This is a genomic window from Kitasatospora sp. NPDC032150 (assembly GCF_055579945.1).
In genome coordinates, this window is the sequence record NZ_JBVIMH010000015.1 from 1 (window position 1) to 57,671 (window position 57,671).

43 protein-coding genes and 2 pseudogenes (1 of these 45 running past the window's edge) are annotated in these 57,671 nt (G+C 73.6%); 22 read left to right on the forward strand and 23 right to left on the reverse strand.

What is annotated here, in order from left to right:
• Positions 1-1,129, reverse strand: a 1,129-nt coding sequence (locus tag ACZ5ON_RS18980) for an RNA-guided endonuclease InsQ/TnpB family protein (RefSeq protein ID WP_465593476.1), incomplete at its 3' end; no start/stop codon positions are given.
• A 25-nt stretch (positions 1,130-1,154) separates the two neighbouring features.
• Here ACZ5ON_RS18980 and tnpA point away from each other — a divergent pair.
• Entirely contained in the window at positions 1,155-1,571 is a 417-nt protein-coding gene (tnpA, locus tag ACZ5ON_RS18985) for an IS200/IS605 family transposase (protein ID WP_465593479.1), read from the forward strand.
• A 145-nt stretch (positions 1,572-1,716) separates the two neighbouring features.
• Here tnpA and ACZ5ON_RS18990 read toward each other — a convergent pair whose 3' ends face one another.
• Complete coding sequence (locus tag ACZ5ON_RS18990) at positions 1,717-2,415, reverse strand: helix-turn-helix transcriptional regulator (protein ID WP_465593482.1); 699 nt, start codon at positions 2,413-2,415, stop codon at positions 1,717-1,719.
• Between the two features lie 190 nt (positions 2,416-2,605).
• On the opposite strand from ACZ5ON_RS18990, the gene ACZ5ON_RS18995 reads away from it, so the two are divergent.
• The 4 genes from ACZ5ON_RS18995 (at position 2,606) to ACZ5ON_RS19010 (ending at position 10,228) form a co-directional block, all read left to right on the forward strand.
• Positions 2,606-5,830: a bifunctional cytochrome P450/NADPH--P450 reductase gene (locus ACZ5ON_RS18995; protein WP_465593485.1), complete on the forward strand. Its 3,225-nt coding sequence runs from the start codon at positions 2,606-2,608 to the stop codon at positions 5,828-5,830.
• Positions 5,831-6,114: 284 nt separating this feature from the next.
• The gene (locus ACZ5ON_RS19000; protein ID WP_465593488.1) at positions 6,115-6,846 is read left to right on the forward strand and encodes a DUF4097 family beta strand repeat-containing protein; all 732 of its coding nucleotides are present in this window, start codon (positions 6,115-6,117) and stop codon (positions 6,844-6,846) included.
• 224 nt (positions 6,847-7,070) lie between these two features.
• The gene (locus ACZ5ON_RS19005; protein WP_465593491.1) at positions 7,071-8,351 is read left to right on the forward strand and encodes a magnesium transporter MgtE N-terminal domain-containing protein; all 1,281 of its coding nucleotides are present in this window, start codon (positions 7,071-7,073) and stop codon (positions 8,349-8,351) included.
• Between the two features lie 278 nt (positions 8,352-8,629).
• Positions 8,630-10,228 carry an NRAMP family divalent metal transporter gene (locus ACZ5ON_RS19010; RefSeq protein WP_465593494.1) on the forward strand — a complete coding sequence of 533 codons (1,599 nt, stop codon included), beginning with the start codon at positions 8,630-8,632 and terminating at the stop codon, positions 10,226-10,228.
• A 160-nt stretch (positions 10,229-10,388) separates the two neighbouring features.
• Here ACZ5ON_RS19010 and ACZ5ON_RS19015 read toward each other — a convergent pair whose 3' ends face one another.
• A complete protein-coding gene (locus ACZ5ON_RS19015; protein WP_465593497.1) occupies positions 10,389-10,760 on the reverse strand; it encodes an MmcQ/YjbR family DNA-binding protein in 372 nt (123 codons plus the stop codon).
• Positions 10,761-11,190: 430 nt separating this feature from the next.
• On the opposite strand from ACZ5ON_RS19015, the gene ACZ5ON_RS19020 reads away from it, so the two are divergent.
• On the forward strand, positions 11,191-11,427 hold the full coding sequence (locus ACZ5ON_RS19020; RefSeq protein WP_465593500.1) for a hypothetical protein: 237 nt from the start codon (positions 11,191-11,193) through the stop codon (positions 11,425-11,427).
• 108 nt (positions 11,428-11,535) lie between these two features.
• Here ACZ5ON_RS19020 and ACZ5ON_RS19025 read toward each other — a convergent pair whose 3' ends face one another.
• Positions 11,536-12,369 (reverse strand): methyltransferase domain-containing protein, encoded by an 834-nt coding sequence (locus ACZ5ON_RS19025; protein ID WP_465593503.1) that lies wholly within the window; start codon positions 12,367-12,369, stop codon positions 11,536-11,538.
• Positions 12,370-12,680: 311 nt separating this feature from the next.
• Between ACZ5ON_RS19025 and ACZ5ON_RS19030 the strand changes: the two genes are divergently transcribed.
• From ACZ5ON_RS19030 to ACZ5ON_RS19040, 3 genes are all read left to right on the forward strand, one after another.
• Positions 12,681-13,115 carry a VOC family protein gene (locus tag ACZ5ON_RS19030; protein WP_465593506.1) on the forward strand — a complete coding sequence of 145 codons (435 nt, stop codon included), beginning with the start codon at positions 12,681-12,683 and terminating at the stop codon, positions 13,113-13,115.
• Between the two features lie 248 nt (positions 13,116-13,363).
• Positions 13,364-13,903, forward strand: coding sequence for an SMI1/KNR4 family protein (locus tag ACZ5ON_RS19035; protein ID WP_465593509.1), 540 nt, complete (start codon positions 13,364-13,366; stop codon positions 13,901-13,903).
• A gap of 150 nt (positions 13,904-14,053) precedes the next feature.
• Entirely contained in the window at positions 14,054-15,463 is a 1,410-nt protein-coding gene (locus tag ACZ5ON_RS19040) for an amidase (protein WP_465593511.1), read from the forward strand.
• A gap of 157 nt (positions 15,464-15,620) precedes the next feature.
• Here ACZ5ON_RS19040 and ACZ5ON_RS19045 read toward each other — a convergent pair whose 3' ends face one another.
• Genes ACZ5ON_RS19045 through ACZ5ON_RS19065 form a run of 5 tightly spaced genes read right to left on the reverse strand, consistent with a single transcriptional unit; the run spans position 15,621 to position 28,633 of the window.
• Positions 15,621-17,618 carry a hypothetical protein gene (locus ACZ5ON_RS19045; RefSeq protein WP_465593514.1) on the reverse strand — a complete coding sequence of 666 codons (1,998 nt, stop codon included), beginning with the start codon at positions 17,616-17,618 and terminating at the stop codon, positions 15,621-15,623.
• On the reverse strand, positions 17,615-21,370 hold the full coding sequence (locus ACZ5ON_RS19050) for a vWA domain-containing protein (protein ID WP_465593517.1): 3,756 nt from the start codon (positions 21,368-21,370) through the stop codon (positions 17,615-17,617). Before ACZ5ON_RS19050 ends, ACZ5ON_RS19045 begins: the two co-directional genes overlap by 4 nt.
• 5 nt (positions 21,371-21,375) lie before the next feature.
• The gene (locus ACZ5ON_RS19055; protein WP_465593520.1) at positions 21,376-22,716 is read right to left on the reverse strand and encodes an ATP-binding protein; all 1,341 of its coding nucleotides are present in this window, start codon (positions 22,714-22,716) and stop codon (positions 21,376-21,378) included.
• Positions 22,713-27,782: a hypothetical protein gene (locus ACZ5ON_RS19060; RefSeq protein WP_465593523.1), complete on the reverse strand. Its 5,070-nt coding sequence runs from the start codon at positions 27,780-27,782 to the stop codon at positions 22,713-22,715. Before ACZ5ON_RS19060 ends, ACZ5ON_RS19055 begins: the two co-directional genes overlap by 4 nt.
• On the reverse strand, positions 27,779-28,633 hold the full coding sequence (locus ACZ5ON_RS19065) for a DUF4132 domain-containing protein (protein ID WP_465593526.1): 855 nt from the start codon (positions 28,631-28,633) through the stop codon (positions 27,779-27,781). The genes ACZ5ON_RS19060 and ACZ5ON_RS19065 overlap by 4 nt, the downstream gene beginning before the upstream one ends.
• Before the next feature lie 321 nt (positions 28,634-28,954).
• On the opposite strand from ACZ5ON_RS19065, the gene ACZ5ON_RS19070 reads away from it, so the two are divergent.
• Positions 28,955-31,741: a SpoIIE family protein phosphatase gene (locus ACZ5ON_RS19070; RefSeq protein WP_465593529.1), complete on the forward strand. Its 2,787-nt coding sequence runs from the start codon at positions 28,955-28,957 to the stop codon at positions 31,739-31,741.
• Between the two features lie 404 nt (positions 31,742-32,145).
• Here ACZ5ON_RS19070 and ACZ5ON_RS19075 read toward each other — a convergent pair whose 3' ends face one another.
• The 6 genes from ACZ5ON_RS19075 to ACZ5ON_RS19100 form a co-directional block, all read right to left on the reverse strand.
• Positions 32,146-32,598, reverse strand: a complete 453-nt coding sequence (locus ACZ5ON_RS19075; protein WP_465593532.1) for a universal stress protein — start codon at positions 32,596-32,598, stop codon at positions 32,146-32,148.
• Between the two features lie 109 nt (positions 32,599-32,707).
• Positions 32,708-33,001 (reverse strand): sulfurtransferase TusA family protein, encoded by a 294-nt coding sequence (locus ACZ5ON_RS19080; protein WP_465593535.1) that lies wholly within the window; start codon positions 32,999-33,001, stop codon positions 32,708-32,710.
• On the reverse strand, positions 32,998-33,657 hold the full coding sequence (locus ACZ5ON_RS19085) for a TetR/AcrR family transcriptional regulator (protein ID WP_465593538.1): 660 nt from the start codon (positions 33,655-33,657) through the stop codon (positions 32,998-33,000). The genes ACZ5ON_RS19080 and ACZ5ON_RS19085 overlap by 4 nt, the downstream gene beginning before the upstream one ends.
• Positions 33,654-35,156: an MFS transporter gene (locus ACZ5ON_RS19090; RefSeq protein WP_465593540.1), complete on the reverse strand. Its 1,503-nt coding sequence runs from the start codon at positions 35,154-35,156 to the stop codon at positions 33,654-33,656. Before ACZ5ON_RS19090 ends, ACZ5ON_RS19085 begins: the two co-directional genes overlap by 4 nt.
• 258 nt (positions 35,157-35,414) lie before the next feature.
• Complete coding sequence (locus ACZ5ON_RS19095) at positions 35,415-36,041, reverse strand: ATP-binding protein (protein WP_465593543.1); 627 nt, start codon at positions 36,039-36,041, stop codon at positions 35,415-35,417.
• A gap of 153 nt (positions 36,042-36,194) precedes the next feature.
• On the reverse strand, positions 36,195-37,049 hold the full coding sequence (locus ACZ5ON_RS19100) for an SAM-dependent methyltransferase (protein WP_465593545.1): 855 nt from the start codon (positions 37,047-37,049) through the stop codon (positions 36,195-36,197).
• Positions 37,050-37,445: 396 nt separating this feature from the next.
• Between ACZ5ON_RS19100 and ACZ5ON_RS19105 the strand changes: the two genes are divergently transcribed.
• Both ACZ5ON_RS19105 and ACZ5ON_RS19110 read left to right on the forward strand, forming a co-directional pair.
• Positions 37,446-38,015: a sigma-70 family RNA polymerase sigma factor gene (locus tag ACZ5ON_RS19105; protein ID WP_465593548.1), complete on the forward strand. Its 570-nt coding sequence runs from the start codon at positions 37,446-37,448 to the stop codon at positions 38,013-38,015.
• 146 nt (positions 38,016-38,161) lie between these two features.
• The gene (locus ACZ5ON_RS19110) at positions 38,162-38,716 is read left to right on the forward strand and encodes a hypothetical protein (protein WP_465593551.1); all 555 of its coding nucleotides are present in this window, start codon (positions 38,162-38,164) and stop codon (positions 38,714-38,716) included.
• Between the two features lie 127 nt (positions 38,717-38,843).
• On the opposite strand, the gene ACZ5ON_RS19115 is transcribed toward ACZ5ON_RS19110, so the two are convergent.
• Positions 38,844-40,355, reverse strand: a complete 1,512-nt coding sequence (locus ACZ5ON_RS19115; protein ID WP_465593554.1) for a phytoene desaturase family protein — start codon at positions 40,353-40,355, stop codon at positions 38,844-38,846.
• A complete protein-coding gene (locus ACZ5ON_RS19120; RefSeq protein ID WP_465593557.1) occupies positions 40,352-40,741 on the reverse strand; it encodes a helix-turn-helix domain-containing protein in 390 nt (129 codons plus the stop codon). Before ACZ5ON_RS19120 ends, ACZ5ON_RS19115 begins: the two co-directional genes overlap by 4 nt.
• A 489-nt stretch (positions 40,742-41,230) precedes the next feature.
• Here ACZ5ON_RS19120 and ACZ5ON_RS19125 point away from each other — a divergent pair, with 489 nt between their 5' ends.
• The 7 genes from ACZ5ON_RS19125 to ACZ5ON_RS19155 all read left to right on the forward strand — a co-directional run bounded on the left by ACZ5ON_RS19125 (position 41,231) and on the right by ACZ5ON_RS19155 (position 49,879).
• On the forward strand, positions 41,231-42,907 hold the full coding sequence (locus ACZ5ON_RS19125) for a serine/threonine-protein kinase (protein WP_465593560.1): 1,677 nt from the start codon (positions 41,231-41,233) through the stop codon (positions 42,905-42,907).
• Positions 42,908-43,190: 283 nt separating this feature from the next.
• The gene (locus tag ACZ5ON_RS19130) at positions 43,191-43,850 is read left to right on the forward strand and encodes an NADPH-dependent FMN reductase (protein WP_465593563.1); all 660 of its coding nucleotides are present in this window, start codon (positions 43,191-43,193) and stop codon (positions 43,848-43,850) included.
• 428 nt (positions 43,851-44,278) lie between these two features.
• Positions 44,279-44,995, forward strand: coding sequence for a hypothetical protein (locus ACZ5ON_RS19135; RefSeq protein ID WP_465593566.1), 717 nt, complete (start codon positions 44,279-44,281; stop codon positions 44,993-44,995).
• A 198-nt stretch (positions 44,996-45,193) separates the two neighbouring features.
• Positions 45,194-46,561, forward strand: coding sequence for a sensor histidine kinase (locus ACZ5ON_RS19140; RefSeq protein ID WP_465593568.1), 1,368 nt, complete (start codon positions 45,194-45,196; stop codon positions 46,559-46,561).
• Positions 46,562-46,651: 90 nt separating this feature from the next.
• The gene (locus tag ACZ5ON_RS19145) at positions 46,652-47,545 is read left to right on the forward strand and encodes an ATP-binding cassette domain-containing protein (protein WP_465593873.1); all 894 of its coding nucleotides are present in this window, start codon (positions 46,652-46,654) and stop codon (positions 47,543-47,545) included.
• A complete protein-coding gene (locus ACZ5ON_RS19150; protein WP_465593571.1) occupies positions 47,542-49,131 on the forward strand; it encodes an ABC transporter permease in 1,590 nt (529 codons plus the stop codon). Before ACZ5ON_RS19145 ends, ACZ5ON_RS19150 begins: the two co-directional genes overlap by 4 nt.
• 88 nt (positions 49,132-49,219) lie before the next feature.
• Positions 49,220-49,879 (forward strand): response regulator, encoded by a 660-nt coding sequence (locus ACZ5ON_RS19155; protein WP_465593574.1) that lies wholly within the window; start codon positions 49,220-49,222, stop codon positions 49,877-49,879.
• Positions 49,880-49,939: 60 nt separating this feature from the next.
• Here ACZ5ON_RS19155 and ACZ5ON_RS19160 read toward each other — a convergent pair whose 3' ends face one another.
• Complete coding sequence (locus ACZ5ON_RS19160; protein ID WP_465593576.1) at positions 49,940-50,740, reverse strand: SDR family NAD(P)-dependent oxidoreductase; 801 nt, start codon at positions 50,738-50,740, stop codon at positions 49,940-49,942.
• 88 nt (positions 50,741-50,828) lie between these two features.
• On the opposite strand from ACZ5ON_RS19160, the gene ACZ5ON_RS19165 reads away from it, so the two are divergent.
• Entirely contained in the window at positions 50,829-51,680 is an 852-nt protein-coding gene (locus tag ACZ5ON_RS19165; protein WP_465593579.1) for a helix-turn-helix transcriptional regulator, read from the forward strand.
• 357 nt (positions 51,681-52,037) lie between these two features.
• Here the strand turns inward: ACZ5ON_RS19165 and ACZ5ON_RS19170 are convergent.
• Positions 52,038-52,217: pseudogene (locus tag ACZ5ON_RS19170) on the reverse strand (FAD-dependent monooxygenase); the annotation flags it as partial.
• A gap of 153 nt (positions 52,218-52,370) precedes the next feature.
• A complete protein-coding gene (locus ACZ5ON_RS19175; protein ID WP_465593582.1) occupies positions 52,371-53,579 on the reverse strand; it encodes a PP2C family protein-serine/threonine phosphatase in 1,209 nt (402 codons plus the stop codon).
• A 442-nt stretch (positions 53,580-54,021) separates the two neighbouring features.
• Between ACZ5ON_RS19175 and ACZ5ON_RS19180 the strand changes: the two are divergent.
• Together ACZ5ON_RS19180 and ACZ5ON_RS19185 are read left to right on the forward strand one after the other, a co-directional pair.
• Positions 54,022-54,183: pseudogene (locus ACZ5ON_RS19180) on the forward strand (hypothetical protein); the annotation flags it as partial.
• Between the two features lie 254 nt (positions 54,184-54,437).
• Positions 54,438-54,677, forward strand: coding sequence for an NUDIX hydrolase (locus tag ACZ5ON_RS19185; RefSeq protein ID WP_465593890.1), 240 nt, complete (start codon positions 54,438-54,440; stop codon positions 54,675-54,677).
• Between the two features lie 16 nt (positions 54,678-54,693).
• Here the strand turns inward: ACZ5ON_RS19185 and ACZ5ON_RS19190 are convergent, their stop codons facing one another.
• From ACZ5ON_RS19190 to ACZ5ON_RS19200, 3 genes are all read right to left on the reverse strand, one after another.
• Entirely contained in the window at positions 54,694-55,986 is a 1,293-nt protein-coding gene (locus ACZ5ON_RS19190) for a hypothetical protein (RefSeq protein ID WP_465593585.1), read from the reverse strand.
• A 388-nt stretch (positions 55,987-56,374) separates the two neighbouring features.
• Positions 56,375-57,067, reverse strand: coding sequence for a uracil phosphoribosyltransferase (upp, locus tag ACZ5ON_RS19195; RefSeq protein WP_465593588.1), 693 nt, complete (start codon positions 57,065-57,067; stop codon positions 56,375-56,377).
• 26 nt (positions 57,068-57,093) lie between these two features.
• Positions 57,094-57,671: the end of a questin oxidase family protein gene (locus ACZ5ON_RS19200; protein ID WP_465593590.1), read on the reverse strand. It continues 625 nt past the right edge of the window; only the last 578 of its 1,203 coding nucleotides appear in the window; its start codon lies off the right edge, out of view; it ends in the stop codon at positions 57,094-57,096.

Genomic DNA, 57,671 nt, shown 5'->3' on the forward strand with positions numbered 1-57,671 from the left:
TCACCGCCAGTCCGGCGGCCTGGGCTACGTTGACGGCGGCGTTGATGTCCCGGTCCAGCCACACCCGGCATGCCTGGCACTGCCAGAGGCGGATGTTGAGGGGCTTGGGGCCGTCCTTGACGCCGCAGTTCGAGCAGACCTGCGATGTCGGTTCGAACCGGCCGATGCGGGTGAAGACGCGCCCGTATCGGGTGGCCTTGTATTCCAGCATCGTGAGGAATGCCGACCATCCGGCGTCGTGCACGGACTTGGCCACCTTCGTCCGGGAGAGTCCCTTGACCGCCAGGTCCTCAACGGCAACCGCTTGATTCTCGCGGATGATCTTCGTTGAGAGCTGGTGGTGGAACTCGCGCCGGGCGTCGGCCACCCGCGCGTGAGCACGGGCGACCTTGCGGCGGGCCTTGTCCCTGTTCTTCGAGCCCTTCTCCTTGCGAGAGAGGGACCGCTGCGCCTTCTTGAGGCGCTTCTCGGCCCGGCGCAGGAAACGCGGGCTGTCGATCTTCCGGCCATCCGACAGGACGGCGAAGTGCGTCAGACCGAGGTCGAGACCGATCCGACCGTCCGTCTCGGGCATGCGCCCGAGGTCGACGTCCGGATCGGTCTCGATGACGAACGACGCGAAATACCGGCCCGCGCTGTCCTTGACCACGGTCACCGTGGACGCAGCGGACGGCAGCGTGCGGGACCACTTCACCCGCACATCGCCGATCTTCGGCAACGACAGGTCCCCGCCTGGCGTGATCTTCCACCGGGCGTTCGCGGTGAACCGGACCGACTGTCTGCTGTCCCGCTTGGACTTGAAGCGGGGCGCACCGGTCTTCGGGCCCTTGCGGCTGCCCTTGAGGCCGGCGAAGAAGTTGGAGTACGCGCTCTCCAGGTCCCGGAGGGACTGTTGCAGGACGACCGCCGACACCTCCCCGAGCCATGCGCGTTCGGGGGTCTTCTTCGCCTCGGTGATCAGCAGCTTCGACAGGTCGCCGATCCTCGGGAACGGCAACCCGTCCGCGCGGGCGCTCTCACGAGCCCGAAGGGCGTCGTTGAAGACCACCCGCGCACACCCGAACGCCCTTGCCAGAGCGGCACACTGAGGCCCGTTCGGGTACAGGCGGAAGCTGTACCGAAGCTGCACGGCAATCACCGTACTACGGTTGGTTATGGGCGAGTATCAGAACATCCGTACAGGCAGGCACTGTGCATTCGTCATGCACGCTCACTTGGTTTTCGTGACGAAGTACCGGCATCGCGTGTTCACCGACGCCCACCTGAAACGCATGGAAGAGATCATGCGGGCGGTCTGCGCGGACTTCGAGACCGAGCTGGTGGAGTTCAACGGCGAGGCCAGCCACGTCCACCTGCTGGTGAGCTTCCCGCCGAAGGTGGCGATCTCCAAGCTGGTCAACAGTCTCAAGGGCGTAAGCTCCCGACGCCTACGTCAGGAGTTCCCCGACCTGGTCCGGCACTACTGGCGAGCACAGCGGCTCTGGTCCGGGTCGTACTTCGCCGGATCGGTCGGCGGCGCACCCCTGAGCATCGTCCGGCAGTACATCGAGCAGCAAAACCGGCCCGCCTGAGCCGAGGTCCACAGCGCGGGAGGGCGCGCCGGACCCAGCTCAGAACAGCGTTCAGAATCGCTTCACCACCGGGCCGAAGCCCGGCGCACTGCGATTAATTCCGGTAGCGCTCCGGGCGCCCGCGCGCCGGTGAGCGGGCCCGGGTTCAGACCGGCTCGCCGGGCTCCGGCGGCCAGACGCCCGGCGCGAGGACCCCCGTCACATAGGCGCGCGCGACCAGGGCGGTCCGGTTGGCGGTGCCCCAGCGGCGGGCGAGGCGGCCCAGGTGGTAGTTGACCCCGTCGACGGTCAGCCCCACCCCGGCGGCGATCTGCGCGGTGGTGGCGCCGCCCGCGGCCAGGGCGAGGGTCCTCGCCTCCACGGGGCTCACCCGGGCGGTGGCGGTGGCGGGCCGTGAGGGTTCCTCCAGTACGCGCAGCAGCAGGAGCAGGTGCGGCGGGGCGTCCGGGGTGTCGCTGACCAGGTCGACGGTGAGTTCGCCGTGCCGCTCGGCGCCCTTCCCGGTGGACCAGGACACCTCGACGGGGTAGCGCGACCGGCGGCGCAGCCGGACCGCCTCTACGATCGGGTGCAGCCGGGTCGGGGTCTTGAGGTCGAAGAGGTCCAGGGCACGCTGGCCGGCCAACCGGCCGGGCAGGGTGCCCCACTCGGCGGCCATCGCGGGGTTGGCCAGCAGCACGGTGCCGTGGGCGTCGCACAGCGCGGTCGGGATCGGAAGGTGGTCGAAGAGCAGCAGGGCCCAGTTGCGCCAAGTGACCGCCCGGTCGCGCTCGGGCGGCCGGGGGGTGTCGTCCGGTCCGCCCGGGCACTGCCCAACAGGGTCCGCCTGCCTTCGGGAATCCATTCCGTGCCCCTGCTCGTACTGCTGCTACACCCGGGAGCCGGGCGGTGCAAGCCCGACGCTCCGGCGGCCACTACAGAATCATGTAGTAGGGACCGGTCGCACGGAAGCCCCGCTGCGTCAGGGTGGGGACAGCCGCCCGCACCGCGGCGGCGGCAGCCCGGAATCCCATACCCCGGAGGGCAGTTCACCCATGACCGAGACCCTGCTGACAGCGCGGGCCGGCGGCGGTGACGACGTTCCCGTCATCGATGTTCCCGCTCTCGGCGTCCCCGTCGTCGACCTCTCCGCCGCCGGCATGACCGACACCCCGGTCCTGCGGCTCATGGAGCTGGCCCGGCGGCACGGCCCGGCCTTCGTGCAGCGCCTGCACGGCCACGACACCCTGTTCGTCAGCAGCCTGGACCTGGTGACGGAGCTGTCGGACGAGCGGCGGTTCACCAAGGCGGTCGGCCCGGCACTGGAGAACGTCCGCGAGTTCACCGGCGACGGCCTGTTCACGGCCTACAACGACGAGCCCAACTGGGCCAAGGCGCACGGCATCCTGATGCCGGCCTTCACCCTGGGGTCGATGCGCACCTACCACCCGGTGATGCTGGAGGTCGCCCGTCGGCTCATCGCCTCCTGGGACCGCCACGCCGCCGACGGGACTCCGGTGGACGTGCCGGAGGACATGACCCGGATGACCCTGGACACCATCGGGCTGGCCGGGTTCGGGTTCGACTTCGGCTCCTTCGCGCGGGACGAGCCGCACCCGTTCGTCGCCTCGATGGTGCGCTGCCTGAACTGGGCGATGACCCGGCTCAGCCGCAACCCCGAGCTCGACCACCGCGAGCGCGACGAGGCGATGCGCGCCGACACCGACTACCTCGCCTCGGTGGTCGACGAGGTCATCGCCGCGCGCACCGCCGCCGGGAGCACCGAGCAGCGGGACCTGCTCGGTCTGATGCTCACCGCGACGGACCCGGGTGACGGCACCACCCTGGACCTGGCGAACATCCGCAACCAGGTGATCACCTTCCTGATCGCCGGGCACGAGACCACCTCGGGCACCCTGGCCTTCGCCCTGCACAACCTGGTCAAGCACCCGGCCGTACTGCGCCAGGTGCAGCGTGAGGTGGACGAACTGTGGGGCGACAGCGTGGAGTTGGCGCCGACCTTCGAGGACGTCGGCCGGCTGCGCCACACCCGACGGGTGCTGAACGAGACCCTGCGGCTGTGGCCGGCGGCCCCCGGCTTCGGCCGCGAGGCCCGCCAGGACACGCTGCTGGGCGGCCGGATCCCGGTGCGCGCGGGGCAGGTCATCGGTGTGGTCACCCCGATGCTGCACCGCGACCCGGCCTGGGGCGACAACCCGGAGCTGTTCGACCCCGCCCGGTTCGCGCCGGAAGCGGAGGCGGCCCGCTCCCCGCACGCCTTCAAGCCGTTCGGCACCGGTGAACGCGCCTGCATCGGCCGCCAGTTCGCACTGCACGAGGCCACCATGCTGCTGGGCATGCTGGTCCACCGGTACCGGCTGATCGACCACACGGACTACCGGCTCGCGCTCAAGCAGTCGCTGACCATCAAGCCGAACGGTTTCACCCTCACCCTGCTCCCGCGTACCGACCGCACGCCCCGGGCGGCGTCCACCCCCGCCGACCGCGCACGGGGCACGGACAGCGCGCCGCCCACCCGGGTCCGCCAGGGCAGCGGCGCACTGCTGCTGCACGGCTCCAACTACGGCACCTGCCGCGGCTTCACCGCCTCACTCGCCGAAGAGGCGGCCGAGCTCGGCTTCGGCACCACCACCGCACCGCTCGACGCGTACGCCGGCGGCCTGCCCACCGACCGGCCGGTCGTCATCACCGCCGCCTCCTACAACGGGCAGCCCACCGACGACGCCGCCGCCTTCGTCCGGTGGCTGGAGAGCGCCGGGCCCGGGGCCGCACAGGGCGTCAGCTACGCCGTCCTAGGCGTCGGCGACCGCAACTGGTCCGCCACCTACCAGCGGGTCCCGACCTTCATCGACGAGCGGCTCGCCGCCCTCGGCGGCACCCGTCTGCTGGAGCGGACCGAGGCCGACGCCTCCGGCGATCTGGCCAGCAGCGTCAAGGAGTTCGCCGGCGCGCTGCGCACCGCCCTGCTGCGGGTGTACGGCGATCCCGACACGGCCGGCGCCCGGCCGCGGGCCGGGCAGGGCGGCCCCGCGTACACCGTCACCGAGGTCACCGGCCAGGCGCTCGACGCGCTGGCCGCCCGGCACGGCATGACGGCGATGACCGTGACCGAGACCGGCGGCCTCACCCGGCCGGACTATCCGCGGGTCAAGCGGCTGGTCCGGCTCGCCCTGCCGGAGGGGACGGGCTACCGCACCGGGGACCACCTCACCGTGCTGCCCGCCAACGACCCGATCCTGGTCGAACGCGCCGCCCGGCTGCTCCGCGCCGACCTGGACACCGTGCTGAACATCGTCCAGGGCCGGCCGCGCCGCGACGGTCTCGCCGTCGACCGTCCACTGACGGTGCGCCAACTACTTACCCATCACGTTGAGTTGCAGGATCGGCCGACCGCCGAGCAGCTCGCCGTACTGGCCGAGCTGAACCCCTGCCCGCCCGAGCGCTCCGCACTGCGCGCGCTCGCCGATGACTCCGGCGCCCGGGCCGCCGACCACCGCAGCCTGCTGGACCTCCTCGAGGATCACCCGGCCCTGGCGGAGGCGCTGACCTGGCCGGTGCTGCTGGAGCTGCTGCCGGCGATCAGACCGCGGCACTACTCCGTCTCGTCCTCGCCGAGCACCGACCCGCACCACGTCGACCTGATGGTCTCGCTGCTCCAGGCTCCCGCGCACTCGGGCCGCGGCACCTTCCGCGGCACCGGATCCGGCTACCTGGGTTCGCTCAGGCCCGGAGACACCGTGCTCGCCCGGATCCAGCCGTGCCGCGAAGCCTTCCGGATCCACCACGGCACCGGCACCCCGGTAATCATGATCGCCGCCGGAACCGGCCTGGCCCCCTTCCGCGGCGCCATCGCGGACCGCCGCGCCCACCTGGCGGACGGCGGCCGACTCTCCCCGGCACTGTGCTACTTCGGCTGCGACGCGCCCGATGCCGACTACCTGTACGCCGCCGAACTGCACGCGGCGGAGCGGGCCGGGGCGGTCTCCATGCGCCCCGCCTTCAGCGCGGCCCCCGCCGACGGCCGGCGCTTCGTCCAGGACCGGCTGGCCGGCGACGCCGACCGGGTCTGGGAGCTGCTGACCGCCGGCGCCCAGGTCTACGTCTGCGGCGACGGCGCCCGGATGGCACCCGGTGTCCGGGACGCCTTCCGGGCGCTGTACCTGGAACGCACCCCCGGCGCCGACCTCGCCGACGCCCGGGACTGGCTGCAGACCCTGATCGCCCGGGGACGCTACGTCGAGGACGTGTACGGCGGCTGACCCCCTCACCTCGCCGGCCGGGGCCGCCGACGCCTCGGCCGGCCGGAGCACCGGACCGACGCCCCGGCCCCATCGTCCTGCCCGCTGAGGACGTCCCCCGCCCCGACGAGCCTGCGCCGTCGCGGAGTTCGCGCGCCGTTCACCGACCGGATCGACTCCGCGCCCGGTGCGGCCGGATGCTGGGGTTTACCCCATGGTCGTGATCGCGGCACGGGCGATAGCTTCGTCGGCATCGGCCCGGGGGGAGTCCGGGCCGGCCGATGTCCAGACCATGGGGGATGTTCATGCGCCAACGGCTTCGCTTTCTCGGGATCCTTGCAGCGGCCGGTATCGCCGCCGGTGGGCTGAGTGCCTGCAACGTGCTGCCCGGAAAGACCTTCGAGGACGACGGTGTGCTGGCGGAGAAGGTCACCGCGGTGCGGCTGGAGCTGAAGTCCGGCGGCGTCGTCCTGCACGGCCACGACGGCAAGGGCGACCTCTCCGTCCACCGGAAGGTGGAGTACCACGGGGACAAGCCCACCGGGGCGACGCACCGGATCGACAACGGCGTTCTGGTGCTCGGGGATTGCGGCAAGCAGTGCTCGGTGGACTACACGGTCGAGGTCCCGGCGGGCATCCCGGTGACCGGCAGCACCTCCAACGGCGAGATCAGTCTCTCCGACGTGGGCGAGGTGAAGGTGACCACCGACAACGGCGCCATCAAGCTGGACGGGGTCGCTGGCGACATCGACGTGCGGACCGAGAACGGCGAGATCAGCGGGCACGGGCTCAAGGGCGGGAAGATCCAGGCGAAGACCTCCAACGGCGGCATCGACCTCGCCCCCACCGTGCCGCAGAACGTCAAGGCCGGCACCTCCAACGGCGAGATCCACCTCACCGTGCCGGCCGGCCACTACCAGGTGCACGCGGATGCCGATCTCGGTGACAAGCACATCGGTGTCAGCAACGACCCGGCGGGCACCCACCGGCTCGACCTGACCACCGACATCGGCGACATCACCGTCAGGTCCTCCTGACTCCGGCGGCAACCGGTCGCTCGCCCCGGAGCACGGACACCTGCTCCCGGGGCGAGCGGCGTCCTGACACCATCCGGCAGGTCTCGCGGCGCGCTCTGCCGGACGAGTCCCACCGAACCCTGACGCCCCGACAGCTCGGCGCCCTGCTGATCCGTCCGGGTGAAGCCCCGGTGTGACGGCGGAACCCGCGGCGTTCGTGAACCGGGCTCGGCTAGCTTCGCGCTGTGGATCGTCTCGTCTCGTTCTCCCAGCTGCTGCACCGCCCACTGGTGGGGCGCGGCGGCGAGGTGGTGGGCCGCCTGTCCGATGTGATCGTCCGGCTGCGGGGTCGCGACTACCCGCTGGTGACCGGCCTGGTCGTCCGGATCGGCAGGCGCGAGGTGTTCCTGCCCATCGAGCAGGTGGCCTCCTTCGACGGCGGGAGGACCCGCCTCACCAGCGAGGTGGTGGACCTGCGGCCGTTCGAACGGCGCGAGGGCGAGGTGCTGTTGCGCGCGGACGTGCTCGGGCACCGGGTGATCGACGTGGTCGGCGTCGAGCTGGTCCGCGCCCACGACCTGGAGCTTCGCGAGCGGCCGGACGGCTGGGTGGTCGACCGCCTGGACACCCGTCCGCACCGCCCCCGCTGGTTCCGGCCCGGCCGGGCGGAGCCGCACTGGCGGGACTGGAAGTCCTTCGAACCGCTCATCGGACACGCCCAGTCGGCCCGGGTGCGCGGTCCGTTCGGCCGCCTCGGCCGGCTCAAGGCCGCCGATCTCGCCGACCTGCTGGAGGACGCCAGCCGCACCGAGTCGGAGGAGATCCTGGAGACCGTCCACTCCGACCCCGAGCTGGAGGCGGACGTCTTCGAGGAGTTGGAGCCCGACTCGCAGACCCGCCTGCTCGCGGAGAAGGACGACGCCGAGATCGCGGCGGTCCTCGCCCGGATGCGGGCGGACGACGCCGCCGACGCCATCAACGACCTGCCGCAGCGCCGCCGGCAGCCCGTCCTGGACGCGCTGCCGGCCGGACAGCGCGCCAAGGTCCTCACGCTGATGGGCTTCAACCCGTCCAGCGCGGGCGGGCTGATGGCGCTGGACACCGTCACCGCGTCCCCGGCCGCGACCGTCGCACAGGCGCTGGAGCTGGTCCGCGCCGCCCGTACCCTGCAGCCCGAGGCGATCACCAGCGTCTACGTCGTCGAACAGGCCCGAACCACGGCCCGGTTGATCGGCACCGCGACCCTGGTGGCCCTGCTGCAGAGCGATCCGGGCGCCAGACTGGAGCAGGTGATGGCCACCGAACCGGTCCGGGTGCTCCCGGACACCGACGTCGAGGACGTCACCCTGCTGATGGCCGACTACAACCTGCTGACCGTACCGGTGGTGGACGAGCAGGACCGCATCCTCGGGGTCATCACGGTCGACGACATCCTGGAGACGGTGCTCCCCGAGGACTGGCGCCGCCGTGAGCCCGCCCCGCACCCGGCGCGCCGTGCCGACGACAGCACGGCTCCGGACGCATGACCGGCCCCGGGAAGCCGCCGGAACGACCGGAGCGGCCCGGACCGGACACCCCGCCCGAGCCAGGCCCGACCCCGCCGCCGACCCCACCGCCGGCGGCACCGGCACCGCCGGCGGCGGAGCCCGCACCGCGCGCGACGCCCACACCGCCTCCGGGACCACCGACTGTGACTCCGACTCCGACTCCGACTCCGACTCCGACTCCGACTCCGACTGGGCCGGCCGCCGGCCCCGCGGCCCGGCCCAGGCCGCGCCCGGCCGCCTCCCCACGCCCCGGCACCGTGGCCGACGAGGCCCGACTCGGCGACATCGAAGGGGCGTTCGGGCGGATTCCCCGGGAACGCATCGAGGAGCGTCCGGGCCTCAGGGCCCGGCTGCTGACCCTGCTGGCGATCGTCGGCCCCGGCATCATCGTCATGGTCGGCGACAACGACGCGGGAGGCATCGCCACCTACGCCCAGGCCGGGCAGAACTACGGCTACTCGCTGCTGTGGGTGCTGCTCCTGCTCATCCCGGTGCTGATCGTCAACCAGGAGATGGTGGTCCGCCTCGGCGCGGTCACCGGCATCGGCCACGCCCGGCTGATCAACGAGCGCTTCGGCCGGTTCTGGGGCTGGTTCAGCGTCGGTGACCTCTTCGTGCTCAACTTCCTCACCATCGTCACCGAGTTCATCGGGATCACGCTGGCCGCGGCCCACCTCGGAGCCTCCAAGTACCTCGTGGTGCCGATCGCCGCGCTGCTGCTGATCGCCGTCACCGCCGGCGGCTCGTTCCGCCGCTGGGAGCGGGCCATGTTCGCGCTCATCGCGATCAGCCTGCTGCTCATCCCGCTCACCCTGCTCGCGGAGCCCCAATGGGGCCGCGCCGCCCACGACTTCGTCGTCCCGAGCATCCAGGGCGGCATCACCGGCGACGCCGTCCTGCTCATCATCGCGATCGTCGGCACCACGGTGGCGCCCTGGCAGCTGTTCTTCCAGCAGTCCAACGTCATCGACAAGCGGATCACACCGCGGTTCATCAACTACGAGCGCGCCGACACCGTGATCGGCTCGGTCGTGGTCGTGGTCGGCGCCGCCGCGCTGGTCGTGATCGCCGACTTCGCCGCCCGAGGGACGCCGTTCGCGGGCGCGTTCACCGACGCGGCGGGCGTCGCGTACGCCCTCGAACAGCACGGCCAGGCCCTCGGCGTGGTGTTCGCCGTCGTGCTGATGGACGCCAGCATCATCGGCGCGGCGGCCGTCACGCTCGCCACCAGCTACGCCTTCGGCGACGTGTTCAACCTGCGCCACTCACTGCACCGCGGCTTCGGCGAGGCCAAGCAGTTCTACGCCTCCTACAGCCTGATGGTGCTGCTGGCCGCGGCGATCGTACTCATCCCCGGCGCCCCGCTGGGAGTGATCACCGAGGCGGTCCAGGCACTGGCGGGCCTCCTGCTGCCCTCGGCGAGCGTCTTCCTGCTGCTGCTCTGCAACGACCCCGAGGTGCTCGGCCCCTGGGTCAACCCGCGCTGGCTCAACCTGGTCGCCGCCCTGATCATCGCGGTCCTGCTGGTGCTCTCCGGCACCCTGATGCTCACCACGCTCTTCCCCGCCGTCGACGTCAGAGCGCTCACCGTCTGGCTGGCCGTCATCCTGGTGACCGGCCTGGCCGTGACCGGCGCCGTCCTGTGGCTGGCCGGCCGCCGCCCGGGCGCCCGGCGGGCGCCGGTGCCGGTCCTCTCCACCGCCGAGAAGCTGGCCTGGCGGATGCCGCCGCTGGCCCTGCTCAAACCCGTCCGCTGGTCACCGGGTCTGCGGCTGGGGATGCTCGCACTGCGCGGCTATCTCGTCCTCAGCGCCGTCCTGCTCCTGGTCAAGGCCATCCGCCTCGGCAGCGGCTGACCGCCGCCGAGCAGCACGGCGTGGACCGCGAGGGTGAGCGGTCCACCCGTCGGAAAGGTGTGCCGCACCACCGTGCCGTGCGGGACCAGCCCGCCGAGCACGAACCCCCGGGGCGCCGGACACGGATCCCCACACCCAATGCGCGGGCTCGCCGGCCAGGTCACCAGTTGCCCTCACCCGGGTCTACCGGCCCCAGCACTCCGAAGGCCTCCACGAGGCGGTCCGGTGCGGCCTGCTTCCATGAATCCACAAGAATGTCGTACAACTCGGCCATGTCCTCCAGAGCGCCGAGTCGCACGCGTACCCAGGCGGAAGACACCTCATGCGGTGGCACCCAGAACTTCTCCGGCTCCGCAGCGATCAACTCCGCCCGATCATGCTTCGGACAGCGCACAGCGAATGACGTCTGATCGTCAGGGATCGTGATGAACATCTTCCCGGCGACCCGAAACGTCGGCATGCTCCACGCCTCCTTCTCCACGGTCTCCGGGAGGGACAACGCGATACGACGGACATCATCGGCATCCAGCACGGTCACCACCCTAGACGCACAGCCGCCGCGGCGGCCGCACGATCCCCGCACTTGGTCTTCCCTCGACCGCACTTGAGCGCCCCAGGACGCCGAACACGGATCCCCGCACCCGACGCATGGGTAGTCGGCGGAGCGGGGCAGCCTGGTCCCGGGCTCGGCGCGGTCATCCGAGCCTGGCGAAGCGCCGACTGACGGCCCCGGCCTGCAACGGCCAGCACCGCGCGAAGTGGGACGCCGACGCGGTCCGCGACGACCTGCGCCCCGACCGGTGGCAAGGAGGCGGATTCGCTGGACACCCAGGCCCGCAGGTGGCCCAGAGTGCGTTCGATACGCCTTCCGGCCGACCGCCCCTCGTGACTGATCGCCAGTCAAACACCAAGCAGCCTCGCGTACTTCCCGGCTGTCGGAGGCCTGCCGCACCATGGCACACATGAGACTTCCGCGAGTTCCATGCCCGGTCTGCAAACGCACGATCGCCGTCACCCCCATCGAGGCGATCGGGCTCGGCGCCATCGTCGACCACAAGCGCGAGTCCCGCCGACTGATGCTCTGCGAAGGCTCCATGCAGCGCGTACCCCTGCCCGGCCACCCCGCTTGGCAACAAGAACTCGGGCGAGACAGCCACACCGCACCTCCGACCCCAGTCCAGGACTCACTCCTCGAATGACGCCCGGAGCCGCCCCGGCACCCTGCGCCCTCCTGCGTCGCAGTCGGACGTACGGCTCCCCCCCGCCGTCGGCCGCGCGCCGAACAGTGCCAGGCCCCCAGGTGCGCGTCAAGACGGTCGGCGTCCCCACCCGGTGAACAGGCAGTGGGTGACGTCCAGGAATCCGGGGTCGTCCAACATCGCCAGGCCCTCGGCCAGTTGGGCTTCGGTGAGCCGGTTCTGGGCGATCAGCTCGGGACCGATCTGCTCGAAGAACAGCCCCATGAAGGCATCGACGGCTCCGCCGTCACCGACGATCAACGGGTACACGGCCAGGCCGAGTTCGGTCAGCCCTGCCTCCGCCAGCGCGGCCGTCTGCCGACGGCGGGCCCAGGTCAGATCGCCGCCCTGGGCGGCCAGGGTCTCCTCCAGTGCGCGCATGGCGCGCTGCCAGGCCGGATACGGCGAGGAGTCCGTGGTGAAGTTGACGGGATCCTCCAGGACCAGCCAGCCGCCCGGGGCCAGCCAGCGGGCCGCCCGGGCGATGATCCGCTCGGGATCCGACAGATGCATCATCAGCGCGCGGGCGTGGACCAGATCGAAGGAGCCGGGCGGGAACTCGGCCTTCCGCAGATCTCCCTGGACGATGTCGAGGTTCCCGAGCCGGCCGGCATCCAGGAAGCGCGTGTCCACATCCAGTGCCACGACCCGGCCGTCCTGGCACTGCCCGGCCAGCCAGCGGGCGATTCCCCCGGCCCCGGCCCCCAGTTCCAGGCACCGCCAGTCGCCGCGCAGCCCCCGGTCGGCGAGGATCTGCCGGGTCCACCCATCGGACATCCGCTCCAGCGCCTGCAGCCGCTTCAGCTCGGTCGGCCGCTCATGGCTGAGCACCCCGGCGCTGTACCTGTCGAGCGCGGCCGCCTCGCCCACCGGACGCTCGGGACCGCCGTCGGTCTGACTCATCGCCACCTCCGCTGCAGGAAGTCCGGCACCGGCCGCCTCCGCGGCCCGCACCGGGGAACACCGGCCCGGAACCCGCTACGCCTCTCCCGTACGGAGGCGGGGCTTCCCAGCCTCCCGTGCCGTTCGTGCGGGAAGGCTGCGGGCCGGGGCCTGAGGACGTTCAGGGGTGTACCCACCGGGCCAATGTACCGCCGTACCCCTCGGAGCCGGCCGATGCGGCGAGGAAGGCGGGAGCGCAAAGGCGACTACCGGTCAACTGTCTCAGCCGGAGCGCGGAGTGCGAGGGTGTCCGACGTGATCGAATGTCCGACATGATCGGACCGCAGCTCGACATCCGTATCGCCCGCCCGGTACTCGACCTGGACGCCAGCGAGGACTTCTACGTCCGGGGCCTGGGTCTGGATCTGCTCCACCGGATCGCCGGACGGCCCGAGGCCGGTGAGCGCGACCTGCTGATGGTCGGTCCGGCCGATGGCTTCTGGCACCTCGAACTCACCGCGAGCAGCGCCGACCCGGTGCAGCCCACACCGACCCCGGAGGATCTGCTGGTCGTCTACCTTGGCCATCCCGTGCCCGAGGAGGCCGTCGCGCAGGCGGTCCGGCACGGCGGGACGGTCGTCCCCTCGCACAACCCGTACTGGGACCGCTGCGGCGTCACCTTGGCCGACCCGGACGGCTACCGGGTCGTCCTCACCGAGCGGACCTGGCGCTCGACCCCGTCGGACCGTACGACCACCGGGTCGTGAGCCCGGCCTGAAGCCCGGACCGGCAGGCCACTGCCCTCTTCCCGATCACGTCCCCGGGCCGCCCACGGGCCCGCCGCACACCTTCGGCCGACGGACCTGCGGATCACCCGGCCCGACCGACCGGGAGCCACGGTTGCCCGTACCGCTCACCACCGCTGCGGCCCGACCCGTCGCCCGCCTCACCCGACTCGCCCCAGCTTGACCGGATTCCGGCGCTGACGGGCGGTCGGCCCCCGACGGACCACCGCATGAACCACGACCTCGCGCGACTGGCCCGGTTGCTCGGCGCACCGACCGGAGCCCGGCCCGAGGACTGGCCCTCCGTCGGCCGCCGACTGGGCACCGAACTCCCATCGGACTACCGGGAGTTCATCGACACCATCAGCGGCGGGTACCTCGACGACCACCTGTACGTCCTGGAACCGGACTGCACCAACGAGAACTACGATCTGGCGGAGGACGTCGAGGAACGCGCCGAGGCCCTCGAATACCTCCGGGACGGCTCGGAGGAGCCGCCCGCCCAGCTGGACGAGCCCGGCGCACGGCTCACCGCCTGGGCGTGGACCGACAACAGGGAGTTCCTCCACTGGTTGGCCAGGCCCGGGCAGCACCCCGACGACTGGACCGTCATGGTCAACGAAGCGCGCTGCGGAGGGTGGGAGCACTTCGACCTGGGCTTCGCCGAGTTCCTGCGGTCCGCCCTCACCGGGGACGTCCGCTCCGGGATCATCGCCTACGCCTTCCCGAGGGCTCCGCACGGCTTCCGGCCCTTCCACGGCGGCGGGTAGCGGCGGCTTCAGGCCCAGCCGTTCCGTAATCGATTGCGCATCCAGATACAGAACTGTATCCATATACGCAGTCGCATACGAATCTGCCCGAGGGAGGAAGGCGACGCGGGTGCCCGCCGCTCGGCGGACCACCGCGGTTCCGCCGCGAACATGGAAACCGAACTGTGGAAACTGAGCGCGACGGCGCTCGCGGGGGCCGTCGCCGACGGCGAGGTCAGCGCCCGGGAGGTGACCGAGGCCCATCTGGAGCGGATCACCTCGGTGAACCCGGCCCTCAACGCGGTCACCAACCCGCTGACGGAGAGCGCCCGCCGGGCGGCCGCCGAGACCGACCGCCGCCGCGCGGCCGGCGAGCCGCTGGGACCGCTCGCCGGCGTGCCGTTCACCGTGAAGGAGAACATCCACGTCGCCGGCTCGGCGACCACCTTCGGCGTGCCGCGGTTCCGCGACCTGGTACCCACCTCGGACGCTCCTCCCGTGCGGCGACTGCGGGCGGCCGGGGCGATCCCCATCGGGCGAACCAACCTGCCGGACATGACGCTTGGCGGCCTGCACACCGTCAGCACCCTGTACGGGGACACCCGCAACCCGTGGGATCCCGCGCTGACTCCCGGTGGGACCAGCGGCGGCGACGCCGTCGCGGTGGCCACCGGCATGGCACCGCTCGGGCTCGGCAACGACTCCGGCGGCTCGCTGCGCATCCCGGCCGCGTTCAACGGCGTGGCAACGCTCAAGCCCAGTTACGGCAGGTTCCCGATGGACCACCGGATCGGGCCTCAAGAGCCTTCCCTGTCCTCCCAGTTGTTCCCCGTGGACGGGCCGATCGCGCGGACGGTGGCGGACCTGCGTGCCGTCTGCGAAGTCCTGTCCGGCTCCGACCCGCAGGACCCGCGAGCCGTCCCCGTACCGCTCGACGGCCCGCCGCCGGCCGGAGGGGTCCGGGTCGGTGTGGTGATCGACCCGGACGGGCCCGGTCCTGCCCCCGAGGTACTCGCCGGGCTCGACTCGGCGGCCGCCGCCCTGACGGACGCCGGGTACCGGGTCGAGCACGTCGAGGTGCCCCGGCTGCAGGAGGCCGTGGAGGGCTACCGCGCCATGATCTACACCGAGTTCGCGCTGATCTGGCCGGCCCTGCGGCAGTTGCTCACCGACGACAGCAGCCGGCACATCGAGTACTCGCTGGCTGAGCGACCGCCGGTCGGCCTCGCCGAGTACGTCGCGCTGCCCGGCCTCCGCCTCGGCATCCAGCGCGACTGGGCCGACTTCCTCGAACGGTTCCCGCTGCTGCTCGGGCCGGCGTACACCGGGCTGCCGCCCGCGCCGGAGACCCTGCTGCGCGACGTCGAGGACAACACCCGGACCTTCGCGGCGGCCCGGCTGTGCCGGGCGAGCACCTTCGTCGGGGTGCCGTCGGTCGGGGTGCCCGTCGGCATCGCGGGCGGGCTGCCGCTGGGCGTCCAGGTGATCGGCGGGATGTACCGGGAGGACCTGTGTCTGCGGGCCGCGGCCGCGATCGAGGCACGGCTCGGGGTACTCACGCCCGTCGAACCGCGGTCCTGACGGAGCGGGGCCGCCCGCGGGCCGGGCGACCGGCGGGCGGTGGCCGGGCGTCGGCGGCGGGAAGCCGGGCCCACCGCGGTGGTCAGGTCGACGCCGTCCACCGGCCGCCGGAACCGTTCGCCCCGAACGCCGGGCGCGACAGCCGCCCGGCACCCGGTCACTTGGCCGGCCGCCCCTGCCAGGCCGCCGCGCACAGGGCGGTGTCCAGCTCCTCCTGGTAGCAGGCTGCGGCGAGCCACGCCAGTGCGAAACCGACGTGGTCGTCGGCGCGCAGCCGGCCGAACACGTCGCGCTCCTGTTCCGCCGCGGCCGACCGGAGTGCGGCAAGGAGCTGTTCACCCGTACCGAGCCCGGCCCCGCGCAGCAGGCGGGCCTCGGCCGCGCCCTGAGTGAGGTGTGCGGTCAGGGCGCGGCGGCCGCTGGTGACGACCTGTTCGAGCCGGCGGGTGAGCAGGTGGACCGGCGGCTGCGAGGCTTCGAGGGCCTGCGGCGCCGTCGGCCGCTCGGCGACGGCGTCCGGTGGCAGATCCGCACGTTGCAGCCGCTCCAGTCCGAGGCTGACCCGGTGCTGACGCTCGCTCGACAGGCCGAGCGTCGGGGCGTCCTCCCCCGGCGCGGTACCGACCGCCAGCAGCCTGATGCGCGGGTGGGCGGCGCGCTCCAGGCGTCCGATCGCACGCAGGCGCAAACCGGGCGCGGCGGCCAGCAGCGCGAGGTTGCTGCGGAACGCGAGCTTCGGATGGTCCTGGGCGGGGAGCAGGGCGACCGTCAGCCCGGCGCAGTCCGCCAGCAGCTGCGGGGTGGTGAAGCCCGGGACCGTCCCGGGGCCGAGCAGGGTGACGTCGAGGAAGAGCAGTCCGGCCCCGGCGGGGCGCAGTTCGTACGGTATCCGTTCGGCGGCCAGGGCGCGTTCGGCCTGGACCGCCGGCGGCTGCTGCCAGAGCCCGGCGACGGGCGGCTGGTGCCAGTCGGCACCGGCCGCCCGCACCGCACGGACCTTGGCGCCCGCGCCGAGGCGGCCGGAGACCGTCCGGGTCGCGCCCTGGACGACCAGACCGGCCCGGGCCAGCTCCCGGTGGGAGAGCGTGGCGTCGCCCAGCCGTACCGACCGGGTCGCCGCTGCCTGGGCGAGCTGCGCGGCCTCGACCGGATCGCTGTGCGGGGTGATGTCGGAGACCGTACAGAGCCGGCCGGCGGCGTCCACCGTCCACACCGTGACTCCGGCGTGGGTGGCGCTCACCAGCGGTTCGGCGAAGAGCCCGTAGAGGCGCAGCGATCCGGCCTCCTGGTAGGTCTGGCGAGCCGTACCGCGCAGCTCGTCCCCGGTGCCGACGGTGGTGACCGCCAGCAGTTCGCGGTAGGCGGTGACCAGGTCGGCGAGCCGGTGATCGGGTTCGCCGGCGCGGGCCGCGCGCAGCCGGGTGACCACGGTGGCGGCCAGGACGGCGGGCCGGTGCAGGCCGAGCAGCCGGGCCTGGTAGGCGGTGCGCAGAAGCTCGGCCTGCGGGACACCGCCGGCTCCGCTGACGCCGGCGGCCAGCGCGGCTGCGGCGGAACGGCGCAGCCGCTGGACGGCTTCGGTCTCGGCCGGGGTGAGCCGGTCGCCCGAGTCTTCCCCAGGGCGCTCGCCGGTCGCCGGGATGGGGGTACGTGCTGCCTCGTCAGGCTTCGCGGTACCGGTCGGCGGTGTGTCCGGGCCCGGTGGCGCGCCCGTGGACGCGGTGGTTCCGGGGCCGGCCTCGGCGCCGTCGCTGTCGGCTTCGGCGGCGGGGCCGGGTTGGGCGAGGTCGGTGTCGGCGGCGGCGAGCGGTGCGGCCGTGACGGCGGCGGCCCGGTGCAGGCAGGCGGGGGCCAGCAGGCAGCTGCAGCGCACGCCGGCGGCGGTGCGGATCACGCCGCCCGGGGCGTGCAGGACCAGTACGACCTCCTCGTCGACCTGGATGCGCCACTCGTCGCGCGCCGAGTCGCCCGTCCCATCACCCGTCCCGTCCTCCACGCGGACGGACGACCGGACGGCCGGCCGGTCGGCGAGCTTGGCGGCCGCGCCGTCCAGCCGCTTCTGCAGCCTGGGCGACAGCGCGGAGACCACCTCCGCGACCACTTCGGCCCGTACGGCGGGCCACTGCGCCGGAGCAAGCGTCTGGGAGTCTGTCAACGGATCTTCTCCCCCACCCAACGGGCCAGTTCCAACGGGCTCACCGCCGCCACCGGCATTCCGGCCGCGACGAGTTGCCCGGCCACCGCCTTCGAGTAGCGCGCCTTCCCGGTGTCGTCCAGCGCGGCGCAGCCGAGCAAGTGGCACCCTTCGCCGATCAGGGCTCTGGTCTCGGCGAGCAGGCCGCCGAGCGGGTAGCCCTCCTCGAAGTCGCTGACCACCGCGATCAGTGTCCGGGAGGGCACGGTGACCAGCTCCCTGGCGTGCCTGAGGCCTGCCGCGATGTGCGTGCCGCCGCCGACCCGTACCTCCAGCAGCAGCCCGAGCGGGTCGTCCACCCGGCCGCTGAGGTCGACCACGCTGGTCGAGAACGCCACGAAGTGGGTGGTCAGGGAAGGCACCCCGGCCAGGACGGCGGCCGTCAGCGCGGCCCAGACGGTCGAGGCCTCCATCGAGCCGGAGACGTCCACCACCAGGATCAGCCGCCAGTCGTTGGACCGGGCGGCCCTGGTCCGGAAGACGGGCCGCTCCGGGACGATGACGGTGGAGCCGTCCGCGCCAGGCCGTGCGGTGGCGAGGTTGGCCCGGATGGTCCGGGCGAGGTCCAGCCGGCCGCCGGGGCGGCGGCCCGCCCGGGGCAGGGTCAGGCCGGTCAGGGCCGGCCGCAGGGCGGTCGCGAGCTGCCGGGACAGCTCGTCCACGAGGCGCCTGACCAGCGGGCGGAGGGCTGCGAGCCGCGACTCGGGGAGCCCTCCGGCGTGCTGGAGCACGGTGCGGAGCAGTTCGACGGAGGGCCGGGCGGCCTCCGGGGAGAGCATTGCCAGTACGTCGGTGCGGCCCTGGCCGGCGGCCGCGGCGAGCACCTCCTCGCGGATGCCGGGCCCGAACAGCGCGGCCAGTTCCTCCGACCACTCGCGCGCCCCCGGGTACGGCGCCTCGCGGCCGCCTCGCCCGCCGCCGGTCAGTTCGGGACCGGAGCCCTCACCCCGGCCGGTGCCGTACAGCTCGTCGAGCGCCGTGGCGAGGCGGGCCGCACGCCCGGTGAGGCCGCGGCTGCCCGGGCGGCCGAGCACCAGCCGCCAGCGGTCGGCGGGCGGGAGCGCGGGGGCGGGCGCGGGGTGCCCGGACTCCTGGCGTGAGCGGGGCGGTGGCTCGGGCGCCGGGCGCAGCGCGGCGAGGGACCGCGGCAGAGCGGGTGTCGGCCCGTGGGCCGCGGCCTCCGCCGGCTCCTCGATCGCACCATCGGCCGGCATCGGCGGCAACAGGCCCTTGTCGGCCAGTATCTGACGTACCGTCATGTCAGCCCGGGCCCAGGCGACGAGGGCGGCCGGAGCGACCTCGGTGGGCAGGGTGTCGACCTGTTCGCCGAGGCGTTCCTCGACCAGGGTGAGCAGCCGGTCGCGGGCGGCGGGGCTGAGCGTGTCGAAGCCGGCGCGCAGGGCGGGCAGCCGGTCCAGGAAGGCGTCGTCGGGGAGTTCGGTGACGCGCCCCAGCAGCGGTTCGAGCGCGGCCGGCGCGGTGGCGAGCAGGCCCTCGGCGGCGGTGAGCAGACCGGTCAGGGCCCGGCTGAGGACCGTCCGGCCGTCGGGCGTGGTGGCGGCGTCCGTCCAGGAGGCGACCCGTTCGCCGAACCGGCCGGGCTGCTGGTGGCCCAGCAGCACCCGGACGGCTCCGGCCGCGCCCCTGAGCAGCGGCGAGCCCTGGTCGGCGAGGCGCCGCAGGGTGTGGTCGAGGCGGATCCCGCCGTGGGTGTCGGCCCGGCGAGCGAACTCCACCAGTGCCCGGGCGTCGGCCGGGTCGCCGGAGCCGGCGAGCCCCTCCAGGCCCCGTACGGCGGCGGTGGTGAGCAGCTCGGCGGCCTCGGTGGCCGGGCCGAGCAGGTCTGCGACCGCCTCCCCGCCCGCGATGTGCCCGGCGGTCAGCCGGTCGAGAAGGACGAGGCCGTCGAGGAGTTCGGTGAGAGTGGCGACGGCCGGGATCACCTCGGCCAGCTGTGCCAGCCGGGTGGCGGTCAGCGTAGCGAGGGCGCATCCGGCGGCGGCGGCGAGGCCGTCGATGATCTGCCGGGCGGTCGGACCGCCGGCCTCCTGCTCGCGGCGCAGCCGTTCGCCGAGGACGCCCTCGGCGGCCTGGTCCGGCGTCACACCGCGCATCCCGGCGACCGTCAGCATGGCGGCAACGGCGGGTGTCCACCGCACGCGCCAGCGCGATCCGAGTGCGTCGGTGCCGCCCGCACCGCTGACCGCCAGCCGCTCGCCGTACGGCACGCCGCAGACCTCGAGACGGCGCAGCAGCAGCTCGCGGCGGGCGTCGAGCGGTGAGCGCAGCGGGTCGAGCCGCAGCTCGCGCTGGGCCTGTCCGGGGGTGTCGGCCGGACCCGGCAGGCCGAGTTCGGCGAGCAGGGCCTCCACGGCCGGGCCGAGGCCGGTGCGCGGGGCGGCCGGGGTGGGGCTGCCGGTACGGGTGCCGACCAGGACCCGCTCCAGGGCCTGGGCGACGGCCCTCCCCCGGCCGAGCGGCTCGCCCTGGGCGAGCACCGTCTGGACGGCCTCCACCAGTTCGCCGCGGCCCGCTGCCGGCAGACCGCGCAGCCGGGCCAGGTCGCCGGCCAGCCGCACTATCTCCCGGGCGTCCGCGGGTCCGGCCGGGTGGCCCTGGCCGCGCAGCGCCTCGCAGATCCGGACGGCCGTCCGGGTCAGCTCCTGGGCCAGGCGCCCCGGATCCCCGGCGGCGGCCAGCACGGTGTGCTGCCACTCAGGATCACGGATCCCGGCGGGGTAGCCGGATCGGGCGTCGAGCAGCGGGTAGGTGTACGGGATCAGGGAGATGACCTGCCGCGCCGGGCCGTCGGCCGGCGACGGCCGCTCGCCGTGGCCGGGACCGGCCGGTGAGGTCGTCCCCGCGGCGGCGCCGTCGGCCCCGGGCGGCGGAGGCGTGTCGGCCGGGCCCGGCCGCTCGTCGGGACGCTCGGTACGCGGGGGCTCCGCACCGCCCGGGCCGGGGCTGCTTCCGGCGGACGCGCCGGGCGCCGGGACCCGGGCCGGGTCGTCGAGCAGGGCGGGTGCGTGGAAGGCCCCGATGACGGCGGCGACGCGCCGTCCGTCCGCCGACGCGGCGCGGACGCGGCCCCGCATCCAGGCCTCCCGGCGCAGGTCCAGCGGATCGATGCCGGTGCCGGCGTCCTGTCGCATGGCCCAGCCGACCAGCAGGGCGGCACGGCGCACCTGCTCGGGCGTGCAGCCGGGGGCCGGGGCCTCGACCAGGCGGTCCCAGAGGTCCTCGTCCGGCCGGCCGGTCAACCGGCGGCGCAGCGCCTCGGCGAGGCCGAGCGTCTCCCGGCCGCCGGTCCGGGCCTCCGGTCCGCGCCGGGCGAGCGGCAGGTCGCAGGCGATGGCGGGCACCCCGTGACGGGCCGCCCAGCGCAGGGCGGCCAGCTCCGGCGAGAAGTCCGCGAAGGGGTAGAACGCGGGGGCCACGCCCTCCTCCCCGGTGGCGGCGGCCAGGGCCACCGGCGCTGTGGTGTGCTCGTCGGCCAGCAGGCCGAGCCAGGGCTGGAAGTCCTCGGGCAGCTCGACCAGCAGCACCTGCGGGCGGGCCGCGTCGAGCAGAGCGGGGACCGCCGCGGCGATCGAGGGCGCGTGGTGGCGCACCCCGATCAGGTACGGCCCGGGGGTGCCCAGGCCCGAGGAGGCGAGCGTGTCCCGGCCTTCCCTGGTCTCGGCCTCGACCAGCGGGTGGACGTCGGTGGTCACGGCGCTCAGCCCTCCAGCACCGAGCGCAGGTCCCACAGGGTGCGCCAGGTCGCGGCCCCCTGCTCGGCCCGGCGGCGGACCGCACCGTCCCAGTAGCCGAGCAGCCGGGCGGTGTCGGCCGGATCGTCCTTGCGGACCACGCCGATCAGCTGTCCGGGCAGCCGCCCGAGCAGGTCGCCGTCGCCGTCGAGGTAGGCGGCGGTGACGCCGAGCGCGGTGGCCACCGAGACGGCCTCGGCGGTGCTCATCACGGTGGACGGTCGCTCGACGTCCCAGCCCTCGACGGACCGGCCGGTGCGCAAGTCCCGGAAGGCCGTCACCAGTGCCTCCAGCACGGTGTCGTCCACCGCATAGGGCGCGCCGGCCCGGGCGACGGCGGCGGTGGACTGGTGGCGGACCAGCTCGACCTCGGCGGCGAGGTCGGCGATCGGGCCGACCGTCTCGAAGTTGAAACGCCGTTTGAGGGCGGCGGACATCTCGGAGACGCCCTTGTCGCGCAGGTTCGCGGTGGCGATCAGGGTGAAGCCGGGTGCGGCGTGCAGCTGGCCGTCCTCGCCGCCGGCGAGCTCGGGGACGGCGATCCGCCGCTCGGAGAGCAGCGAGACCAGCGCGTCCTGCACCTCGGGCAGGCAGCGCGTCACCTCCTCGACCCGGGCGACCGCGCCGGTGGTCATCGCGGTGAGCACGGGCGAGGGCACCAGGGCCTCGCGGCTCGGGCCCTTGGCGAGCAGCAGGGCGTAGTTCCAGCCGTACTTGAGCTGGTCCTCGGTCGTGCCGGCGGTGCCCTGGACGGTGAGCGCGCTGGAGCCGCAGACGGCGGCGGCGAGCAGCTCGGAGAGCATGGACTTGGCGGTGCCCGGCTCGCCCACCAGTAGCAGGCCGCGCTCACCGGCCAGGGTGACCACGCAGCGCTCGACGAGCGCCCGCTCGCCGACGAACTTGGGTTCGATGGCCATGCTCTTCCGGCCGCACCTGAGCTTCCCGCCGTCGCTGCCGAGGACGAAGGTCACCACGGCACGCGGGGTGAGCCGCCAGCCGGGCGGCCGCGGGCCCGAGTCGTAGGCGGCGAGGAACTCCAGTTCGGCGGCGTACTTCTGCTCGGGCGGAACGATCTGGCGGTCCCGGGCGGCCGCGCCGTCCGCCGGAGCGGCCTCGGCCGTCCTGCGGTCCGACGGGGTGGTCCTGCCGGTACTGCGGTCGGACGGGGTGGTCTTGTGGTCGGACGGGGTGGTCCTGCCGGTACTGCGGTCGGACGGGATGGTCTTGTGGTCGGACGGGGTGGTCCTGCCGGTACTGCGGTCGGACGGGATGGTCTTGTGGTCGGACGGGGTGGCGGGGGTGCTCATCGGCGGCCTCTCCTGCGGTTGTCGGTCTTGAGCTCTTCGTAGCCGGGCACGTCGCCCCCGGTGATCCGCTGCCAGGCGCGGACGAACAGTGCGGGTGCCGTCAGCCGCGGCAGGATCGCGTGGTTCGCCGGCAGCTCGTACAGGCCGGACTTCCAGGTCTCCACCGGCAGCCCGGGGGCCTTGGCCTCCTGCCAGCCGCCGGGCAGGAAGAGGCTGCGGCCGGCCCGGGCCCGCTTGGCCTCCAGGACCAGGTCGGTGGCGGCGAGTTCGGCGCGGGCCTGTTTCAGTCTCGCGGGCTTCCAGCCCGTCCAGCGGGCGGTGTTGCGGTCGGTCGGGTCGGGGAGGGCGAGAAGCTGGAGGTAGAGGGCGGCTGCGTCCGCTCCGAGCCCGCGGGCCTCGGCCACCTCGGTGACCAGGGCCGGCGCGCTGCGCCGCGGGTCCTGCGCCCAGCCGGCTGGCTCACCGGGCGGGAAGTCGGCGGCCACCAACTGCGCCAGCTCGGCGTCGAGCAGGGCGCGCAGGGCGGGCAGCTCCTGCCTGACGTAGTAGCCGCCGACCAGGCCCGAGAGCAGGTCCAGCAGTGGGTCACTCGCGCCGGTGAGCGCGGCCGGGCGCAGGAAGGCGGCCTCGCCGTAGCGGCTCGGGGCCAGGACGATCGCCTCGCCGCAGGCGACCAGGCCGTCGCTGCCCGCACCGCCCTGCTCCGGCAGCCCTGCGTGGGCGCGCAGCACGGCCGCGAGCGGCTTGCCCGCGGTGGAGTGCAGTTCGAGGTTGAGCAGCAGCTGCGGGTCGGCGAGCCGCTTGCGGATCGCAGCCAGCGCGGCCGGTAGCAGCGGGCGCAGCCCGTCGCCGTACGGGAGGTGGTAGGCCAGCCAGCGCAGGGCGCTGACCGCCTCGGCCATGCTCTGTCCGTCGGGCATGGCGTGCGGGTCGTCGGGCAGCAGTTCCTGGCCGTCGTCCAGTCGGCGCAGCCGCATGGTGGTGGTGCGGGCCAGCCAGGGGGTGGTCGCCGCGTTGAGCATGTCCTCGATCGCCCCGATGGTCGCCCCGTTGACGGTGGCCTGTGCCTCGTCGGGGAGGGTCACCAGGCGGCCGCGCCGCCGCGTCCAGACCCTCGCGGCGGCGTCCGTCGCCAGGCCGGTGCGCCACAGCTCGGCAGGCTCGGCGGGCAGCAGCGCCGCCGAGGCGGCGTCCCGGTCCGCCCGGTCGACCGCGCGCAGCCACTCCCGGGCGGCCTTGGCCTGCGCGGACTTCAGCCCGAGCAGGCCGAGCTGCTCCGTGCCGAGGAAGTCGCCGGACCAGCCGTACAGGCCGGGCGGGGTGGCCAGCAGCAGGGCTGCTCTGGCCCGGCCGATCCCGGTGGCCGCACCGAATTCCTCGGCCAGCTCGGGCCGCCAGGCGAGCGGGCCGTGCTGCTCGAGCCGGGCGGTGAAGCCGGCGACCCAGTCGGCCGGCAGGTCGTCGCTGACGCGCTGCTCCTCGCACGCGCCGAAGTGGGCGACCCGGGTGAACTCCCCGGACGGGTCGTGGTCCAGCGCGAGCCAGTGCACCTCCCGGCCCTCGCCGTAGTGGCGCACGCAGGCCAGCACGATCACGGTGCGCTCGCCGCACCGCAGCACCTGGCCCACCCGGGCGGAGCTGTCGCGGGGGCCTTCCTGCTTCTCGGTGAGCGTCACCTGGCGGAGCGCCGGGCCCCGGTCGGCGAGCCAGCCGCGGGTCAGCTCGGTCAGCAGCAGGGCGAGCGCGGGCCTGGCCGGCTCGCCGGTGGCGGGCGAGCAGGCGGCCAGCACCAGCGGAGCGGTACGGCCGAGCAGGTGGATCCAGCCGTGGTGCCTGCTGTCGCCGTGCAGCTTCAGACGCTCGGGCTCGGCCGTCCATCGGGCCGGCGCGGGCTCCCGGCCGGCGGCCAGCAGCCCGGTGACGGCCCTGAGGTTGGCGAGCACGTGCCAATGCCGGGGCTGGTTCCTGCTCCAGCTGTTGCCGAAGCCGTCGACGGAGCCGAAGACGCCCTGGAGTGCCTCCCGGAGCAGCTCGTCGTGGCCGTGCTCCGGTTGGTGGGCGGCTGGCTCCGCGCTGGCGGCCGCGCCGGCCCGGGTGGGCGCCGAGGGCTGCGGCAGCGGCGTGTAGCGGGCCGCGCGGGTGGCGGTGTCGGTGGCCAGCCGGGCGAGGCCGGCCACGCCGAGGACCAGTAGCGGATGGGTCAGGCCCGGCAGCACCCGGGCGACGGCGTCCGCCGGGGTGGCCTCCCTCGCCCTGACGCCCGCGACCTGCCGGGGCTTGCCCTGGATCAGCAGCAGCTCGGGGTGGTCCGGCGGGGTGGCGTCCGCGTCGTCCAGCGGCCAGGCGGCGTCGACCAGTTCGGCTGCCTTCCGGTCCGTCACGGCGCGCAGCAGCCGGGAGCTCTCCTCGTCGCGGGGCCGCAGCGCGTGCCAGTGGTCGAGCGGGGGCACCAGGGACGTCCCGGCTGCGTGCAGCTGGCCGGGCTGGCCGCTGGTCAGCTCGGCGTACACCTCGCTCCGTGCACCGGTGCCGTCGACCGGGCCGAGGGCGAGGTCGCGGTTCTCCGCGATCAGTGCCAGGGAGGAGCCGCCGGGCAGGTCGAGGCGGCCGGTCGGGTACCGGTCGTGACGGGAGCGGGTGACCGGCAGGACGACCGTCCGGCCGTCGGTGCTGTGGAAGGTCATCGTGCCGGCGTCTCCGCGCACCGAGCCGCCGAGCGCGGTGCCGTCGGTGCCCAGTGGGCTGTGTTCGAGTCCCGGCTGGAGCGGGAGCAGCCGGGAGAGCTCCGGGCGGAGCGGGCCGGCCTGGTTTCCGGCGGCGGCGAAGGCGGGCGGGACACAGCTGCGGCCGTGGCTGCCGGTCGCCGGGTCGTACTCGGCCAGGGCGAGGCGGTCGCCGGTGCGGCGGAGCGTCCAGTACCCGGTACCGTCGCCCATGATCGTCCGCTCGTGCGGCAGGGCGGTGTCGCCGGCGTGCAGGGCCCTGGCGCCGGTGGCCCGGCCGCCGTCGGGCAGCGGCAGTGACGTGGGAGCGAGTTCGCGGACGCCGTAGTAGCCGCCGACCAGGCGCTCGCCGGTCAGGGTGAGGATCTCGGCGGGCCGCGCGGACCAGTAGCCGCGCTGCTCTCCGTCCTCGTACCAGGCGACCAGGAGTTCGCCGTCGACGTAGCGCAGCCGGGGGTGGTTCCACTTGGGCAGGTCGGCGGGCAGGCGCAGCTCGTGCTCCAGGAGTACGCCGTCCGGGCCGACCACCACGGCCTTGCGCCCGCGGGAGAGGATCAGCGCGGGCCAGGCGTCCTCGATCTGCAGCTCGTTCTTGGCCGACCGGCCGGGGGCGGCCCCGGGGGCGTCGTAGCCGAGCCGGCGGAGCCCGTCCTCCAGGGCGGGCCAGCCGAGTTCGTCCAGGATGCCGGCCCGCAGGGTGCGACCGAGCAGGGCGGCCACGTCCAGTCGGGCGATCCTGGCGGCTGCGGCCGGGCTGGCGTTGATGATGGCGTGGCGCACCGGGCCGAGCGAGAGCAGCAGCCTGTGAGCGCCGGCCAGGCCGCGCGCGGTCAGCAGTTCGTCGGCCCGGTCGTCGGCCCAGCGAACGAACTGCTCCTGCAGCACCGGGTACCGGGCCGCGAGCCCGCTGAGCTTGCCGGCGTCGGCCGATCCCCAGACCGGCGGGATGGCGTCCTGCAGCATCCGGCGGAAGCGCGGGTCGGCCGCCACGGCTGCCAGGTCGCGCCGGCCGGGGCCGCCGTGCGCCAGCCAGACACCGAGGTTGACGGACATGGCCGACGGCGGGTCCGCGACCGGCACCCGCTCGGCGAGCAGCAGGTCGAGCAGGTTGAGCGCGGTCGGATGGCTCTGCGAGATCTCCACCGGGACGGCCTCGGCGCGCAGCCGGTCCGCCATCTGCGCGGCGAGTTCCAGTGTCGCCGCGCAGCTGGGACGGGAGTGCCAGCCTCGGTTGAGGTGGATGAGCCATCGCTGCAGCCAGCTGGCCGCGGGCTCGGCCGCCGCGGCCGCCGGGTCGGTCAGGAGCCGGTCCGCGCCGCTCTCTTTGAGGATCGCCAGCCAGTCCTCGTCGACGGCGGCATGGTCCCCGCCGCCGGGCGGGGTGGGCAGGATCTCCAGCAGCCGGGCCCGGACCGCCTCGTCGCGGCGGGCCAGCTCGATCAGTGCCGGCCGCCAGGACTTCCAGAGGGTGGCGGGGGCGCGGACGACCGCGGGGGCGGGCAGCAGCTCGGCGAGCAGCGCCTGCTGCTGCTCGCGCTGGTCGAGCCCGGCGGCCTTGATGAGCGCCCGGGCGTCCTCCGCGATGCCCGCGTAGGGGGCCATGCCCGCACCGGAGCGCTCGGCGCACAGCTGGCGGAACCGCTGCCAGGCGGTCATCGCGTCGAGCCGGGCGGCAAGGTCCTTGACGTACTGGCGCAGGGCCTTGACGGTGAGTGCGCCGCCCAGGGCGAACTCCAGGAAGACGGCGCGCAGCCGCTCCTCGTCGATCTCCAGGCTGAAGGTGCGCTCGGCCTCACGGGCCTTGCCGAAGAAGGTGGCCGCGTACGTCTGGTTGCCCTGCTCCAGGAAGATCCGGCCGACCTGCTCGCAGTACGTCGGCAGGAAGTGCGGCACCGCGCGCCCGAGGCGGACGGCCAGCCGCTCGAAGCCGTCCTTGGCGTTGCCGGGCTTGGACCTGGCCTGGCGGGCCAGGCGTTCCATCTCCTTGACCACGGCCAGCGCGTGGTGGCCGTTGGCGGGGTCGTGGACCAGGGCCCAGGCCGGGAAGCCGAGGGCCTCCTGGCGGACCTGGCCGACCTCGGCCGGCTCTTCGGCCGGCGTCAGGTCGAGGAACTCCAGGGCGAGGTCCTCGGCCGGGCCGAGTGCGCCGGGCACCAGCCGGACCACCGTGCGCCCGTCCAGGGCCGGGTGCCGGTAGGCACGGGCGGTGAGCACGTCCACGGTGCTCTCGGGGCGGCCGGCGTCCGCCGGGGTACCGGCCGGGAGGATGCCGCCGCTGTCGAGCAGGTCCTCCCGGTAGCGGTCGTCCGCCGGCTGCGTGGTCGTCGTCCCTGTGGTCGTCATGCCGACCCCTCCCCTTCGATCGTGCGGCCGGCGTACAGCGCGGCGGCCATCCGCATGCCCTCGGACCAGGCCACCGGGCCGACCTCGGCGAGCGGCACAGGCCGCCCGTCCGGGGCCGCCCAGCCGAGCGGGCCCGTCTCGCACTCGTCGTACTCGTAGTAGTCGCCCACCCAGAGGCGGGCCTCCAGCGCCCGGCCGTCCTCGACCAGGGGGGCGACCGCGTAGCCGCCGCGCACCCGGTACCCGAACCGGGCGCAGCGGGCGACCAGTTCGCGCAGCTCCCGGTAGCGGCCGCCGGCGTAGGTATCCGTCTGGACCGCCCTCGGGTCGAGGTCGGCGGGGCGGTGCCAGACCTCCCGGTGCAGCTGCTGAAGTTGCTGGGATACGCCCAACTCGGCCGCGAACTCGCGCAGTTCGTCCAAGTCATCGAGCAGGACGGGGTGCGGTACGCGGATCTCGGGGCCGGCGAGGCGGACCGTGTCGCCGTCCAGGTCGACCACGCGGATGCCGCGCTGCGGGTCCGCGCCGCGCAGGAAGCCCGCGAGGGCGCCGTCGGCGCTCGTCACCACCAGGTCGCGGAGCACCGACTGCCAGGCCTCGTCGGCCCAGACGGCGGTGAGCACCGCGGCGGGCACCGGGAGCGAGCGGACCATCCACCGTTCCACCTCCAGCAGGCAGTGCCGCTGGTGCGCGTCGAGCCACTCGGCCAGCCGGCGCAGCCCGGTGACGGCCGGGTCGTCCTTGAGTTTCGACGGCACCGTCTTAAGCCGGCGGCCGGCCGCGTTGCGGCACGCGACCTTCCCGTCGGGTCCCAGGGTGACCTCGTAGCCACCCGCTGCCAGCCATGCCACGACCGTGCCCTCCCAGCTGCCGTTCCTGAGCTGGGTGAAACGTAGCGAGCCGTACTGACAATCGATCGTCGTCGCCGCCTGCACCACCACGGTGGCACTGGTCTGCTCCCGCAGCCCCCGGCTGAACCCTCCGAACCCGACGGACGAGACCGGCTGACACCTCGGCAGCAGACCGTGCGCGGCCCCGGGACCACGCCGCCGACCCACGCGCCCCGGGCGCACACCGCCGTCCCGCGCGGAGCACGGGCCTCGGGCAGCCGGCCGGCACTGCCCGTCGGCGCGCGGACGGCACCCGAAAGATGGCAGTGCTTAAATGAGCATATGGTCCGGTTTCTGGGCCGCTGGGCCCAGTCGGCCCCTTCTTCCGCCGGCCTGCGGCCGAGCCGTCGGCGCGCGCGTCAACGTCCGGGGAACGCTTCCGTGGACGCCCGGCGGCCGCAGGGTGGGTACGGCGGTGCCGGTCCGTCCGCACGGCGCCCGGCCACACTGATCGGCGTGCACAGCATCGCCGGCCAGGTGTTCGTCCTGCAAGTGGTGATCGTGCTGCTCCTGATCGTCGCCGCAGTGGTGGAGCTGCTGGCGCAGGCCCAGCGGGACAGCACCCAGGAAGCCCGCAACCGGTCACTGGCCGTGGCCCAGACCTTCGCCCACTCGCCGGGGATGCTGGCCGCGCTGGCGGCGCCCGATCCGACCGCGATCCTGCAGCCGCGGGCCGAGGCCGCCCGGCAGGCGTCCGGGATGGACTTCATCGTCGTCATGACACCGGAGGGGATCCGCCTCACCCATCCGAACCCGAGCGAGATCGGGAAGCACTACATCGGCACCATCGCGCCGGCCGTGGCCGGCGGCACCGTCACCGAGACCTACGTCGGCACCCTTGGTCCGTCCGTACGCTCGGTCGTCCCGGTGACCAGGCCGGGCGGCTCGGTCGCGGGGCTGGTCTCCGCGGGCATCACGATCAGCAAGGTGAGCGGGGTGGCCGACCGTCAGCTGCCGCTGCTGCTCGGCTCGGCCGCGGCAGCGCTGGCGCTGGCCACCGGCGGCGCGGCACTGGTGAGCAGGCGGCTGCGGCGGCAGACCCGCGGCCTCGGCCCCGCCGGGATCACCCGGATGTACGAGCACCACGACGCCGTACTGCACGCCGTCCGCGAGGGTGTGCTGATCGTCGACGGCGAGCGTCGGCTCACCCTCGCCAACGACGAGGCGCGCCGGCTGCTCACCCTTCCCGCGGACGCCGAGGGCCGGGCCGTCACCGACCTCGGGCTCGACGCCAGCATGGCCGGACTGCTGGCGTCCGGGGAGACCGCCACCGACCAGGTGTACCCGGCCGGGAACCGGCTGCTGGCCGTCAACCTGCGGCTCACGAAGCTCGGCGACGGGCCGCCCGACTTCGTGGCCACCCTGCGGGACACCACGGAACTGCAGGAGCTCGCCGGGAGGGCGGACGTGGCACGGCAGCGGCTGAAGCTGCTGTACGACGCGGGCGCGGCGATCGGCACCACCCTCGACGTGGTGCGGACCGCGGAGGAACTGACGGAGTTCGCCGTTCCCCGCTTCGCCGACTTCGCCACCGTCGACCTGGCGGATCCGGTGCTGCGCGGTGACGAACCGACCGGTACGGACCTGAACATGCGGCGCACCGCCGTCCACGGCCTCCGTCCGAACGCGCCGCTGTACCGGGTGGGCGACCTGATCACCTGGTCCCCGGCCACACCGCAGGCCCGGGGCTTCCGGACCGGGCACGCCGTGCTCGAGGCCGACCTGCGCCTGGCGCCCGACTGGCAGGCGCAGGACCCAGACCTGACCGCGCGGATGATGGCCTACGGCTTCCACACGCTGATCACCGTACCGCTCCAGGCGCGCGGAATCATCATGGGCATGGCCAACTTCTGGCGCTCCGCCAAGCCCGAGCCGTTCGAGGAGGACGACCTGTCGGTGGCCGAGGAGCTGGCCACCCGGGCGGCGCTGTGCGTCGACAACGCCCGCCGCTACACCCGCGAGCACAGCATGGCCGTCACCCTGCAACGCAGCCTGCTGCCGCGTGACCTGCCCGCCCAGGACGCCCTGGACATCGCCCACCGCTACCTCCCGGCGCACGCCGGGGTGGGCGGCGACTGGTTCGACGTCATCCCGCTGCCGGGCGCCCGGGTCGCGCTGGTCGTGGGCGATGTGGTGGGCCACGGCGTGCACGCCGCCGCCACCATGGGACGGCTGCGGACCGCGGTCCACAACTTCTCCACCCTCGACCTGCCGCCCGACGAGCTCCTCGGGCACCTGGACGAACTGGTCCACCGGATCGACCAAGAGGAGACGGCCGCCGGCAACCGCACCGCGGTCACCGGCGCCACCTGCCTGTACGCGGTCTACGACGCGGTCTCCGGGGAGTGCGCGCTGGCCCGGGCCGGCCACCTCCCGCCCGCGCTGGTCCGTCCCGACGGCACCGCGGAGTTCCCCGAAGTGCCGGCCGGACCGCCGCTCGGCCTGGCCGGGCTGCCGTTCGAGACCGCGCACCTGCGACTGCCCGAGGGCAGCCGGCTGGTGCTGTACACCGACGGGCTCGTCGAGCGCCGGGACCACGACATCGAGACCGGACTGGAGCTGCTGCGCCGAGCCCTCGCCGAACCCGGCAGGTCGCCGGAGGAGATCTGCGACGCGGTACTGGACGCCCTGCTGCCCGCCGAGCCGAGCGATGACATCGCCCTGCTGGTCGCCCGCACCCGGGTGCTGGCGGACGACCGGGTCGCCAGCTGGGACGTGCCGACCGACCCCGCCGCGGTCTCCCACACCCGGGCCGCCGTCACCCAGCAGCTGGACGAATGGGACCTGGCCGACCTGGCCTTCAACACCGAGCTCATCCTCAGCGAGCTGACCACCAACGCCATCCGGCACGCCGGCGGCCCGATCCGGGTACGCCTGCTCCGCGACCACCAGCTGACCTGCGAGGTCTCGGACGCCAGCAGCACCTCGCCCCACCTGCGCTACGCGGCCGCCACCGACGAAGGCGGGCGCGGGCTGTTCCTGGTCGCGCAGTTCGCCGAGCACTGGGGCACCCGCTACACCGCCACCGGCAAGGTGATCTGGGCCTCGCAGGCACTCCCGCAGCCGTAGGGCGCCGCCCGTACCCGGGGCCGTCCCGGCCTGCCCCGGCGGGGCGTCGGTCCGCCCTTCGACCAGCTCCCGGTTACGTCAGCCGCAGCGCCGCGGCGAGCCGGAGGAAGCCTCCGGGGTCGAAGTCGGGCCCCATCCTGATCAGGTGCCGCAGATAGCCGGGGACCATCGCGGCATGGTTCGCCAAGTCGTCGTCCGTTAACCCGAGTTGACGTATCCGACCGGTGATGCGCTGTGCGACGGCAACCCGATCGGCAGACCGGACGTCGGCGGCTCCGGGCCTGGTCTTCTCGTTCACCGTGCCCCTCTCCCGCTGCGGGGCGACGCGGCCGGGTCCACTCGGCACGGTCAGACCCGCGGTGGCCGGGTCGGCACCCGCCGCGGCCGGTCCGTCCCGGTCGGCCTCACTCCGCGCGGACGATCACCACCGGACAGGTCGCATGGAGCGCGCACTGCTGGCTCACCGAGCCCAGCAGCGCACGGGCGAAGCCGCCGCGCCCCCGGCTGCCCACCACTAGGAGCTCGGCACCGACCGCCGCGTCGAGCAGTGCGGCGGCCGGGTTGCCGAGCACCAGACGCGCATGCACCTCCACCGGGCACTCCTCCCCGAGCACTTCGCGCAGCTCGTCGGTGAACAGCCGGCGGGCGTTCTCCTCGTCGAGACTGGTGTCGACCACCGGTGCGTTCCAGCCGTACGCCACCGGCGGCTCCCAGGCACTCACCGCGTCCACCGTCCCACCGATCAGCCCGGCCTGCTGGACGGCCCACCGCAGCGCGGCACCCGACGACGGCGAACCGTCGACGCCGACCACGACACGGGGAGCCGCGTCACGGGGAGCCGAGTCGTTCCCGTTCACAGGGCACCACCTCACGGCACTCGCGGACACTCTCCACGCTGCGCCCCCGGAGCCCGATCCGCGAGCCGTGCCGCCCGCGCCCACCCCGGCGCGACAGCCGAGGCGGACCTCAGCCCCCGGGCGGGACCGGGTGCCAGGGAGCGTCGGGCCGGGTCGCCACCGGGGATCCGGTGATCCGCAGCGCGAACAGCCGCTGCTCGTCGTCGACCGGTCCGAGGTACGTGTGGCCGGTCATGTGGCACCAAGCCGGCAGGTCGAGCGGTGCGGCCGGGTCGGTCGCGATGACGTGCACGATCGTTCCTGCCGGGGCTCCGTCGATGGCGGCACGCAGCCGGAGCAGGAGGGCGACGCACAGCAGACCGGTGCCGTCGACGGAGATGTCCGACCGGGGCCGGGTGTTCATCGGCTGCTCGCGGTCGTGTCGCGCGGCGCACGGTGACCGCGCGAAAACGCCGGGCGGCTCGCGGCCAGCAGGTCGTGCAGCAGCGGCAGCAGGTCCCCCGGCTCCGCCTCGGCCAGTTCGCCGAACGCCCCGCTGGAACGGGCCAGGACCACTCCGGCGAAGGCCGCCGCCGCGAGTTCGGCCCGCAGCCGGGGCCGGTCCACCCGCTCGGCGGCGAACCGGTCGCACAGCGGCTGCACCAACCGCTCGTCGAGGTGACCACGGGCGGCCTGCTGCACCTCGGTGTTGTCACTCGGTAGCACCGCGGCCTGGAAGGAGGGCCCGGGACCGCGCCGGTCGAACCGCTCCAGCAGGCCGCGCAGCCGGTCCTCGTCCAGCAGGTCGGCCGGCACCGCGTCCCCCTGCTCGACCCGTACGGCGGCCAGGTACAGCTGCATCTTGCTGCCGAAGTAGCGGGCGATCAACGCCGGATCCACACCCGCCCGTTCACCGATCTCCCGGGTGGTGGTGCGCTCGAAGCCGCGGTCGGCGAAGAGCTCCATCGCCGCCTGGACGAGCAGTTCCCGGCTGCGGGCGGCGTCGCGGCGCCGGCCCGGCGCGGGCGCCTGCCCGCCGTCCGCGGCCGCCCCGTCGCGCCCCCGCCCCGCCTCGGTCACCGCTCGGCCCGGGTCTGCAGGACCGGCACCTCGGCCTCGCCGGGCGCGATATCCGCGATGCTCTCGTCCACCATCAGCTCCTCGTCCACGCTGGCCCGGTCGGCCGCCGGGGCGCTGCGCCGCGGCAGGACGATGGTAACCAGCCCGATCACCACCCACACCGCGCAGCTCAGCAGGGCGGCATCCCGGTAGCCGCTGTCGGCGGGCAGCAGCCGTCCTGGCGCGGTGTGCGCCTGCAGCACGGCGCCGCACAGGGCGCTGCCGGTGGAGTAACCGACGTAGCGCAGCACCTGGTTGAAGCTGACCGCGCTGCCGACCTCGTCGGCTGGCACCGCGGCGACGATCAGTCCCGGCATAACCGCGAAGGTGCAGCCGACGCCCAGCCCGGCGACCGCCATCACCACCAGGAGTTCCCACAGTCGGCTGCGGGCGGACAGGAAGAGCAGCACCGAGACCAGCGAGACCGCGCAGCCCAGCGGCAGCACCAGGGCGGTGGAGGTGCGCCGGGCCAGCACCGGGACCACCTTGCTGGAGAGTACGGAGACCACCGAGAACGGCAGCAGCGCCAGGCCCGCGACCACCACCGATCCGCCCAGACCGTAGCCGGTGCTCACCGGGGTCTGCACGTACCGGATCACCAGCGACATCAGCAGGTACATCCCGATGCCCGCGACCAGGCCCGCCACATCGGCGGTCAGCACCGTCCGGTTGGCCAGGGTGCGCAGCTCCACCAACGGGTGGGCGGTGCGCAGTTCGTGCCGGATCCAGCCGGCGAGCAGCAGCACCGCGGCGGCGGCGACCACCCACAGGCGGGTACTGGCCCAGCCCCAGGCCTCCCCTTCACTGAGCACCAGCAGCAGACCGGCGAGCGCCAGGCCGAGCAGCACCGCGCCCGCCGTGTCCAGCGGGTGCCGCGCGCGCCCGGCGGCCGGGGGCAGTACCAGGGCGGCCAGCACCAGGGCCAGGGCGCTGATCACCGCGCCGAACCAGAAGCCGGCGTGGATGCCGAAGGACTGCGCGATCAGGCCGGTGATCGGGTAGCCGAGGCCGACGCCGGCGACGGTGGTGATCGAGAGCAGCGCGACCGCCGAGCGGGAGGCCGCGGCGGGCAGGCTGTCCCGGGCGGTGGCGATGGCCAGCGGAGTCAGTCCGAGCCCGACGCCCTGCAGCCCGCGGCCCGCGACCAGCCACCCGAAGCCGAGCGGCAGCGCGGCCAGCACGCTGCCCAGCACCACCACGGCGGCCGCGACCAGCGTCACCGTCCGACGCCCCGGCCCGTCGCCGAGGCGCCCCAGCACCGGGGTGGCGACGGCCCCGACCAGCATGGTGATGGTCAGTGACCACTGGGCTTCGGCGAGCGATACGTGATCGGCGGTGGCGATGGTCGGGATCAGCGGGGCGCCGAGGCTGCTGATCACCGCCACCACGGTGCCGAGGAAGACCAGTACGGGCACCAGAGCCCGCTGCCGTCGCGTCGGCCGCCCCGTCCGGGTGTGCATGGACGCGCCCTCCCTTGTCGGAGATCGAGTTGTCATCAAGCGATGTCATCAAGCGATGTCTTCAGATGATGACACACTCACACCGTGCGGTAGAAGCGATCCAAGCCGGGAGCCCCCCCCCGGACGCCCCGTCCAATCGCGCACCTTCGGTGACCGGTCCACAACTCTCCGGAGCCAGTCCAGGGCAAATAGGCAGCGGCGGCGGGCCGATCGAGCGCGGTGTCGTCGTCGGCCCACAAGCCGCAGTGGCCGTGGAACTCAGTCGACCTCGTCCCGGACATCGATCGAAAGAACATCTCGCCAGGGCGCGGTCAACCGCACCAGATCGGCGACCGCGGGCCCGCCGCGCGCCCACAGAGCCTCGTCCGGACGGAAGTGAACCGTCGTCCCGGTCGCTCGGCCGCCGGAGACGGGCTCCAGATCGGTCACCGGAACGCCGTGTTCGTAGCGCTGCACCCAGGCGCCGTCCTGACGGCGGTTGGTGTGGACGAGCCATTCGCTCAACGCCGCGACGACGGAGATGCCCCGGCGGGGATGGCCATCGGGAAGCAGTTGCGCACCGGGAGAGTCGAAGAAGCGCAGGTCCTTTGTCGTCATGACCGGCTTCCGCACCGCACGCCCACGCTCATCGACACGAGTGGCGGTACCGCGGCCGTCGTCCGCAACGGTCACCGAGCCGTCGTGGTGGAGCGTGACGACGCACCGGCCGCCGCCGTTGACCTCGGCCTCGTCGGCCGCGTACGCGACGACCTCGAGAACCAGGTGCCGCAAACCGCCAGGAGCGAACGCGGCCGGATCCCGGCGGATTCGCTCGAGATGCTCGAGGTCCACCACGCTCGCCCAGTCGTGCGTCGGCGTTTTCCGGAGGCTCGCTGAATCGCTCATCCGGACAGTCTCCCGACCGGAGACGGCATTCTCCACCTCGCCTTCCGCGCGGTCAGCGCCTGACACCTTCTCAAACAGCCCCTGGAGACGGCCCCGTCCGACTCGGCTCGGCTGGACTTCGACGGGACGGCTGGGCCGACCACGCGAAGCGGTTCACCGACGGATCGCGACCGCCCCGTAGCAGGAGGCCTCGGCATCGCTGACCGGATCGGCGGCGGAGGCGTCGTCCGGCCGCCACCTCGGGGTGGAGACGACGCCCGGATCGAGGAGTTCCCAGCCGGTGAAGAACCGGGCGAACTGCTCCTTGGTGCAGGCGTGCACCGGAGTGCCGGCCGAGGTGTAGACCTGGATCAGCCGAGCGGATTCCTCCGGCGCGAAGTCCGGCGTGAAGTGGCTGATCACCAGGGCGCTGCCGGTGGGCAGTTCGGCCTTGATCTCCTCGGCGATCCGGTGCGCCCGCCCCGGGACGAAGTGCAGCAGCGCGTTCATGCTGAGCGCGATCGGCCGGGAGAAGTCCAGCACTTCACGGGCCGCGGCCAGCACCCTCCCCGGCTCGCGCACGTCGCCGGGCACGTACGCGGTACGGCCCTGCGGGGTGCTGAGCAACAGCGCCTGGGCGTGGGTGAGGACGATCGGGTCGTTGTCGGCGTAGACCACCCGGGCCTCGGGGATCTCCCGCTGGGCTATCTCGTGCAGGTTGGGCGAGGTGGGGATCCCGGTGCCGATGTCGAGGAACTGCCGGATGCCGGACCGGGCCAGCGCGCGGGTGGAGCGGTGCATGAAGCTGCGGTTGGCGCGGGCGGCAGCGCGCGCCCAGGGGAAGACCGCCAGGGCCCGGCCCGCGGCCTCCCGGTCGGCGGCGAAGTTGGTGGTGCCGCCCAGGTAGTAGTCGTACATCCTCGCCGAATGCGCCACATGCACGTCGAGGTTCACCTCGACGTCCGATTCGGTGCCTGCTCGCACGGTGTCGCCTGCCACCCACTCCCCCAAGTGTCCGTGGTTCCCCATGTCCCGCGCCCGTCCTCGCACGCGGTCCGCCTCGCCGAGCCGGCCTGGCGAACCCTGGCGGACCCTGGCGCGGCCTCTGCCACTATGCCCACAACGGGCCCCGGAGAATCAAGGTCCGCATCGGCACGAACGGTGTGCACAGGCACGGTTGATCAGGACCGCGGCCCAATGGGACACTCGGTGCGCCGGTATGACGAAGCATCAAATGATGATCAATCAGTCCACCCTTCGCAAATGTCTTTGTGTGATCACTTTCACAACAGCCCTCCAAATGAGCTCCAATGGTCTCGAGGGGACTCCGGTTCCCCTCGAACCGGCCGCACGCCGGAGCATCACGCGGCCGGAAGAGCAGCGGACCGGGCGGCCATCGGAGGGTCCGCCGGGGAGGATCGGGACGTGAACGAAAACGACTGGGCCGTACGGCCGAGTCGGCCCCGCCTGACGTTCGAGGCGTTCTGCGAGACGCACGAGCGGGCATGGAGGGGATTCGCCCGGGCGCGGCTGCGCGACGGGGCGGACGCGGCCAGGGCGGTCGCGACGATGAAGGACCACCTGTGGAGCGACTGGGATCTCACCCTGCGCCAGGCGGTTCCGGCGTGCTACGCCTGGATGCTCATCAAGGAGCACGTGGCCGATGCCCTCGCGGACGCCGCACTCAAGGAAGCCCGGCTGCCGCCGGAGTCCACCGTGCCGGACTGGGCCAGGGTGGTGCGCCACTTCGCCGACCAGGCCAGGATCAGCCTGGAGTCGCTGGAGGAGCGCGAGGAGCTGTACGACGCGATCCGGCGCCTGCCCGAGCGGCAGCACGACGTGGTCGTCCTGCGCTACCTGCTCGGTCTGCAGGACGCCAGGATCGCGGACTACCTCGGGATCACCGAGGCGAACGTACGCTCCACCGCGAGCCAGGCCGTCAAGCGGCTCGCCCGGGTCCTCGGCCGCGAGGCCGGGTGGGGGGAGGCGCGGTGAGCCCGGGATCGGACCGCCTCACGGGACGGGATCACCCGGTGCGCGAGAACCGGTGGCCCACCCCTTCCCCGGCCGGCCGGGACGCGCCGGCCGGCCTGCCGCCGAAACAGCCCTCCGGCGCCTCCGGATTGGCCTGGAGGCGGCTGATGACGGCGCCGGCACCGCTGCCGTCCGAGCACCAACAGGCCTCGCACGAGCTGGACTTACTGGCCTCACTGGTGCTGGCCGCCCCGACGGCGGCGGCCTCGCTCGACCGGCTGGTCAACGACCGGCGGGTCCACCCGGAGGGCGCGCTGGTCCTCGGGGCGCTGCTGCTGATCACCGGGAACCGGGATGCGGCGCAGTTCTGGCTGCAGTTCGCGGCGGGCGGCGGCAACTACACGGCGGCGTCCTGTCTGAACCTGCTGCACCGCAGCCGTGGCGAGATCGAGGACGCCGACTTCTGGCGGCTCCAGGCGGAGGAGCTGGCGGCCGACCCGCGTCCCCGGCAGCGGGTGCTGGACGGGCCGTACGAACTGCTGCCCGCGCAGGTGCGCGCGGACATAATCGCGCGCTGCTACCACGGTCTGGACGTGCGGCTCCCCCCACGGCTCGCCGCGGTGATCAACCAGCTCACTGTGGACGGCGACGACGAGGACCACGGCGAGATCCCGCAGCTGTCCGCCGATCTGGTCCGGAACCTGGCCTCGGCGGCGGGCTGAGCGGACCGGCGCACGGGCGGACCGGCGTGGGCGGACCGGCGTGGGCGGACCGGCGTGGGGTGCGTCGGAAGGCCCACCCGCCGCCCCCCGCGCGCCTGGTTGGCCCCGCCCGCCGACAACCCGGCCGTTAGGCAGCGGAGTTCAGCCGGCCGCCGGGCCGCGCAGCAGTGCCAGCGGGTCGGCAGTGATGCCGAGGACGTCGCGCAGGGCGCGCCGGGCCGCGTGCAGACCGCACATGCCGTGCACACCCGGGTCCCGGTGGTGTCGACGCCGAGCAGAGGTACACACCGGGCAGCGGCGTCCGGTACGGGTCCAGACCGGCGACCGGGCGCAGCAGGCTCTGGCGCACGGTCAGCGCGCCGCCGGCGATGTCCCCGCCGACGTTGTTGCGGTTGTACCGCTCGGCCTCGGCCGCGGTGGTGACCTGCCGGGCCAGCACCAGGTCCCGGAAGCCCGGTGCGAACCGCTCGATCTGCGCGGTGACGGCGTCGCCGACGTCCTGCCGGGAACCGTTCGGCACGTGCGCGTAGCTGGACAGCGTGTGCCGGCCCGCCGTTGCGCGTGAGGGGTCGACGACTCCCGGCTGGACGGCCAGCACGTACGGGCGCTCCGCGTGCCGCCCGTGCGCGACCGCCCGTTCCGCGGCCACCGCCTCCGCGCGGCTTCCCACCAGGTGCAGCGTGCCGGCCTGCTCGCAGCCGGGTGCGGCCCACGGAACCGGCCCGGCCAGGGCGAAGTCCACCTTGCAGGCCGCCGACCCGTAGCGGAAGCCGCGCAACTGCCGTGCGTAGCGAGTCGGCAGCCGGCCGGCGGCGAGTCGGAGCAGGGCGTGCGGGCCGGTGTCCAGCAGTACCGCGCGGGCCCTGGGCAGCTGGTCGAGGTGCTCCACCGGGTGTCCGGTGCGGATGACGCCACCGCTGCGCCGGACCGCCGCCGCCAGCGCGTCGGCGATCGCCTGGCTGCCGCCGCGCGGCAGCGGCCAGCCGACCGAGTGCGCGAGCGAGGCCAGCACCAGCCCGACTCCGGCCGCAACCGGTGCCCGCGGCGGGGCCAGGGCGTGCGCGGCGACGCCGGTCAGCATGGCGGGCGCGACCCCTCCCGCGAACCTCGCGCCCCACAGCGCGGATCCTTGTTCCAATGCCCGGACGCCCAGCCGTCCCGCGGTGAGCAGGTCGCCGGGCACGGTACGGAAGTCCGACAGCGCGGCGGCGGCCATGCCCCGCCACCGCCGGGCCAGCGGCCCGACCAGGGCCCGCCACGCCGGGCCGTCCCGGCCCAGGCCCGCCACCGTGCGGTCGAGGTCGCGCCAGGCGACACCGGCGCGTGCGCCGTCCAGCGGGTGGGCGTAGGCGACCTCGGGCTGCAGCATCTCGACACCGTGCGCGGACAGGTCGAAGGCGCGGAAGAACGGCGAGGCGAGTGCCATCGGGTGGACCGCCGAGCACACGTCGTACCTGAGGCCCGGCAGCAGCTCCGCGGTACGGCTGCCACCCCCGACGGTGTCCGCCGCCTCGTGGACCTCGACCTCGAGTCCGGCCCGGGCCAGCAGCAGCGCGGCCGCCAGGCCGTTCGGCCCGGCGCCCACCACCACCGCGTCGACGGCTCCGCGAGCGCCCGCCGAGGGCTGCGCGCCGATCACCGCGGGCCGCCCGGGCCGTTGCGGGTGAACCGCAGCGACTGCCGACCGTCCCCCTTGGACCTGAACCGGGGAAGACCCACCGGCCGCCCCGCACGCTTGCCGGACACCGAGTCGAGGAAGTTCCGATACGCGGCGTCCGGATCCTGCAGCGACCGGATCAGGGGGTCCACACCGACCGAGGCGAGCCATGACCGCTCGGCGGTCTCCGCCGTGATGACCAGCTTTGGGAGATCAGTGCACTTGGGGTGGAGCAGTCCGGGTTTCCGGGCTTCCCTCCGCGACGCGATGGCGTCGTTGTACACCACCCGCGCACACCCGAAGGCCTGGGCCAGCGCAGCACGCTGACTTGACGTCTGGTAGAGGCGACAGGAGTACCGATGGTGCACACGATCAACCTACCGAAGGCCACTGACAACAGCTCACATCCGAACCTACGAAAATCGCTCCGCCGTTCTCGGCTCCGAGTCGAGGACCTTCCCCACCCGTCCGGGCCGGGGGGGGACCCCCGTCTCCCCGGCCTGAAGGCCAGGGCCTCCTGGAAGAAGAGCACGATCAGGAGGTACTGCGGGGTCGCGCGCAGCCTCCACTTCACCGCTCCACCGCTCCGGCCGCCGCCAGGAGCGCGGGACGGCCGTGCCGCGGCCGGGGCGCTGCTCCGTGTACCGAGTTCCGGGCGTCGATGCAGCCGGCTCCGGGACGGTGCACCCGGGCTCCCGGAGGTGTTACCGCGACCTGGTGCGGAGCGTCGCCCCCGGCCGTCCTAGACTGCATCGGGTCATTGAGCGGATGGTCACGTCATGTGATTGCCTTTCGGGGTGTCCTGAGGAGCTGATCGGCCAGCCGTGTGATATCCGGCCCGCTGAGAAGGCAAGCGCATGTACACACCCACACCCCCGGCCTGCCCGCCGCCGACCTTCCAGGCGCTGTCCGCGGACGACCCGTCGGAGGTGGGCGGCTACCGCCTGATCGCCAGGCTGGGCGCGGGCGGGATGGGCCGGGTCTACCTGGCCCACACCCCGGGCGGACGGCCGGTGGCGGTCAAGGTGGTCCGCCCCGAACTCGCGGAGGACGCGGAGTTCCGCCGCCGTTTCGCCCAGGAGGTCGCCAACGCCCGGCGCATCCACGGTCTCTACACCGCCCAGGTGGTGGACGCCGGTGTCGACGCGGCCACCCCGTGGCTGGCCACCGCGTACGTGCCGGGCCCCTCGCTGCAGCAGGTGGTGCAGCTGCACGGCCCCCTCCCGGAGCGGACGGTGCTGCTACTGATGGCCGGCGTCGCCGAGGCGCTCCACGTGATCCACGACGCCGGCGTGGTGCACCGCGACCTGAAGCCGGCCAACGTCCTGGTCGCCGCCGACGGTCCGCGCGTCATCGACTTCGGCATCGCCCGCGCCGCTGATGCCAGCGCGCTCACCGGCACCGGCATCCAGATCGGATCGCCCGGCTTCATGGCGCCCGAACAGGCCATGGGCGCACCCGCGACCTCCGCCACCGACGTCTTCGCCCTGGGCGCACTGGCGGTCCACATCGCGGGCGGCACACCGCCGTTCGGCAACGGCCCGGCCTCCGTCTCGCTGTACCGTGCGGTGCACGAGGAGCCGGACCTCACCCGGGTACCGGCCTCCCTGCATCCGCTGCTCCGGCACTGTCTGGCCAAGCAGCCGGAGCAGCGGCCGTCCGCCGCCGAGGTGATCGAGGCGGCTCGCCGCCACCCCGCGGTCGCGGGGCAGCTCCTGTTCACCGAGGACTGGCTGCCGTCACAGGTCAGCACCGAGATCTCCCGCCGCTCGGACCTGCCGACCGCCCCCGACGCACCGCCCACCACCCTGGCCGCGCCCCCCACGGTCCTCGACGCGGCGCCCACGGTCCTCGACCCGGCGCGCGCCCTCGCCGACGCGCCGACCGCGCGCGCCCACCCGCTGCCGGCTCCGGCCGCGACCCCCGAAGCCGCCCCTGCCGGGCGGGCCGGATCCAGGCGCCGGGGCGGCCGCGTGATCGCACTGACCGCCGCCGCGGCGCTGCTGCTCGGCGCCGGCGGCGCGTACGTCCTGCTCGACCACGCCGGCACCGACACGCCCACCACCACCGACTCCTCGGACGACCCGACAGGGCCGGCCCCCGGGAGCTCGGCCGCCGACCCGGACGCCGACCCGGACGCCGACCCGGCCGAAGTACCCGGCTACACCGAGGACTACAGCGGATCCGAGCTGACCTCGCCTGACCACACCTACGAGTTCGACCTCAAGACCGGCAAGGTGCTGCCCGCGGGCGCCGCCACCTGGTACCTCGGCCGCACCGCCACGGAGTTCTCCCTCGCCGAGGAGAACGACGCCTACATAGCCCGGGGCGACCAACTCACCCTCGCGGGCTGCATCAAGGGCATCGAGACCCAGCCGGTCACCCGACTGCCCTTCAGCGCCCTGCCCACGGGCCGGTCCTTCTGCGTCCGGGCCGAGGCCGACCTCGGCATCGCGATCGTCAGGGTGATCTCGACGACCACCGACGACGGGTCCGTCAAGGTCTCCATCGACTACTACCGGAGCGGCAGTTGAGCCGGTGAACCGGAAGGGGTGACGCGGGAGCCCCGAGGCGGCCCGCCGCGGGCGGTCCGGCCCGGCTCACGGCCGCCGTCACACGGGGCCTGGCGTACGTCGACGTGTCCCGGAGCCCGGCCGGCGGAGCCGGCAACGTCCGCCGGCGCGAACAGGCGGGCGCGCTACCGACGGCATTGCTCCGGAAGGCTCAGTCCTCTGGCGCGGTGGTGCCGCCGTGGCCACACTGGTCCCCGTGGCGCCCCGGCCGGGCGCGAGTCCATACGACCGAAGGGACGTCTCCATGCCCACGGACAACCACCCCGGCCCGCTGCGGGTCCTGGTCTTCGGCGCCTCGCTGCGGGCGGGGTCGGCCAACGCCCGCCTCGCCTCGCTGGTGGCCCGGCAGATCTCCGACACCGGTGCCACGGTCGACCTCGCCGCCATGCACGAGTTCGACATGCCGCTGTACGACGGCGACGTGGAGGCCGCCCACGGCCTGCCGTCCGGCGCCCTGGCGCTGCGCGACCGGCTCGAACGCAACGACGCCTTCGTCATCTCCTCCCCCGAGTACAACGCCTCCGTCCCCGGGGTGCTGAAGAACGCGATCGACTGGGTCTCGCGCGTCCAGCCGCAGCCGTTCAAGACCAAGCACGCGATGCTGGTCTCCGCCTCGCCCTCCCTCGTCGGCGGCAACCGCGGGCTGTGGGCCCTGCGGGTCCCGCTGGAGCACCTCGGCACCCGCGTCTACCCGGACATGTTCAGCCTGGCCAACTGCTACCAGGCCTTCGCCGAGGACGGCATGTTGAAGGACTCCGGCCTGCAGCAGCGCCTCACCGAGACGGTGTCGGGCTTCCTCAGCCTGGTCGAGGCCGACGTGCGCTACGTCTGCCTGGAGCGCCGGTGGTACGAGTTCCTCGGGGACCGCACCGACGCGCCCATCACCCAGCGGGCCGAGCAGTAGCGGCAGGCGGCGGCCGGCCGGGGCGCCGGGACCCGCGGACCGCCCCGGGAAGGCCACCATCTCCCGTGCGCGCCGGGCGAGTTCGAGCAGCGGGCCGAAGCCGACGCGGTCGTCCGGCGCGCTCCCTGCGTCGTAGCGGATCCGGGTCCGCTACGACGGTTCTTGTGCTGCACCGCGCCCGTCTCCCGCTCCCGTCTCCCGCGCCGTCCTCTGCACCCGTCTCCCGCGCCCTCGCTTCGCGCGCGCCCCAGGGCGCGCGGGTTCGCGCACGGAGTGGTCGCGCGCCGTCCGGTGCGACACCTTCACGGGCGCCGGCCGCCGCCGGTGCCGATCCCCGTGCGCCCCGCCCACCTGCAGCGCTTGCGGAACCGCCTGGCAGAATCGCCCCGCACTGCTGACCAAAAGTCGCGCGATCCCATGGAGGACTGATGCAGCGTCGGGCCCGTACCGCCCTGGCCGCCGTAGCTCTCGTGCTGGCCGCCACCGCCGGGTGCTCGTCGAAGACCGGGCACACCGCCAAATCCGGTGATCATCACACCGCACCGCCCCCGACAGCGGCCTCAGCTCCCGCCTCGGGCGCCCAGGCCGGGGGAGCCGTCCCGGTCGGGGCCGGGCCGCAGCCCAAGTACACCGCCGCGGGGCAGCCGGCGGCGGGAAGCTGTCACTACCGGTACACCTCGGACCAGCAGCCGCTGCCGGACCCGGCGTGCACTCCGGGTGCGGTGAGCCCGGCCGTGACCCAGGCCAACCTCAAGGACACGATCTGCCGGACGGGCGGGTACACCTCCACGATCCGGCCGCCGGTGAACATAACCGGCAAGGAGAAGACCGACAACGCCAAGTCGTACGGGTACACCGGCCCCATGGGCGACGCCGAGTACGACCACCTGATAAGCCTCCAGCTCGGTGGTGACCCGAACGACCCCAGGAACCTCTGGGTCGAGCCGCCGTCGCCGGGCCACGTCGCGGGCAAGGGCCCGAACAACCCGAAGGACAGCGTCGAGACCCACCTGCACACGGCCATCTGCAAAGGCAAGGTGACCCTCGCCGCGGCCCAGCAGGCCATCGCCACGGACTGGACCACCGCGGAGACGAAGCTCGGCATCAAGGACACCGGCCCCGCCGACCCGGTCGACTCCGACTGACGGCCGCGGCGCCGCTGCTTGTGGCCCGGTTCCCCCCCTCCCGCCGTCGCTCCAAGTCCTGCTCCTGCCGGACGAGTTGGCCGTGCGACGGCAACGGTGCTGCCACGCCGGCGCGAACCGGTGGCAGGGCCCGGTCGGCCCCGGCCGACCGCCTCGGCCGGCCAGGGCCGTCCTGGCGCGGCCAGTACGCTCAGTCGTATGCGCAGTGATCACCTGTCAGCCCGCCACTGGCGCCGTCAGCGCCGCATCTGGAGCAGCGTCGCCGCCCTGACGGTGCTGTTGCCTACGGTCATCGCACCGCTCGGCGCGCTGCCGCTCGCGGTGGCGGCCGGTGTGGCGGTGGCCGGTGCTCTGCTGCCCTGGCCGTCGGGACGGGTGCGGCTGGCCATGGTGGCGAGTGCGGTCGCCGTGGTGTCACTGCTGGTCGACCTGGGGTACGCGTGGCAGCAGGGCCCGGTGCTGGTCTGGTTGCCGTTCGAGTGGGCTGCCCTGCTGGTGCTGCTCCACCGGGTGATCCGTCGGGTGCCGGGCCGTCGGGTGGCGGGGTTCGCGGTACTCACCGGGGCCGTGGCGGCCGTGTTGCCGCTGCGGTTCACGCTCCGGGCGCCCGTGCTGCATCCCGGGCCGTCGGTGGTCGCGGTCGCGCTGTCCCTGCTGGGCGTCGCCGGTGCGGCCGGGGTCGGTGCCTATCTGCGGACCCTGGACGGGCGCAGGGTGCGCGCGGTGGCGCGGGCCCGGCGCGAGCAGCGCCTCGAAGTCGCCCGCGATCTGCACGACTTCGTGGCCCACGAGATCACCGGCATCGTGCTGGAGGCGCAGGCCGCCCAACTCTCCGGCGACGACCCGCCGGAGACCCGCGCACTGCTCCGCAGGCTGGAGGAGGCCGGGCTGCGCGCCCTGGACGCGATGGACGACACCGTCCGCGCGCTGCGCGAACCGGCGGACGCGGACGGCACAGCGGCCGCGGGGGACGCGGGGGACGCCGCGAAGTACGAGCCGCCGCCCACCCGCGTCTACGGGCTGGCCGACCTTGCGGACCTGACGGGCCGGTTCTCCACCACCGGTACGACCCGCGCGAGTCTCGACCTCGAGCCCGGTCTGGCCGGAGCGCTCCCGCGCGAGACCGAGGGTGCCGCGTACGCCGTGGTCCTCGAGGCGTTGACCAACGTCCGCCGGCACGCCGCCGGTTCGCAGCGGGTGACCGTCCGGATCGGGCGCGCCACCGGTGCGGACGGCGGCCCGGCGGTCGCGGTGAGCATCACCGACGACGGCGGGCCCGGCGCGCTCGCCCGGCGCCCGCGCAGCGGCGGCGGCACCGGACTGGCCGCCGCCGCCGAGCGGATCGCCGCCCTCGGCGGCACCTTCGCGGCCGGCCCGCTGGACCGGGCCGCGGCCAAAGCGGCTGCTGCCGGAGCGGAACCGGTCGCAGACGGCCGGACCACCGCATCAGGACGGACGGGCTGGCAGGTCGGCTGCCTCCTGCCGCTGCGGGCCGGCACCCGGGGAGGCCGGCCCCCGATGGCCGACCCCCCGAAAGGCCGGCCTCCGATATCTGCCGAAAGGTAGATGGCAGCGCGCCCGTGACCGACGAAGCTGGCGGGCATGCCTCACCCCATCACCACCGCACGGCAGCCGTCGCCCACCGCAGCCGACACCGTGCTCGAACTGTCCGACATCACCAAGGTCCACCGCGGCGGCAAGCGGGCCGTCGACGGTGTCACGCTGCGGCTCGGCCCCGGCATGCTGGGCCTGCTCGGCCCCAACGGCGCGGGCAAGTCCTCGCTGCTGAACATCGCCTCGACCGCCACCCGTCCGACCTCCGGGCAGCTGCGCTTCGCGGGCAACGACGCGCTGGCCCACCCCGACCTGCTCCGCCGTTCGCTCGGCTACCTCCCGCAGGACTTCGGGGTCTACCCGAACCTGACCTCGCGTGAGTTCCTCGGATACCTGGCCGCCGCCAAGGGCGTCGCGGCCCGCGCGGCCCGCACCCGGATCGACGAGCTGCTCGAACTGGTCAACCTCACCGAGGCGGTCCGGCGCCCGCTGCGCGCCTACTCGGGCGGCATGCTGCGCCGGGTGGGCATCGCCCAGGCGCTGCTGGCCGACCCCCGGGTGGTGATCGTCGACGAGCCGACCGCCGGGCTCGACCCACAGGAGCGGGTCCGGGTCCGCAACCTGCTCGGCAGCCTCGCCACGGACCGGGTGGTGATCTTCTCGACGCACATCGTCTCCGACATCGAGTCGGTGGCCGGTGACATCGCGATCATGGCCCAGGGGCGGCTGCGGCGCCGGGGCACCCCCGACGCGCTGCTGCGCGAACTGGCCGGCCAGGTCTGGGAGGTCGTGGTCGGCCCGGCCGAGCTGGCCGCCGTCCAGGCCCGCCACCTGGTGAGCCGACAGGTGCGCACCGCGGACGGCGTCCGGGTGCGGCTGCTCGCGCCCGCACCGCCGTACCCGGGCGCGGTGCAGGTGGCGCCCGGCCTGGAGGAGACCTATCTCGCCGTCGTCAACCAGCAGGCGGACCACGGGACTTGGGAGGATCGGCGATGACACCCCGTGCGCTGCTCGCACTGGCACTCGGAGACTTCCGCTACCGGGCCCGCCGGCCCGCCTACGCGATGACCCTGCTGGCGGCCGTCGGCCTGGGCTGCCTGGCGGTACCGGCCGTCGGCACCCGCTGGTCGGTGCTCAACGTCGGGGACTACCGGGGCGTCTACAACAGCGCCTACGTCGGCTGGTCGACCGCGCTGGCCGGCGCGCTCTGGCTGACCCTGGCCGGCTTCTACGTCGTGCGGGGCGCCGTGACCCGGGACGAGAGCACCGGGGTCGGCCGGCTGCTCGCCACCACCCCGCTGCGCTCCACCGCCTATCTGGCCGCCAAGTTCCTCGGCAACCTGGCGGTCCTGGGCTCGATGGCGGCCGTGCTGGCCGGTACCGCCCTGGTGCTGCAACTGACCCGCGGGGAGTCGACCGACGTCGACCCGGTCGCCCTGCTGACCCCCTACCTACTGGTCACGCTGCCACTGCTGGCGGTCACGGCCGGCGCCGCGCTGCTCGTCGAAACCGTGCCGGGACTGCGCGGCGGTCTCGGGAACGCGCTCTGGTTCTTCGTGGCGCTGGCGGTGGCGCTCGGCGGGCAGTCGCCGACCGCCCCGCTCGGCGGGCTCGGGGTGCGGCCGTTCGTCGCATCGATGCGCGATGCCCTGGTGGCCCGGAACGTCGACCTGAGCGATGCCGACTTCAGTCTCGGTCTGACCTCCCGCGCCCATCCGCTGCAGACCGTCCAGTGGAACGGCACGGGGGTCGACCCGGCCTTCGCCGCCGACCGGCTGCTGCTGGTCCTCGGCGCGGTGCTGCTGGCCCTGCTGCCCGCGCTGTGGTTCCACCGCTTCGACCCTTCGCGCGGCGCCGCTCCCCTCCGGCTGACGCACCCCGCCCCGGAGCCGCTCGCCGCTCCGGTCCCGCACCGACCCGCGCCCCCGTACGCCGCGCTGACCCCACTGCCGCAGGCCGCCGCCGTACCGGGCCGGACCTTCGGCCGGCTGCTGGCGGGCGAGGTGCGCATCCTGCTCCAGGGCCTGCCACGCTGGTGCTGGCTCCTCCTCGCGGCGCTGGTACCGTCCGCTCTCGTCCTGCCGTACCCGGCGGGCAGCCGGGGCGTGCTGCTGCTCGCCTGGCTGCTGCCGCTGCTGCTCTGGTCGCGGCTCGGCACCCAGCGGGAGGAGTACGGCGTCGACACGCTGCTCGGCGCGTATCCGGCGCCGCGCGGCCGGGTGCTGGCGGAGTGGGCGGCCGGGGTGGTGCTCAGCGTGCTGACCGGCGCGGGCCCCGCACTGCGGATGGTGCTGGCCGCGGACTGGCCGATGCTGGCCGGCTGGGTCGGCGGCGCGCTGTTCGTACCCGCGCTCGCCCTCGCCCTGGGCCTGGTCAGCCGGTCCCACCGGCTCTTCCAGATGCTCTACCCGCCGCTCTGGTACCTGGTGCTCAACGGCTCGGCGGCGCTCGACTTCATGGGCGTGGTCCGCCGTGACGGCCACCCCGCCGGGCCCGGACCGCTGGCGGTCACGGCGCTGACCGCCGCCCTGCTGGCCGTCGCCCTGGTCGCCGCCTCCACCCCGCGGACGGTCCGGCGCTGACGTCCCGTCGGCCATGGCCCGCAGCGTGACGGACGGGAGATGACGGCGATTCGGCTGCCCGGAAACGGGCATGGCAGACTCACCTCCCGTGACGATACGTGTGCTGATCGCCGACGACCAGGAGATGGTCCGCCGTGGGGTGCGCCGCATCCTGGAGACCCAGCCGGACATCGAGATCGTCGGAGAGGCCGCCGACGGCGCCGCGGCGGTCGAACTGGCCCGTCAACTCCGCCCGGACGTCGCACTGGTGGACATCCGGATGCCCCGGATGGACGGCCTGGAGGTGACCCGCCGGCTCGCCGGGCCGACCGCCGCGGATCCCGTCCGGGTGGTCGTGCTGACTACCTTCGACCTCGACGAGTACGTCTACCCGGCTCTGCGCCACGGCGCCTCCGGGTTCCTGCTCAAGCGGTCGGGGCCGGCCCTGCTGGTGGAGGCGGTCCGGGCGGCGATGGCCGGTGACAGCCTGATCAGCCCGTCGATCACGGTACGGCTGCTGAGCCATCTCACCCCCGGTCGGTCCTCCGCCGCCCGCCGGACCCCGCCGGGCGGGGCGCTGACCGAGCGGGAGATCGAGATCGCCGGACAGGTCGCGGCCGGCCGGACCAACGCCGACATCGCCGCCCAGCTGTTCATCTCGGCGGGCACCGTCAAGACCCATGTCGCCAGCATCCAGCGGAAGTTGGGCGTGCAGAACCGGGTCGGGATCGCGGTGCACGCGTGGGAGATGGGCTACGCCCGGAGGTAGCCCGCACGGGCTGCCGCCGGGCCGGCGGCGCGATCCTCCTCCACGGGTCCCGCCGCGGGTTCAGGCTCGTAGGCCGCCGTCGACCCTGAGGACCGTGCCGGTCACGTAGGAGGCCCGGTCGCTGAGCAGCCAGGCGGCGGCCTGGGCGATCTCGTCGGGGTCGGCCGCCCGGCGCAGCGGGGTGTGCGCGTTCAGCCGCTCGATGACGCCGGGCGAGTCCTCGTCCCACTGGCGCAGCATCGCGGTCAGCGTGGTGCCGGGGGCGATGGCGTTGACCCGGATGCCCTCCGGTCCGTAGGTGACGGCGGCCGTCTCGGTGAGGCTGTTGACCGCGCGCTTCACCGCGGCGTACGCGGGCAGCTCGGGGTTGCCCATCAGACTGCCGACGCTGGAGGTGTTGACGATGGCTCCCGTCCCGGCGGTGGCCCGGATCGCGGCGACCTCGGCGGCCATGGCCAGCCACGTGCCCTTGAGGTTCACGGCGTAGACGTGGTCGAAGTCGGCCTCCCGCACCTGGTCGAGCGGTCCGGGCGAGGTGGCCGCCGCACCGTTGTTGAAGGCGATGTCGAGCCTGCCGTACAAGTCCACGGCGCGGTCGACGGCGGCACGCACGCTCGCCGCGTCGGCCAGGTCGCAGACGACGTGGTCCGCGATGCCGCCCGACGCCCGCACCTCCTCGGCCACGGCCTTCAACTGGGCCTCCGTGCGGGCCGCGAGCAGCACCCGGGCGCCCTCCCGGGCGAACAGCCGTGCCGCGGCCGCGCCGATGCCGCGCCCGGCACCGGTGACGAGGGCGACCTTGCCGGCCAGCAGGCCCGGGCCGGCCTGGGTGGATGTGCTGGTGATCTGCGTGTTCTCCATGACCGCGAGCCTGCCGCCCGGCCGCCGCCGCCATCCAGGTACTGCCGGTACCTGGATGGCGGCGGCGGCTCCCGTTGCACACTGGGGTGTGGACAGAAGAGAACTCGCCGGTTTCCTGCGCAGCAGGCGCGAACGGATCACCCCTGCGGACGCGGGTCTGCCCACCGGGCCGCGCCGCCGCACCCCGGGGCTGCGCCGCGAGGAGGTGGCGCAACTGGCGTACATCTCGACCGAGTACTACATCCGGCTGGAGCAGGCCCGCGGCCCGCGCCCGTCGCACAAGGTGCTGGCCGGGCTGGCCCGCGCCCTGCGCCTGTCGGATGCCGAGCGGGACCATCTCCACCTGCTCGCCGGCGCCCCGCCCAGCCCGCTGTCCGGGCCCTCGCGTGAGGTGCGGCAGAGCATCCTCGACCTGTTGCACCGGCTGCCGCAGGCCGCCGCGATCGTGCTGTCCGCGACATACGAGGTGATCGCCTGGAACGGTCTGGCGGCCGCCCTGATGGAGGACTTCTCCGCCCTGTCGCGGCGTGAGCGCAACCTGGTGCTCCGTGCCTTCCTCGAGCCGGGCCCGGACGGTTGCCGCCTGTACGGCCTGTCGGACGCGGAGGAGTTCGCCAGCTCGGCCGCCCGGCACCTTCGCGCCACCGCCGCCCGCTACCCCGACGATCCCGAGGTGATCGCCCTGGTGAGCGAACTCCTCGCCGGAAGCGAGGAGTTCGCCCGGCTGTGGGCCTCCCACGACGTGTGTGCCAAGCCCACCCTGTGCAAGACCCTCCGGCACCCGCTGGTCGGTCCCGTCACCGTCGACTGCGACGTCCTCGAGATCACCGACCGGGACCAGCGACTGGTGATCTACACAGCCGCCCCCGGCTCACCCTCCGAGGAGGCGCTGCGACTGCTCTCGGTGATCGGCACGCAGCGCATCGACGTGCCCGGCTGATGCTCCGCGGCGCGGAGCGTGTGTGCCGGCGCGGCCGAGGGTTCTCCTCCGGCAGCCGGCCGCTGTCCGGCCGTGCCTCCTCAGCCGAAGGCGTAGACGGGCGAACGTCCGTTGGTACCGTCCACGTTGACGAGGACGAACCGCTTGTCGAAGACCCGGGGCGTCCTGACCGAGGGCGCCGCAGTCCGCACGGTCAAAGGGGTGGTGTCCGGTCGCCGCGTCGAGGCGGACGAGGTCCCGGCCGGTCAACACCCGGACCGAACCGCCGTCCACGGCCATGCCGCGCACCTGGTCGTGCGGGTCGGCGGTCCACCGCTTGCGACCGTCGGTCAGCGGGTAGGCGACGATGCGGCCGGTCGCGAGGTTCGCGCCATGGCCGCCGAAGGGCGACATGAGGTGGGCCGCGTCACCGAGCAGCGTGACCCCGGCGGTGTGTTCCCAGGTGAGCGGGGCGGGCAGGGCGTGGAGCGGCCGGTTGGTGTAGCCGTGGTCGCTGTCGGTGAGGAAGGGCAGCAGCCCCTCGGCCCAGCCGCTGAACTCTGCGCGCCCCGCTCGACTGGCACACCGCCGCCGGCGTCGACCTCGACGACGCGGCGGCCGTCCGGGACTTCCTGCTCGCGGGCCCGGATCCCGCGGAAGGGCGCGACGGCAACGAACTGACACATCATCAGGTCCGGTTGCGCTGCCGCGTCACCGGTGCTGCGGGCGCCACTCGAAGAGCAGGATGGTCGCGTCATCCCGCAGTTGGTCGCGCTGGAGGTCGAGGATGGCGTGGATGAGCAGCCGCAGCACCTCGGCCGGGCGCTGACCCGCAGCGGAGGAACGGATGATGAAGTCGGTGAACCGGTTGAGGCCGAACTCCGCACCGTCCGCGTCGCGTGCCTCCACCACGCCGTCGGTGTAGAGCAGGACGCGGTCGCCCGGTTCCAGTGTCGTCTCGTGGACCTGCCGGGCTGCCGGGGCGAGTTCACCGGCCAGGCCGATCGGAGGCTGCGGGGGGCTGTCCAGCGCCCCGTCGAGCACCCGCTCGGCACGGATCAGCAGCGGCGCCGGATGACCGCAGTTGACCCAGTGCAGCACTCCGGCGTCCGCGTCGAGCCGGCACAGCACGCCGGTGGAGAAGTGGTCGGGCAGCCAGTGGGCGAGCGCCTCGTCGACGGAGCCGACGATGTCGGCCAGGTCGCCACCGCCACGGCGGGCGTTCCGCGCCGCGGCCATGGCGACCGAGGTGGTCAGACCGGAGGCCAGGTCGTGACCCATGGAATCGAGGATCATGGTGTGCAGCACGTTCTTGACCACCGAGTGGTCGAAGGCGTCGCCGGCGACGTCGTACGCCGGTTCCAGGACCGCGGTCGAGACGCACTTGCTGCTGCCGACGGTTCCGGGTGGCAGGAAGGCCCGCAGCATCTCGGCGGGCAACCGCATGACCGCGGTGCGGGAGCGGGCGGCGAGCCAGTCGCTGTAGGCGCGCTTGGAGGTGATCAGCATGGCGAACAGATGGGCCAGCATCCGGCTGCGGCGCATCCGCACGCCGTCGAGCGAGGCGGTCCGCACCGCCAGCACGCCCAGCCGCTCCGCACCGTCGACCAGAGGCATCCAGACGATCACTTCGTCGTCGGCGTCGGCCACCCGCGCGGAGACCGTGCGGTACGCCCAGCCGGCCAACGAGTCGGCCACCGGCAGCGGGTCCAAGGTCTCGTCGAGTGGAATGAGCAGCCGTTGCTGCAGGTCGGCGAGGTAGATCAGCGCGGTGTCCAGGCCGAGGGCAGAGGCGCACCGGTTCGCCAGGCCGGGCAGTTCGAACGGCAGGGCCGTCTGCGCCTCGACGATCAGCTCTTCCAGCCGATTCTCGTCGATGGCGCCATCCGGCCCGGCGGGCGCGTGCGGTGGGTCCGACACGGGGATCACCCCTTCCGCGCCCAGTCTCACACCGATCCGGGCCTCTCTCACGTCAGGCACGATCGCGCCGGGACTGCCGGCCGCCCAGCCACGCCCACTTCTGCCGGGTCGCCGTCGAGCAGCCCGACGGCGGGCGGGAGTGCGTCCAGTGCGGCGCGCCGTATCCCTGCCGGACCGTCCTCGGGGAGGCCGCAACGGCCCGGTTCCCGGTGCCGTGGACCCCCGAGGCTCTCGTCAGCGCACTCCGGTCGGCCAGCTTCCTGCCGACCGGGAGGGAGTAGCCAGTTTCGGCCACAGGAAGGTGCGCCAATGAGTTATTTATGACACTTAGTCAACTTCCTTGTTTGTCATAATTGTTCGCGAGTCAGATCGGCGCCTTGCGCCTGCGTCAGCCCGTCTCCCTCTTGTGTCCCACATCGGGCGATACAACAGGAGGCACAGCGTGGTCGGCGTGAAGCAAGGCGATTGGGTGGTCGCAGCAGCGGACCAGGTCATCGCCGAGGGCAAACCCCGCGGCCATGGCTCGCCCCTGGTCTGCGCGTCCGGTATCAGTCCGTCCGGGCCGATCCACCTGGGCAACCTGCGGGAGATCATGGTCCCGCATTTCTGCGATGCAGCGCTCGACCTGGAGGCCCTCCCAGCTCAGTTCGCCCCACTTGTCCGGGCCTTCGCCCCGCGCGGGGAGGCGGGCACGGATCACGGCAGCGTCGGCGAGCAGGGTGTAGTGCTTCACGTCGTGCCCCTGGTTCCGCAGTGCGCCGACGATCTGTGCGAAGACGGCGGGCCGGGCGATGGTCATCGGCACCAGGAGAGTTCGGCGGTACGCCCGTGCGGCCTCCTCGATCAGGCAGCGCGCCAGTGCCCCTCGAGGAGCTCGGCATCAAACCGCCGATCGGCCCGCTGCTCGTCGCCGACTGGGCACCCCACCCTCGAGAGGGCGACAAGCTACTCACTGAGATCGGCGACTACGGCTTCTACCAGACCGATGCTCTCGGCAGTCTCCTGATCCCCCGCCTCGCCCGCCGCGTCCAGGCAGCTATCAGCGCCAGGGGCAGCTCCCGTACCGACTACCTCGAACACGGCGCATCACGCTTCTGAACAACCGTAAAGGGAATTACCGGACCCACACGGTGGGCGGTGTGTAGACGGGGCCCTTCAGATCGGCGAGGCGGTCCTCGACGGCAACGGCCGCGCGTGGGTGGCCCGTTGCCCGTAGTACCTCCACGAGACGTCCGGCGGTCTCGGCAAGGGACGGCTCGTCGTCCCTGGTCTGCTGCCAGCAGTGGAGTGCGTTGCGGACGGCGAGCTGGATCTGGGCGGTTTCGGGTCCGGTCCAGGTGAGCCGGTGCTCGGCGCAGCTCAGCCAGTGATGGATGGCCTGGACGATCGCCCCGGCGGCGACGGCCAGGGTGGCCTGGACCTCCAGCACGTCGCCCATCGCCGGCGAGTTCGGGCCGGCGGTGTACACGACGGCCTGTTCCCACCGGGCGGTGAGGTCGGCCGCCGTGCGGTGGTCCCCGCCGCGTATCGCCTCGGCGATCGTCGGCCGTGGGTCGGCGACCAGGCCGGAGACCTGTGGAGCGGGCAGAGCGGATGGAGTGAGCGGAGCAGGTGGAATGGGCGGAGCAGGTGGAACGGGCGGCGTTGCCATGGCAGCGGCCGGGGCCGACCCGGTCGGATGGGACAGGGGCCGGGGACGATCCACGGTGGGCTCGGGCCGGTCCACGGCGGCATCGACCCGGTCGGTCCTGGGGCCGATCACTATGCTGCCGGGCGGTAGGCCTGCGTGGCCTGCGGCAATCGGGTGGAGTTGGGCGAGGTGCTGCTGGTCCGGCGTGTTCCGCAGCAGATGCGCGAGGGCTGCGGTGTAGGCGGGTGACTGCCAGGGGCCGCGCCGGGCGGGCGGGCCGACCACGCCGAACCGTGCGATCTGCGGCGCCAGCGCGAGGTCGGCGGGTTCGAGTGGCAGGCAGCCGGGGTCGGTGAGCAGGTCGAGCACGACGGCGGTGGTGCCGGACCGGCGGACGGCCAGTTCTCGGGCCAGCCAGGTCCAGGGGAGTGCCGTGTAGCGGATCGTGGTGTCCGTCGTGTCGGCGAGCGCGAGGTGGACCTGATGCTGCCGGTCGTCCCTGACGAGCAGGCCGCACAGGTACAGCAGCAACGGACCCTGCACGGTGGCCGCGGCCCTTATCCGGGCCAGCACGGCCTGCGGGCCGCTGGGGTTGACGAGAGTCTCGACTTCGACCGGGTGCTCCCAACCGGGCAGCAGCGTGCGAGCCGGTACGGCGGCGAACTCACCGACGGCGACCTCCGGGTCGAGAAGCCTGCGGCGGGATCCGAGCGGCGCGGCGGCGAGCAGCAACACCTGGCCGCGAGCGGCGTCCTGATCGTCCCCGGTGAGCGTCATGATGCCTACCGTAGTGCTCACCAGCACCGACCCCATCGCGCGCTCCAACGCTCGTGGGAACAGCCCGCGTCGATCGGTGCCGGCATCGCCGCCGTGTCCGTGACGCTCGCGGCAGCGCTCGGCGCGCGCCGAGCGCCGAGCGCCGAGCCTGCGCTCCCGTGCGATCGGCCTGCCCCGGAGTGTTCAGGGATGCCCCGGCGCCGCGCAGAGCGCCACGATCCGGAGCCGGTCCTCGGGATGCTCCGCCAGCCACAGCCCGAGCGCGTGCTGCGAGCCGGGCTCTCGGGTAGTTGAGCCAGTGCGCCCCGGATGGCCCCCAACGAGACGCCGACGCGCCGGGCGGCGCGGACCGGCAAGGATGAGGGGGCCCTTCCCGACGGATTCGGCGTCAGGCGTCGGTGCCGAAGAAACGGTCGCCGAAATCACCGATGCCCGGCGTCATGTACGCGTTCTCGTTCAGGCCGCTTTCTACGGCCGATGTCACGATCTTCACCTTCGGATGACGTCGACGGACGGCAGCAACGCCTTCCGGCACCGTGATGAAGTTGATGAGGACGATCCTCTCCTCGGCGACCCCCCGGTCGAGCAACAGCCGGATCGCGGCGAGCGCGCTCCCGCCGGTGGCCAACATGGGCTCGAGCAGCAGGACATGGCGCTGGGCGATGTCCTGGGGCAAGGAGGAGTAGTACAGCTTCGGGAGCTTGGTCTCCCGATCCCGCTGGATGAGGATCTTGCCGATCCGGATCGACGGGCACACCTCGCGGAGTTCGGCCTCCATGCTCTCGCCGGCCCGCACGACGGAGACTCCGCAAATCTGCGAGGAGAACCGCAACCCCTGGTACGTCTGGCCGATCGGGGTCTGCACGTCGTGCGGCTCGAACGGAAGGAGGTTCAGCCCCGTCTCGAGGAGCAACCGGATGATCCGACGGGAGTAGAAGACGAAGTCCTCCCGGCTTGCGTTCCGGTCACGGATGACCGTGTGCATGGCACGCAACTGGTCCGTCTGCGGCAGCAGATGCACATGCGTACCGAGGTACTCGTCGATGGACTCGATCGCCACGGTGGACATTGCGGTGGACATGATGGTGGATCTCCCAACACTCGAAGTCACTCGGTCGGCGGTTCCTCGAAGGACGGCGGAAGCTCCGGCGTCGCGGTGAACTGGGTGGCCGCGGTGCGGTAGACGGAGAGGCGGGCCGTCCGCCGCCACATCAGCTGCGCCACGTACACCAGCTTCGGGTTGTGCTCCTCCTCCTCCTCGACGGCGCGGGCGATGATCCGCGCCCACTCCCAGTCCCACGCCGCGTCCGGGCCCGGGTCGGCGGCGTCCTTGAACAGCGCGTGCAGCGCCGCCAGCTTGCTCTGCTTCGAGAAGTCGGCACCCGAGAGGACGATGCCGAGCATTCCCACCCAGAAACACCTGATGACGTCCTTCTGCTGCTCGGTCGGCAGCCGCTGGGCGATCTGCTCCATCGCGTGCAGCGAGGTGATCAGATGGAGCAGGATGAAGTCCCCGGGCTTGGCGAGGTAGAGCAGGGTCACCGCGTAGTACAGCTGCTCCCAGCTGGTCTCGGCGGGCTGACCGTCGATCCACGCCGGGGTCCGGTACATCAGCGGGTGTCCGGCCGCGAGCATGGTGGCGATCCGGTACTGGAGTCCGGAACGGGCGAGTTCGGGGTGGATGC

Excerpts from the sequence above, each read along its gene's own strand:
- tnpA (WP_465593479.1), top strand. The coding sequence starts at position 1,155 with ATGGGCGAGTATCAGAACATCCGTACAGGCAGGCACTGTGCATTCGTC.
- ACZ5ON_RS18990 (WP_465593482.1), bottom strand. The coding sequence starts at position 2,415 with ATGGATTCCCGAAGGCAGGCGGACCCTGTTGGGCAGTGCCCGGGCGGA.
- ACZ5ON_RS18995 (WP_465593485.1), top strand. The coding sequence starts at position 2,606 with ATGACCGAGACCCTGCTGACAGCGCGGGCCGGCGGCGGTGACGACGTT.
- ACZ5ON_RS19000 (WP_465593488.1), top strand. The coding sequence starts at position 6,115 with ATGCGCCAACGGCTTCGCTTTCTCGGGATCCTTGCAGCGGCCGGTATC.
- ACZ5ON_RS19020 (WP_465593500.1), top strand. The coding sequence starts at position 11,191 with ATGAGACTTCCGCGAGTTCCATGCCCGGTCTGCAAACGCACGATCGCC.
- ACZ5ON_RS19025 (WP_465593503.1), bottom strand. The coding sequence starts at position 12,369 with ATGAGTCAGACCGACGGCGGTCCCGAGCGTCCGGTGGGCGAGGCGGCC.
- ACZ5ON_RS19030 (WP_465593506.1), top strand. The coding sequence starts at position 12,681 with ATGATCGGACCGCAGCTCGACATCCGTATCGCCCGCCCGGTACTCGAC.
- ACZ5ON_RS19035 (WP_465593509.1), top strand. The coding sequence starts at position 13,364 with ATGAACCACGACCTCGCGCGACTGGCCCGGTTGCTCGGCGCACCGACC.
- ACZ5ON_RS19040 (WP_465593511.1), top strand. The coding sequence starts at position 14,054 with ATGGAAACCGAACTGTGGAAACTGAGCGCGACGGCGCTCGCGGGGGCC.
- ACZ5ON_RS19055 (WP_465593520.1), bottom strand. The coding sequence starts at position 22,716 with ATGAGCACCCCCGCCACCCCGTCCGACCACAAGACCATCCCGTCCGAC.
- ACZ5ON_RS19060 (WP_465593523.1), bottom strand. The coding sequence starts at position 27,782 with ATGACGACCACAGGGACGACGACCACGCAGCCGGCGGACGACCGCTAC.
- ACZ5ON_RS19070 (WP_465593529.1), top strand. The coding sequence starts at position 28,955 with ATGGTCCGGTTTCTGGGCCGCTGGGCCCAGTCGGCCCCTTCTTCCGCC.
- ACZ5ON_RS19080 (WP_465593535.1), bottom strand. The coding sequence starts at position 33,001 with ATGAACACCCGGCCCCGGTCGGACATCTCCGTCGACGGCACCGGTCTG.
- ACZ5ON_RS19090 (WP_465593540.1), bottom strand. The coding sequence starts at position 35,156 with ATGCACACCCGGACGGGGCGGCCGACGCGACGGCAGCGGGCTCTGGTG.
- ACZ5ON_RS19095 (WP_465593543.1), bottom strand. The coding sequence starts at position 36,041 with ATGAGCGATTCAGCGAGCCTCCGGAAAACGCCGACGCACGACTGGGCG.
- ACZ5ON_RS19100 (WP_465593545.1), bottom strand. The coding sequence starts at position 37,049 with ATGGGGAACCACGGACACTTGGGGGAGTGGGTGGCAGGCGACACCGTG.
- ACZ5ON_RS19110 (WP_465593551.1), top strand. The coding sequence starts at position 38,162 with ATGACGGCGCCGGCACCGCTGCCGTCCGAGCACCAACAGGCCTCGCAC.
- ACZ5ON_RS19125 (WP_465593560.1), top strand. The coding sequence starts at position 41,231 with ATGTACACACCCACACCCCCGGCCTGCCCGCCGCCGACCTTCCAGGCG.
- ACZ5ON_RS19130 (WP_465593563.1), top strand. The coding sequence starts at position 43,191 with ATGCCCACGGACAACCACCCCGGCCCGCTGCGGGTCCTGGTCTTCGGC.
- ACZ5ON_RS19135 (WP_465593566.1), top strand. The coding sequence starts at position 44,279 with ATGCAGCGTCGGGCCCGTACCGCCCTGGCCGCCGTAGCTCTCGTGCTG.
- ACZ5ON_RS19140 (WP_465593568.1), top strand. The coding sequence starts at position 45,194 with ATGCGCAGTGATCACCTGTCAGCCCGCCACTGGCGCCGTCAGCGCCGC.
- ACZ5ON_RS19150 (WP_465593571.1), top strand. The coding sequence starts at position 47,542 with ATGACACCCCGTGCGCTGCTCGCACTGGCACTCGGAGACTTCCGCTAC.
- ACZ5ON_RS19160 (WP_465593576.1), bottom strand. The coding sequence starts at position 50,740 with ATGGAGAACACGCAGATCACCAGCACATCCACCCAGGCCGGCCCGGGC.
- ACZ5ON_RS19190 (WP_465593585.1), bottom strand. The coding sequence starts at position 55,986 with ATGACGCTCACCGGGGACGATCAGGACGCCGCTCGCGGCCAGGTGTTG.
- upp (WP_465593588.1), bottom strand. The coding sequence starts at position 57,067 with ATGTCCACCGCAATGTCCACCGTGGCGATCGAGTCCATCGACGAGTAC.